Annotated in this window: 46 protein-coding genes and 1 riboswitch (2 of these 47 running past the window's edge); of the genes, 19 read left to right on the top strand and 27 right to left on the bottom strand. The window is 69.8% G+C overall.

The window, feature by feature from the left end; all coding sequences use genetic code 11:
- From CHAN_RS09045 to CHAN_RS09030, 4 genes are all read left to right on the top strand, one after another.
- Positions 1-237: the 3' end of an AAA family ATPase gene (locus tag CHAN_RS09045; RefSeq protein ID WP_290288945.1), read on the top strand. 543 nt of this gene lie to the left of the window's left edge; 237 of the gene's 780 nt are visible here — the last part of the coding sequence; the start codon falls outside the window, past its left edge; the stop codon is at positions 235-237.
- A 77-nt stretch (positions 238-314) separates the two neighbouring features.
- A complete protein-coding gene (locus CHAN_RS09040; protein ID WP_290288943.1) occupies positions 315-1331 on the top strand; it encodes a cation diffusion facilitator family transporter in 1017 nt (338 codons plus the stop codon).
- A 126-nt stretch (positions 1332-1457) separates the two neighbouring features.
- Complete coding sequence (locus CHAN_RS09035; protein WP_290288941.1) at positions 1458-2042, top strand: O-acetyl-ADP-ribose deacetylase; 585 nt, start codon at positions 1458-1460, stop codon at positions 2040-2042.
- 25 nt (positions 2043-2067) lie between these two features.
- Positions 2068-2715, top strand: a complete 648-nt coding sequence (locus CHAN_RS09030; RefSeq protein WP_153251508.1) for an LppP/LprE family lipoprotein — start codon at positions 2068-2070, stop codon at positions 2713-2715.
- A gap of 49 nt (positions 2716-2764) precedes the next feature.
- Here CHAN_RS09030 and CHAN_RS09025 read toward each other — a convergent pair whose 3' ends face one another.
- From CHAN_RS09025 to CHAN_RS09010, 4 genes are all read right to left on the bottom strand, one after another.
- The gene (locus CHAN_RS09025) at positions 2765-4588 is read right to left on the bottom strand and encodes a thiamine pyrophosphate-binding protein (RefSeq protein WP_290288937.1); all 1824 of its coding nucleotides are present in this window, start codon (positions 4586-4588) and stop codon (positions 2765-2767) included.
- Positions 4589-4931: 343 nt separating this feature from the next.
- On the bottom strand, positions 4932-6368 hold the full coding sequence (gene thrC / locus CHAN_RS09020) for a threonine synthase (protein WP_048741831.1): 1437 nt from the start codon (positions 6366-6368) through the stop codon (positions 4932-4934).
- 146 nt (positions 6369-6514) lie between these two features.
- The gene (locus tag CHAN_RS09015; protein ID WP_290288934.1) at positions 6515-7399 is read right to left on the bottom strand and encodes a PRC and DUF2382 domain-containing protein; all 885 of its coding nucleotides are present in this window, start codon (positions 7397-7399) and stop codon (positions 6515-6517) included.
- Positions 7400-7744: 345 nt separating this feature from the next.
- Complete coding sequence (locus CHAN_RS09010) at positions 7745-9205, bottom strand: hypothetical protein (protein WP_290288932.1); 1461 nt, start codon at positions 9203-9205, stop codon at positions 7745-7747.
- 33 nt (positions 9206-9238) lie between these two features.
- Here CHAN_RS09010 and CHAN_RS09005 point away from each other — a divergent pair, with 33 nt between their 5' ends.
- The 4 genes from CHAN_RS09005 (at position 9239) to CHAN_RS08990 (ending at position 13640) form a co-directional block, all read left to right on the top strand.
- Complete coding sequence (locus CHAN_RS09005) at positions 9239-10552, top strand: hypothetical protein (RefSeq protein ID WP_290288931.1); 1314 nt, start codon at positions 9239-9241, stop codon at positions 10550-10552.
- Positions 10549-11706: a hypothetical protein gene (locus CHAN_RS09000; protein WP_290288929.1), complete on the top strand. Its 1158-nt coding sequence runs from the start codon at positions 10549-10551 to the stop codon at positions 11704-11706. The genes CHAN_RS09005 and CHAN_RS09000 overlap by 4 nt, the downstream gene beginning before the upstream one ends.
- Before the next feature lie 159 nt (positions 11707-11865).
- Positions 11866-12354 carry a lipoprotein LpqH gene (locus CHAN_RS08995; protein ID WP_290288926.1) on the top strand — a complete coding sequence of 163 codons (489 nt, stop codon included), beginning with the start codon at positions 11866-11868 and terminating at the stop codon, positions 12352-12354.
- 104 nt (positions 12355-12458) lie between these two features.
- Positions 12459-13640 carry a CHAT domain-containing protein gene (locus CHAN_RS08990; RefSeq protein ID WP_290288925.1) on the top strand — a complete coding sequence of 394 codons (1182 nt, stop codon included), beginning with the start codon at positions 12459-12461 and terminating at the stop codon, positions 13638-13640.
- Between the two features lie 70 nt (positions 13641-13710).
- On the opposite strand, the gene CHAN_RS08985 is transcribed toward CHAN_RS08990, so the two are convergent.
- From CHAN_RS08985 to glnA (CHAN_RS08970), 4 genes are all read right to left on the bottom strand, one after another.
- The gene (locus CHAN_RS08985) at positions 13711-14964 is read right to left on the bottom strand and encodes a multidrug effflux MFS transporter (RefSeq protein ID WP_290288923.1); all 1254 of its coding nucleotides are present in this window, start codon (positions 14962-14964) and stop codon (positions 13711-13713) included.
- A gap of 184 nt (positions 14965-15148) precedes the next feature.
- Entirely contained in the window at positions 15149-15706 is a 558-nt protein-coding gene (locus CHAN_RS08980) for an LGFP repeat-containing protein (RefSeq protein ID WP_048741853.1), read from the bottom strand.
- A gap of 162 nt (positions 15707-15868) precedes the next feature.
- Positions 15869-17101 (bottom strand): glycosyltransferase, encoded by a 1233-nt coding sequence (locus tag CHAN_RS08975; protein WP_053088096.1) that lies wholly within the window; start codon positions 17099-17101, stop codon positions 15869-15871.
- A gap of 222 nt (positions 17102-17323) precedes the next feature.
- Positions 17324-18760 carry a type I glutamate--ammonia ligase gene (gene glnA / locus CHAN_RS08970; RefSeq protein ID WP_290288913.1) on the bottom strand — a complete coding sequence of 479 codons (1437 nt, stop codon included), beginning with the start codon at positions 18758-18760 and terminating at the stop codon, positions 17324-17326.
- A gap of 203 nt (positions 18761-18963) precedes the next feature.
- Between glnA (CHAN_RS08970) and CHAN_RS08965 the strand changes: the two genes are divergently transcribed.
- On the top strand, positions 18964-19713 hold the full coding sequence (locus CHAN_RS08965) for an alpha-ketoglutarate-dependent dioxygenase AlkB family protein (RefSeq protein ID WP_290288910.1): 750 nt from the start codon (positions 18964-18966) through the stop codon (positions 19711-19713).
- Positions 19714-19795: 82 nt separating this feature from the next.
- A complete protein-coding gene (locus tag CHAN_RS08960) occupies positions 19796-21967 on the top strand; it encodes a fructose-specific PTS transporter subunit EIIC (protein ID WP_290288907.1) in 2172 nt (723 codons plus the stop codon).
- A 29-nt stretch (positions 21968-21996) separates the two neighbouring features.
- On the opposite strand, the gene CHAN_RS08955 is transcribed toward CHAN_RS08960, so the two are convergent.
- Together CHAN_RS08955 and glnA (CHAN_RS08950) are read right to left on the bottom strand one after the other, a co-directional pair.
- Positions 21997-22866, bottom strand: a complete 870-nt coding sequence (locus CHAN_RS08955; RefSeq protein ID WP_290288904.1) for a DUF1206 domain-containing protein — start codon at positions 22864-22866, stop codon at positions 21997-21999.
- Positions 22867-22922: 56 nt separating this feature from the next.
- On the bottom strand, positions 22923-24359 hold the full coding sequence (gene glnA, locus CHAN_RS08950; protein WP_290288902.1) for a type I glutamate--ammonia ligase: 1437 nt from the start codon (positions 24357-24359) through the stop codon (positions 22923-22925).
- A gap of 208 nt (positions 24360-24567) precedes the next feature.
- Between glnA (CHAN_RS08950) and CHAN_RS08945 the strand changes: the two genes are divergently transcribed.
- Together CHAN_RS08945 and CHAN_RS08940 are read left to right on the top strand one after the other, a co-directional pair.
- A complete protein-coding gene (locus CHAN_RS08945) occupies positions 24568-25086 on the top strand; it encodes an RDD family protein (RefSeq protein WP_048742245.1) in 519 nt (172 codons plus the stop codon).
- 302 nt (positions 25087-25388) lie between these two features.
- Positions 25389-25697: a hypothetical protein gene (locus CHAN_RS08940; RefSeq protein ID WP_290288898.1), complete on the top strand. Its 309-nt coding sequence runs from the start codon at positions 25389-25391 to the stop codon at positions 25695-25697.
- On the opposite strand, the gene CHAN_RS08935 is transcribed toward CHAN_RS08940, so the two are convergent.
- From CHAN_RS08935 to CHAN_RS08910, 6 genes are all read right to left on the bottom strand, one after another.
- A complete protein-coding gene (locus CHAN_RS08935) occupies positions 25694-27313 on the bottom strand; it encodes an aspartate:alanine exchanger family transporter (protein WP_290293450.1) in 1620 nt (539 codons plus the stop codon). The genes CHAN_RS08940 and CHAN_RS08935 overlap by 4 nt on opposite strands.
- 150 nt (positions 27314-27463) lie before the next feature.
- The gene (locus CHAN_RS08930) at positions 27464-28246 is read right to left on the bottom strand and encodes a DUF4191 domain-containing protein (RefSeq protein WP_048742241.1); all 783 of its coding nucleotides are present in this window, start codon (positions 28244-28246) and stop codon (positions 27464-27466) included.
- A 191-nt stretch (positions 28247-28437) separates the two neighbouring features.
- Positions 28438-29478 (bottom strand): lipoyl synthase, encoded by a 1041-nt coding sequence (lipA, locus tag CHAN_RS08925; RefSeq protein WP_290288895.1) that lies wholly within the window; start codon positions 29476-29478, stop codon positions 28438-28440.
- 10 nt (positions 29479-29488) lie between these two features.
- Complete coding sequence (gene lipB / locus CHAN_RS08920; RefSeq protein ID WP_290288893.1) at positions 29489-30253, bottom strand: lipoyl(octanoyl) transferase LipB; 765 nt, start codon at positions 30251-30253, stop codon at positions 29489-29491.
- A 402-nt stretch (positions 30254-30655) separates the two neighbouring features.
- On the bottom strand, positions 30656-32812 hold the full coding sequence (gene sucB, locus CHAN_RS08915) for a 2-oxoglutarate dehydrogenase, E2 component, dihydrolipoamide succinyltransferase (protein WP_290288890.1): 2157 nt from the start codon (positions 32810-32812) through the stop codon (positions 30656-30658).
- A 321-nt stretch (positions 32813-33133) separates the two neighbouring features.
- Entirely contained in the window at positions 33134-34747 is a 1614-nt protein-coding gene (locus CHAN_RS08910; protein WP_290288887.1) for a leucyl aminopeptidase, read from the bottom strand.
- A 159-nt stretch (positions 34748-34906) separates the two neighbouring features.
- On the opposite strand from CHAN_RS08910, the gene CHAN_RS08905 reads away from it, so the two are divergent.
- Positions 34907-36031: a branched-chain amino acid aminotransferase gene (locus CHAN_RS08905; RefSeq protein ID WP_048742233.1), complete on the top strand. Its 1125-nt coding sequence runs from the start codon at positions 34907-34909 to the stop codon at positions 36029-36031.
- Between the two features lie 930 nt (positions 36032-36961).
- On the opposite strand, the gene CHAN_RS08900 is transcribed toward CHAN_RS08905, so the two are convergent.
- The 4 genes from CHAN_RS08900 to CHAN_RS08885 are packed head-to-tail and all read right to left on the bottom strand — an operon-like array spanning position 36962 to position 40749.
- Positions 36962-38029 (bottom strand): adenosylcobinamide-GDP ribazoletransferase, encoded by a 1068-nt coding sequence (locus tag CHAN_RS08900; RefSeq protein ID WP_290288882.1) that lies wholly within the window; start codon positions 38027-38029, stop codon positions 36962-36964.
- A gap of 8 nt (positions 38030-38037) precedes the next feature.
- Positions 38038-39222 (bottom strand): nicotinate-nucleotide--dimethylbenzimidazole phosphoribosyltransferase, encoded by a 1185-nt coding sequence (cobT, locus tag CHAN_RS08895; RefSeq protein WP_290288879.1) that lies wholly within the window; start codon positions 39220-39222, stop codon positions 38038-38040.
- 50 nt (positions 39223-39272) lie between these two features.
- On the bottom strand, positions 39273-39983 hold the full coding sequence (locus CHAN_RS08890; protein ID WP_290288876.1) for a bifunctional adenosylcobinamide kinase/adenosylcobinamide-phosphate guanylyltransferase: 711 nt from the start codon (positions 39981-39983) through the stop codon (positions 39273-39275).
- Positions 39984-39990: 7 nt separating this feature from the next.
- Entirely contained in the window at positions 39991-40749 is a 759-nt protein-coding gene (locus CHAN_RS08885) for a DUF3043 domain-containing protein (RefSeq protein ID WP_241485409.1), read from the bottom strand.
- Positions 40750-41103: 354 nt separating this feature from the next.
- Between CHAN_RS08885 and CHAN_RS08880 the strand changes: the two genes are divergently transcribed.
- A complete protein-coding gene (locus CHAN_RS08880) occupies positions 41104-41445 on the top strand; it encodes a HesB/IscA family protein (protein ID WP_048742226.1) in 342 nt (113 codons plus the stop codon).
- 207 nt (positions 41446-41652) lie between these two features.
- On the opposite strand, the gene asnB is transcribed toward CHAN_RS08880, so the two are convergent.
- Positions 41653-43578, bottom strand: a complete 1926-nt coding sequence (gene asnB / locus CHAN_RS08875; protein ID WP_290288869.1) for an asparagine synthase (glutamine-hydrolyzing) — start codon at positions 43576-43578, stop codon at positions 41653-41655.
- 343 nt (positions 43579-43921) lie between these two features.
- Between asnB and ctaC the strand changes: the two genes are divergently transcribed.
- Together ctaC and ctaF are read left to right on the top strand one after the other, a co-directional pair.
- Complete coding sequence (ctaC, locus tag CHAN_RS08870; RefSeq protein ID WP_290288867.1) at positions 43922-45082, top strand: aa3-type cytochrome oxidase subunit II; 1161 nt, start codon at positions 43922-43924, stop codon at positions 45080-45082.
- Positions 45083-45112: 30 nt separating this feature from the next.
- On the top strand, positions 45113-45559 hold the full coding sequence (gene ctaF / locus CHAN_RS08865) for an aa3-type cytochrome oxidase subunit IV (RefSeq protein ID WP_048742219.1): 447 nt from the start codon (positions 45113-45115) through the stop codon (positions 45557-45559).
- A 198-nt stretch (positions 45560-45757) separates the two neighbouring features.
- Here ctaF and CHAN_RS08860 read toward each other — a convergent pair whose 3' ends face one another.
- From CHAN_RS08860 to ctaE, 5 genes are all read right to left on the bottom strand, one after another.
- Positions 45758-47476, bottom strand: a complete 1719-nt coding sequence (locus CHAN_RS08860; RefSeq protein ID WP_290288860.1) for an ABC-F family ATP-binding cassette domain-containing protein — start codon at positions 47474-47476, stop codon at positions 45758-45760.
- A gap of 344 nt (positions 47477-47820) precedes the next feature.
- On the bottom strand, positions 47821-49452 hold the full coding sequence (gene qcrB / locus CHAN_RS08855) for a cytochrome bc1 complex cytochrome b subunit (RefSeq protein WP_048742214.1): 1632 nt from the start codon (positions 49450-49452) through the stop codon (positions 47821-47823).
- A complete protein-coding gene (qcrA, locus tag CHAN_RS08850; RefSeq protein WP_048742211.1) occupies positions 49449-50660 on the bottom strand; it encodes a cytochrome bc1 complex Rieske iron-sulfur subunit in 1212 nt (403 codons plus the stop codon). Before qcrA ends, qcrB begins: the two co-directional genes overlap by 4 nt.
- Entirely contained in the window at positions 50657-51550 is an 894-nt protein-coding gene (gene qcrC / locus CHAN_RS08845; RefSeq protein WP_048742209.1) for a cytochrome bc1 complex diheme cytochrome c subunit, read from the bottom strand. Before qcrC ends, qcrA begins: the two co-directional genes overlap by 4 nt.
- A gap of 72 nt (positions 51551-51622) precedes the next feature.
- Positions 51623-52237: an aa3-type cytochrome oxidase subunit III gene (ctaE, locus tag CHAN_RS08840; protein WP_153251522.1), complete on the bottom strand. Its 615-nt coding sequence runs from the start codon at positions 52235-52237 to the stop codon at positions 51623-51625.
- 540 nt (positions 52238-52777) lie between these two features.
- On the opposite strand from ctaE, the gene trpD reads away from it, so the two are divergent.
- Positions 52778-53830 carry an anthranilate phosphoribosyltransferase gene (trpD, locus tag CHAN_RS08835; protein ID WP_353959809.1) on the top strand — a complete coding sequence of 351 codons (1053 nt, stop codon included), beginning with the start codon at positions 52778-52780 and terminating at the stop codon, positions 53828-53830.
- A gap of 13 nt (positions 53831-53843) precedes the next feature.
- Here trpD and CHAN_RS08830 read toward each other — a convergent pair whose 3' ends face one another.
- Entirely contained in the window at positions 53844-55451 is a 1608-nt protein-coding gene (locus tag CHAN_RS08830) for a DEDD exonuclease domain-containing protein (protein WP_290288849.1), read from the bottom strand.
- Between the two features lie 465 nt (positions 55452-55916).
- Positions 55917-56072: riboswitch (cyclic di-AMP (ydaO/yuaA leader) on the top strand.
- Positions 56073-56088: 16 nt separating this feature from the next.
- Here CHAN_RS08830 and CHAN_RS08825 point away from each other — a divergent pair.
- The gene (locus CHAN_RS08825; RefSeq protein ID WP_048742202.1) at positions 56089-56667 is read left to right on the top strand and encodes an NlpC/P60 family protein; all 579 of its coding nucleotides are present in this window, start codon (positions 56089-56091) and stop codon (positions 56665-56667) included.
- A 323-nt stretch (positions 56668-56990) separates the two neighbouring features.
- Positions 56991-57671, top strand: the 5' portion of a protein-coding gene (locus CHAN_RS08820) for an NlpC/P60 family protein (protein WP_290288839.1). 351 nt of this gene lie beyond the right edge of the window; 681 of the gene's 1032 nt are visible here — the first part of the coding sequence; it begins with the start codon at positions 56991-56993; the stop codon falls past the right edge of the window.

Here is a 57671-nt window from a genome sequence, read left to right as displayed (position 1 = left end):
GCGCTGTTGGCGCAGATCGACGAGCTGGCGAAAGGCGGGGCGCAGTTCATCATCGCGACGCATTCGCCGATCCTCCTGGCGATCCCCGGCGCGACCATCTTCGAGCTGACGGAGGATGGCATCCGCGTCACGGAATGGGGTGACTGCGCTGCCGTGGCGGACATGCGCGAGTTCCTGGAGGCGCCCGATCAGACCGTTGCGTACCTGACCGCCGGTGAGGAGCCGGATGCCCCATGATCGGAGGCGCCGCCTGATGGGGACGATTCCCGTTTTCAAGTGTGCATTTCTGTCATAGGGTGGCCTAACCTGTGGGCATGGGGAACGACGCAGCAGGGCACGCGCATGGGCAGGGCCACGCACACGGCCACGATCACTCGCACGGTCATGACCACGACCACTCCCACGGCCACGATCACTCCCACGGGCTCTTCGGCGCCCACGAGCACGATCATTCGGGCACCGGGGTCGGCAGGCTGGCGCTGGCGTTCGGGCTGACGGCGACGATCCTGCTCGCGGAGGTCGTCGGCGGCATCATCGCCAATTCGCTGGCGCTGCTCGCCGACGCCGCGCACATGGCATCCGACGCGCTTGGCCTGCTGGTGGCGCTGGGGGCCGCCTGGATCGGATCGCGCCCGGCGACCCGCAGCGCGTCCTATGGTTTCCGCCGCGCGGAAGTCCTCGCCGCGCTGTTCAACGCCGTGCTGGTCGGCGCGGCGGGCGTGTGGATCCTCATCGAGGCGTTCCGCCGCTGGACCGAGCCGGTGGAAGTCGCCTCGGGGACGGTGCTGATCATCGCGGTGATCGGCCTGGCCGCCAACGTGATCGCGGCGGTGGTGCTCGCCGGCGGCGACAAGAGCAACATGAACGTGCGGGCGGCGCTGCTCCACGTGATGGTCGACGCCCTCGGGTCGGTGGGCGTGCTCGTCTCGGCGCTGGTGGTGCGGTGGACCGGATTCGCGCGCGCCGACATCGTCGCCGCGGTGCTCATCGCGGTGCTCGTGGTTCCGCAGGCGGTCGCGCTGATCCGCCGCGCGGGCACGGTGCTGCTGGAGCTGGCGCCTTCGGGGGTCGACGCCGGCGCGGTGGAGGAGTGGATGATCGCCCGGCCCGGCGTCCGCGACGTCCATGACCTGCACGTGTGGTCGATCCACGGCACCGATGCCTTGCTCACCGCGCACGTGACGGTCGAGGACGGCGTCGGCTTCGACGACGCCTGCTCGATCTTGTGCGACATGGAATCGGGCCTCGCCGGCGAATTCGGGATCGGCCACGCGACGCTGCAGCTGGAGACCGCCGCCCACCACGCGCACGAGCGCCCGCGCACCATCTGACACGCCGCCCGCATCGCCGCCCGAAACACCGCCCGAATCGCCGCCGCCGAGTGATTCGAAACACACGATCGGTGAAATACGTGTACACCCGAAGGTAACGCCCGAGGCTACCGAGGGGAGCGCACCATGAAGATCACCATCATCCGGGGCGACATCACGGAGGTGGAGGCCGATGCGGTGGTCAACGCCGCGAACTCCACGCTGCTCGGCGGAGGTGGCGTCGACGGCGCCATTCACCGGGCGGCCGGGCCGGGGCTGCTGGAGGACTGCCGCAAGCTGCGGGCGGATTCGCTTGGCGACGGCCTGCCGGCGGGAGGTGCCGCCATCACCCCGGCCCACGGCCTGCCCGCCAAATGGGTCATCCATGCCGTGGGGCCCAACAAGCATGCGGGTCAGAACGACGTCGCCGTGCTGGAGTCGGCGTTCCGCAGCGCCCTCGACGCGGCGGACCGGGTCGGAGCCCATGTGGTGGCCATGCCCGCGATCGGCGCGGGCGCCTACGGGTGGAGCGGGGAAGAGGTCGCCGGTGCGGCGCGCCGGGCGATCGAGTCGCGGAGCGAAGACACCCGCGATGACGTCGCCGAGGTGATCTTCGTGCTGTTCGGCGAGGACCTCGAGTCCGTCTTCCGCGCGGAGTTCGATGACTGGAATGCCCCGGGCGCGGGCGATGCGCCGACCGGGGGAAGCGATGGCGGACCCGGCGACGGGTGAGCCGACGAATCAGGAGGGATCCACGATGCGTTACGCGAAGGGTTTGACAAGCAAGGCGCCGAAGGCGGGATTCGCCGCGGCGTGCGCGCTGGCACTGGCGCTGGCGGGGTGCGGCGACGGCGGCGGGAGCGGGAACGGCGGCGAAGAGGTCGTGACCGAGACGACGACCGTCACCGGAACCGACGGCGCCGAGGGGAAGCCGAATCCGACGACGGAGACCGAGACGACCACGACCGGTGGCGGAGGGGGCTCGGGCGGCGATTGCGGCGTCGACCGGAATGCGCGGGTCATCTCCGACTCCATCAAGAAGGTGGACCCTCCGGCCTCGGGCGACCGCTGGGAACTCGAGTCGACCAACTTCGACCCGTGCGGCGAGTTGACGTACGCGCTGTTCCATCAGATGCCGCAGGGCAACGCGCAGTTCGCCACGAAGATCCTGATGTTCCACGACGGCGAGTACCTCGGCGTCGACGCCCTCAATCCGCAGCAGGGGTGGATCATCGGCGAGGGCGACGGATGGTTCGAGGTCGAGTACAAGGACTGGAAGGCCCTGGAGGAATCCGGCGAGCCCAACGCCGCGGCCCCGAAGTACACGACCAAGGTGAAGTTCACCTGGAGCGAGTCGGAAGGCAAGGTCGTCCTCGACGGCGAGCTGCCCAACCAGGACAGCTGACGGACCGCTGACGGCGGCGCCGGCGCGCGGCCGCCCGCCCCGCGCCCCGCTACTGCTTCTTCAGCACCTCGGCGATGAAGTCCGCGATGACCTCGCGGGAGATCTTCACGTCGATGACCAGGACGCCGGAGTCGTCCTCGGCGAGCATCTCGCGGACCCGCTCGAAGTCGGACATCTCCGCGACGGTGACGCCACGGGCACCGAGAGAGCGGCCGACGGCGGCGAAATCGATGTCGTCGATGACCATCGAGGCGGTGTCCAGGCCCTCGGCGCGGTACTGGTGCAGCTCCGCGCCGTAGGCGGCGTCGTTCATCACGATGACCGCGCCGCGGCGCACGGTCCGGAAAACCGTCTCCGCGTCGGACAGCGCCATCAGGCCGCCGCCGTCGCCGGTGACGAGCACGTTGAAATCGCCGGGGCGGGCGGCGGCGACGCCGATGGCCGTCGGAAAGCCGAGCCCGATGGTCTGGATCGCCGTGCCCACCAGCACCTGCGCCCGCGGATCCGGGCTGTTCAGGTACATGGGCACCCAGCCGAGGAAGTGGCCGCCGTCGGTGCACACGGTGCGCTGCGCGGGCAGGATGCGGTCCAGCTCGCGCAGGGCGGCGCGGGGGTCGAGGCGGCCGTCGGCGCCGCGCTCGTGGAACAGCTCCGGCTGCGTGGCGGGATCCTCGGCCGGGGGCAGCGCGCCGAGTTCGTCGCGCCACGTGCGCCGCGCGCCGGCGGACTCGCCGCCGTCGCGGGCGGCGAGCCGCTCCGCGACCATTTCGTCGAGCACCGGCAGAACGGGGCCAAGGTCGCACAGGATGCGCTCGTCGACGTCCCGGTTCGACGGGTGCTCCTCCAGCGTGAGGTGGATGACCGTCGCATCCGGGGCGAACAGCGAACCGCCGCGGGCCTGGAAGGCGTTGAAGCTGGCGCCGAGGACGAGCACGACGTCGGCGTCGCGGGCGATGGGCACGTGGGCGCGGTGCGTGAAGCCGCCGGCGGTGCCCATGCACCACTCGCCGCCGATGACGTTGCGCGCCATCGCCGAGTGCATGTGCAGCGCGCCGATGCGATCGCCGAGCGCGGCCACGCGGTCGGCCACCTTCGCGCGGACGACGCCGCGGCCCGACAGGATCAGCGGCCGGCGCGCGGAGGCCAGGGCGTCGGCGACGCCGGAAAGCTCGGCGCGCAGGGCATCGGACATCGGCCGCGTCGGGGTGGCGTGGGCCGGGCGCAGCAGCTCCGGGCGCGAGAGGACGTCGCCGCCGTCGACGAGCGGCGCGGTCTGCAGGTCGAAGGGCAGCAGCAGCACGACCGGCTCCTGGTGCGTCTGCGCCAGCGCGAACGCCGCGTGCGCGTCGGCTGCGGCGGTCTCCGGGGTGGGGGTGAAGTGGTCGATGCCCAGCGCGTCGAGCAGCGCGGCCTGGTCGAGGTCGAAGTGGCGGGCGCCGGCGGCGGGCGCGGCGCCGGTCACGTAGACCATGGGCACGCGGGCGGCCTTGGCCTCGGCGAGCGCCGTGATGGTGTTGGTGAAGCCCGCGCCGCAGGTCGTGGTGGCCACGGCGATGCCGCCGCCGGCGCGGAAGAACGCGTCCGCCGCGGCGACCGCGCCGGCTTCGTGGCGGGTGGCGGTGTACGGGAAGCCCGAGGCCGTCAAGTGGCTGACGACGTGCGAGTTGGCGTTGCCCACCAGGCCGAAGACGTGGTCGGCGCGGGCGAGGATGACGTCGGCGATGGCGGTCGACACCGTGGCGCCGGCGGCGGTGTCCACGGCGCGGGCGGAGGTGCGCTTCGCGGGGGACGTGGTCGCGTCGACGGCGACCGTGGCCCCGTGTCCGATTGTGTTGGATTCGGGGGTCGCGGTTTCGGCGGAATATCGCTGCACGGATGGTCTCCTTCGACGGCGGACGGGCGCTGCTGGCAAGTGCAGGGGCCGATTCTTGCCGATGTCGCTGGTACGCGAAAGGGGAAATTCCGAGATAACGGATTGATCACGCGTTTTGCCGAAACGTTGGGGGTGAAAAGCGGGGGTATATGGCGCTTTGGGACGGATTGGGCTGCGCGTTTCACGGGGGTGGTGCGAGGGGGTGAATATGGGATGGGGTGGGGGTAACGGGGGTGAAAAAGTGGCGCCCCGGCCGAGTGGCCGGGGCGCGGGAAGGCGGGCGTCGCAAAGCGATCCGGTGGTGCGGCGCAGTGCCGCACCGCCGGCCGGGGCGTGCCGGACCCTACTTCGTGGCGATGTTGTCCAGGATGAAATCCTTGACCGCGTCGACGTCGTTGGGCAGGTCCACCACGCGGCGCGGGGCGTCCATGATCCCCGCGAAACGCTCCGGCATCTCCGGCTCCGTGCCCGTCGCCTCCTTGATGGTGTCGGCGAACTTCACCGGCAGGGCCGTCTCCAGGCACACGATCGGCGTGGCCACCTGATCGCGCAGGCCCCGGGCGACGTGGATGCCGTCGGCGGTGTGCGGGTCGACCATGACGCCGAGGCGCTCCCAGCAGTCGCGGATCGTCTCGATGCGGTCGGCGTGGGTGGAGCGGCCCGACAGGAAGCCGTGCACGGACGACGCCTCGGGGAACGCCGGATCGCCGGTGAGCGTGAACCCGCCCTGCTTGACCTTGACGCCGAACTTCTCGGCAATCCGCTCCGCGTCGCGGCCGAGCAGGTCGAAGATGAACCGCTCGAAGTTCGAGGCGCGGGAGATGTCCATCGACGGGCTCGACGTCTCGTGGGTCTCCGCGGAGGTGCGCACGCGGTAGGCGCCGGTGCGGAAGAACTCGTCGAGGACGTCGTTTTCGTTGGTCGCGACGATCAGGCGGTCGATGGGCACGCCCATCGACTTGGCGATGTGCCCCGCGCAGACGTCGCCGAAGTTTCCGGTGGGCACCGAGAAACTGACTTCCTGGTCGTTCGTCTCGGTCATGCGGATCCAGGAGGACACGTAGTACACGATCTGCGCCATCAGGCGCGCCCAGTTGATCGAGTTGACCGCGCCGATGCGGTTGGCGGCCTTGTACTCCAGATCGCCGGACACGGCCTTGACCACGTCCTGGCAGTCGTCGAAGACGCCGTCGAGGGCGATGTTGTGGATGTTCGGGTCCTCGAGGCCGAACATCTGCGCCTGCTGGAACGGCGTCATGCGGCCCGCCGGGGTCAGCATGAACACCGAGATGCCGGTGCGGCCGCGCATGGCGTACTCGGCGGACGAACCGGTGTCGCCGGAGGTGGCGCCGAGGATGTTCAGCGTTTCGCCGCGGCGGCCGAGCTCGTACTCGAACAGCTCGCCGAGCAGCTGCATGGCCATGTCCTTGAACGCCGCGGTGGGGCCCATGGACAGGTGGCCGATGTGGAGGCCGTCCTCCAGCTCGGTGACGGGGACGATGTCCGGGTCGGAGAACTTCGGCGTGGTGTACGCGCGGGCGCAGATGGCCTTGAGGTCATCCGCCGGGATGTCGTCGACGAACAGCTGGAGCACCTCGGCGGCCAGGGCGGCGTAGCCCTCGTCGGCGAGGATGCCGCGCCAGCGCGTCAGCGTCGCGTCGTCGATCCGCGGGTACTCGACCGGCAGGTACAGGCCGCCGTCGGGCGCCAGCCCGCCGAGCAGGATGTCCGAGAACTTGGCCGGGGTTCGCTTCGGGTCGCGCGTCGAAATGTATTCCACGGGCCCAACCTTACTGAAGGGCCCGCTTGACGACGGCCACCGCCCGCACGTCACGCCCGGCTGTCCGGAAACGGCGCGACCCGCACCCACCGGGAGCGGTGATGGTGCGGGTCGAGGCGTCGCGGGCGGAGCGCCCGGTGCGTGCGTCAGCGCGCGTGGCGGCCGTCGCGGCCCTCGAGGCCGTCGGCGTCGATCTGCTCCTTGCGCACTTCCTCGGTGTGGGTCTCGGTGTCGCGCACGGTTTCCTTGTCCAGGCGAACCTTCTCCACGGGCACGGACTCCTTGGACACGTTGACGCGCTCCTCGTGGAGGGTCACCGAAGCCTCGTCTTCGCCGATGGCGGCGTCGCGGCCGGAGAGATCGCGGGCGTCGGCGTCGGTGATGGGCTCGCGCTCGACGCGGACCTCTTCGCGGGTGACGGGGACCTCGACGGTCTCGGTGTCGGTGACCACGTGCTTGCGCAGGCGGACCTCGCCGGTCTCCACGTTCTGCTTGTCGACGTTCAGGCGCTCCTCCGAGCGGATCATCGCGTCGTCGCCGGCGTGGTCGCGGTGGCCGTGATCCGGATGGTCGTGGACCTGGCCCGGGCGGCTCTCGGCGCGCTCGCCGGCGGCGCCGAGCCCGGCACCCGCACCCGCACCGGCACCGGCGGCGGCCTCGCGGCGGCCATGGTCGCGGTCGCGGCGGTCGTCGGAGGCGTAGCGCTCCTCGTCGCGGGCGTCGGTGAGGCGGTAGTGCTCGTAGATGCGGCGCTGATCCTCGGGGGTCAGGTGCTCGTCGGCGTCGAGGTTCGGCGCGTCCTTGATGCGGTCCTTGTCGAAGGCGAGCTTCAGCTCGTCGCCCGACAGACGGTGGCCGCGCATCGGGACCAGGCTGCTGGCCATTCCGAACAGCCCGTGGCCGACCTCGATGAAGGTGGGCTGGCCGGTGTTGTCGTCGACGAAAACTTCCTTGATCGAGCCCAGCTTGTCGCCGTTGCGGTCGTACGCGGTGGCGTTGAAGAGATCCTTGATGTTCTTCTCGGTGGTCATGTCGAGCTTCCTTCCGTTGACTGCTTTCACATCGCGGTCGCCGGGGTTTCGGCGGCCGCCGTATTCGTGCGGTCTGGCTCGGGCTCGTGCCCGTCCGGCCACCGCGGCGGCGGGGCCGGGGTGCGTCCCGCCGATCTCGGGTGACCGACATGAACCACGGTAAGGAAAATGACGTTCACGCACAGTGTGGGCGACCGTCCGAATGCGTGACGGATGGGATGTGCGTGGCATGTGAGGTCGCCCGTGTCTGAAACGTGATCCCCGCCACCATCGGCGAATGTCCAGGCAGGTCGAATGCTGCGGCCCGAAACGAGGTGAATGTCGTTGCCGGATGTATCAATCGGGTCACGATTCACCCGGGCGCCGGACCCGGAGACCGAATCGTCGTGAAGCGATGCCGTGGGCGTCGTCCAAGCCGTCCGTCATCGGCGGGGGACCGACCATCAGCGACGGCCCGATGACGCGCAGCGCCGGGGTCGCCGCGGCGAAACCGGCCATCGCCGCGACCTGGTCGGGGCGGCCCGTGATGAAGGCGATGTGGCAGGCGAGTTCGATGGCCGACGTCACGTGGGCGTCGGCATGCGCGCGCCTGGCCGCCGGTGTGTCGCCGGCCAGCGCGGCGTGGCGCAGGGCAATCGCCGCCGCCTGCACATTGGGCAGCAGCTCCCGGTAGTCGTCGTGGGTGGTGTACGGCCATTGGGTCGCCAGCGCGGCGCGCAGCACGGTCAGGCCGGTGGCGAATTGGGGATCGTCCGCGGCGAGGGCGTCGGCGTCGTCGAGCAGCGACAGCGCGCGGGACCGGGCTGCGGCATCGACCGCCGCAACCGCCCCCGCATGCGCGGCCTCGGCGGCCCGCGCGGTCAGGAGCGCCCGGTGCGCCCGCGTCGCCGCCCGTTCGGCGAGATCGAGGAACTGGCGTGCCGCCGTTCCGTGATCGCCCGACAGCCGCGCCGCCAACGCCGTGCCGGAGGCGGCTTCGGTCAGATACGTGCGGTGGATGGCCCCGGCGTGCTCGGCGGCCAATTCCAGGTAGTCGTAGGAGACGGCGGCCAGTGCGTCCTCGTCGACGCGCAGAGCGGCGATGGCGCGTTTCGCCTCCCGCAGCCGGGCCACTTGGTCCGGCAGGCCCGCGACGAGGGCCTCGGCCCGGGCCGCCGTGCGCGCGGCCGCCCGCGCATCGCCCGCCGCGGCCTCCGCCCCGGCGAGGCTCACCAGAGCGGGGCCCAGCAGCTCCGGGCGCTTGCGGCCGGCCCGCACCGCCTCCCGGTACGCGGCGATGGCGGAATGGGGGTCATGGCGGTCCCGGGCCAGATCGCCGGCGATGAGCAGCAGACGGATGCCGCGATCGTCGTTGCCGCCGTCCGTGCCCCCGCTCGAGCCGGCGGCCGCCTCTCCGGCGATGGCGATCAACCGCGCATGCTCCGCGTCGACGGCCTCCTTCTCGCCGATGTGGTGCAGCACCGCCAAGCGCGCCGACCGGAGGTCGAATTCGACGTCGGCGAACATGGCGCGCGGCAGCCCGGACCGCAGGCGGTGCCGTTCGAAGTGCGAGATCGCCGCATCGACGTGGGCCAGCGCGCCGGCACCGTCGCCGTCGAGCATGGCCACGTGCGAGTCGAACAGGCCCAGGCGCATCGAGGCGTCGTCGCTCACCGACTGGTCGATCCCGGGATCCGAATCGAACCCGGCGGCCATGCGCCGGGCGTCGCGCAGAAGCTCCCGCCACCCGGGTTCACCCCGTTCAAGCAGGCTTTCCGCGCGGGTGAGCAGAGCACGGAACCGGTGATGCGCGTCTAGGGTGGTCACGAAGGAAACGATTCCACGGAAAGGACGCGCGCGGTGGTCGATGTCGCCGTCGGGGGGAGGCCCCGGACGCTCGTGCTGGCGGAATGCTGGGCCCGTGCGGGGATCGACGCCCCGGCGCTGTGCAATAAGCAGGGTGTCCCGGTGGCGCGGGCGGTGAAGTGCCTCATCGACCCGCTGATCATCCGGCCGCGGTTGCGCCCGCACCTGGCGGCGCCGCTTCTCGATGCCTCCGCCGCCGCGGACCTCGCCGCCCTGCTCGAGGAGCACCGCGACCGGCTTTCCGACGCCTCGGCGTGGTTCGTGGAGCTGCGCCGCGCGCGGAGGCGCCGGGGCATCACCGACGGCAACGCCCAGGAGCTGTATTTTCCCCGCGCCCATGAGCTGGCGGTCATGCGGGGCGCGCCGGGCGGCCTCGCCGCGGAGGAGATCGCCGAGGTCTGCGACGGGGTGCTCACCGAGATCCACGACGCCGACATCACCGCCGCCGACGTCGCGGCGCATCTCGCCTCCCCGGGCGTCGGCCAGTCGATCGCGGCCGACTTCGACGAAGGGTGGGCGACCGGCGACGAGGCGACGACCGAACCGGACTTCGACGTCCTCGCCGACGAATTGTGGATGCTCCTCGACGAACCCGAATCGGCCGGCCCGTCGTGGGACGCCCTGCTGGAGACGGGGGAGTGCACGGCGGCCGGGCTCGCGATGCGGGTGCGCGGCGGTGTGGTCGCGGAGCTGCTGGCGGCGTTCGAGTCGCCGACGCCCGACATGGCCCTGGCCTCAGTCGATCCGGTCGCTCCGCCGCCGTTGACGGGCGACGGCGAGCACGTGCTCGAACGGTCGCTGGATTCGCGGTGCCGGTCCGCGCTGCGCCGCATCCGCGAGCATGGTGATGCGGCGCTCGTGGGCGATGTCGCGGCGCTGGTCGCCGACGAGGTCGCGCGCGTGTTGGCGCCGTTCGGCGTCGCCGGCATCGGCGCCCGCACCACGTTCGTCGCGGGCATCGCGGTGGCAGGCGGCCTGCAGCCCCTCAATCGGGGACTGCCGGAGGGCCCGCGCCTGATCAGGGAGCTGCAGGCGCGCCTGCGCAAGGAGGCGTACATCATGCACGTGCGCAGGCTGCTGGTGCAGGGCGGCGCCATCCACGCGCGGCAGGAAAAGGTCGTCGAGCAGCTGCGCGGCTTCCACGCGCCGTATCTCAACCGCCTCTGGCCGCGGTTGCACGGGCTCGACGTCCTCGGCCAGGAACCGATCGACGCCGACGGGGCGCGCGAGTTGCTGTCCGGCGTGACCCGCTCGGTCGTCTACGACCACCGGCAGCTCATCCGCACGGCATTGGAGGCCTCGGCATGACCGGATCACGCGATCTCCCCGCCGCGGCGTCCCTGTCGCACGCGGATGCGCTGCACGTGCTCGGCGATCCCGTGGCCGGGCCGCCGCCGCTGGTCCAGGTGGTCCAGGCCCGCGGGGCGGTCCTGGAATGGCTCGTCGGCGGGTCCCGCGTTCCGACGCTGACCGTCACCGACCCCGCCGCCTGCGATTGGCTGTGGCGGCTGATCGGGGAACGCGGGCACGCCGCCGTCGTGTCCGCCATGTCGGGGGAGCCGGGGCCCGCCCTGCCCGAGGGAGCGCCGGCGATGGCCGTCGACGTGGAATGGGAGCCCGAGCTGCTCGGCGACCTGCGCCGGCTGGCCCATGGCCATTGGCTGCGCGCGTGGTGGCCGGCCAGCCCGATCGACGGGGTGGCGGCTTTGGACGGCGTCCTGCTCCATGCGGAGCTCGCGGTCGCGGCCGCCGATCTGGACGACCTCCTGTCCGATGGCGCCGACGCCGTCGACGGGCCGGAGCTCGCCGGTCTGCGCGACCACGCGGAGGGCCTGCGCCGCAGGGCGGGGTCCGTCGATCCGGAAGTCCGCGACGTGGCGCTCGCCGCGCTCGAGTTGATCGAGGAACCGGCGCCCGAGCGCTCCGGCGGATGGCGGGACGACTATGCCCTCGTGGCCGGCGGGCGCGCGGACGCGGATGAGGACGCCGTCGCCTCCGGGACCGTCGCCCATGACTGGCACGGAGTGCCCGCGGGGACGCTGGATGCGTCGGAAAGCGCCGTGACCTGGGCCCTCGACGCAGCCGGGGCGGTGGAACTGACCGTGCGCGCCGCGGTCCTCGGCGGCGCCGACGCGTCGGGGATCCCCGTGTGGGCGACCGTCGGCGGGGTCGTGGCCACCGGCGAACTCGGCGCGGACGGCACGGCGGTGCTGCCCATCGCGATCGGCGCGGCCGAGGCGTGGGCGCTCGACGCCGACGACGTCGAGGTCCACGTGGGCCGGAGCGCGGGAGCGGCGAACGGAGACGATGACGACGCCGTCGAGCCCGAAACGGCCGCCGTGCGCGACCGGGTGCGGGCCTTCGCGGCGCGCCGCCTGGAACTCGCCCGCGGCGACGGGGGCACGGTGGACGAAGGGGCGCCGTTCGTCGTCGAAAAGCTCGCCGCCCGCCTGTCGCGGTGACGCGGGAATTCTCTGACCAGGGGATATGTGACTGCCGATCGCCGTTTTCGTGATCGGTAGGCCCCATGCGGGTCATACCTTCAGGTCACCGGCAACGCCAAGGGGGCCGGGAAAGACACCGGAAGACCACCTGGGCTCCGGCAGACCTGAGGAGAGAAAATGTCCCGCACCATCATCAAGTACGCCGCTTCCGCCGCCGCCGTCCTGGCCCTGGGCACCGGGCTCGTCGCCTGCTCCGGAGCCGGCGGTGACGCCGCCGAGAAGGCCCCGGGGGTCGACGCCTCCGGCAAGGCCGAGTGGTCGGTGTCCGTCGACGGCAAGCCCGTCGAGATCGCCGACGCCGCCGTGGTCTGCGCCGAGCAGGCCGGCAAGATGAACATCGCCATCGGCTCGCAGGACACCGCCGCCGCCACGGGCGTCAGCGCGGTCCTCGACGCCGGCAGCCTGGCGGTGGAGGCGGTCGGCCTGGGTTCGACCGAATCCGGCGAGGCGCTGGCCTACGCCCCGGGCGTGCCGGGCAACGAGGCGACCGCCACCAAGGACGGCAACACCTACCAGATCACCGGCAAGCTCACCGCCGCGGACATGAACAACCCGATGGCGGGCCCGAGCGAGAAGTCCTTCGAAATGAAGGTGGCCTGCCCGTAACCGGCGAGCCGCGGCCGACGCCGCGGCCACCACGGCACAGGATTGCCGCGACGTACCGCCCGCGAGCCCGCGCTCGGCGGGCTTCGCGCGTTTATGGTTTGACCATGCACAGGCTGACGTATGCCGAGGCGGTCAACGCCTACGTGGCGTGGCGGGTCGACGATGAGGCGCCCGGCCCGCACCCGACCCCCGCGGAGGCCGGCGCGCGGGGCATCCCCGTTCCCGGGCACCCGGCGGCGATCCGCGTGACCGCGCCGACACTCGGGCTCATCCGCGATTCGTTGGACCGCTCGCTGCCCGATCCGGTCGGCGGCGAATCCGAGGAGCAGGCGGTGCGGCGCTGCCTGCGCGACGGCGCCTTCCGGTCGCCGGAGGACACCGCCACCTATTTCTCGCAGCTCGCCGACGTGCTCCTGCCGCCCGGGCTGCCGGCCCTGCTGCCCGGCCATGGGCGGCTGGTCATCGAGCCGAGCCCGTCGCTGGCCCGCATCCCGTGGTCGGCGCTGCGGGTGGGGCCGCGGCGGCGGATGCTCGGCGAGCTCGTCGACGTCGTCATCGGCGTGCCGGCGTCCATCGCGGACCGGACCCGCGAGCCGCACGACGGCGACGGGGAGCTCGTGGCCATGGACCCGTCCGTTCCGGGGATGCGCCCGGTGCTGGGGAGGCCTTCCGGCCCGGGCGGGGAAGGGCCGCGCCTGGACAGGCAGTGGCTTTACGACGGCAGTGCGGCGGCGTCGTCGTTCCTGTTCGTCGGGCACGTCTCCGCCGCGGGCGAGGAGAAGGCGTCGGGTGAATCCACGGCCATGCACCTGACCGAGCCCGTCACCGCCGGGGATCTGCTGCGCGACGGGTGGCGGGCGCCTCGGCGCGTCGGGGTGATCGGTTGCGGGGCCGGCACCGACTTGCGCCACCCCGAACCGTTCGGCCTGGCCATGGCGGCGGTGGCGTGCGGTGCGGAACTGGTCGCCGCGAGCACGTGGACCCTGCCGACGCACGCGGCCCTGGGGGAGTTCGCCGGTGGGGCAGAGGGGTCCGCCAGCGCGGGCGGGTTCGGCGGTGCCGGCGGGTTCGGTGGTGCAGATGGTGGCGCGGAGCGCGATCTCGGGGGCCGCAATCCGCTGCGGGAATTCGCCGACGCGATGGCGGAGGCTTTCCGCAGCGCGGACCCGGCCAGGCACCTGCTGGATTGGCAGGTGGAGCGGGCCCGGGCCTGGGACGCGAAGGGGCATCCGGCGGACAATCCCGCGGTGTGGGCGTCGCTGGCGGTGTTCGCGCGCGATCGTTGACGTGGCGCCTGCGCGGCGCCGGTGCGGCACCGGGCCGGTTGGGTGAAGCGGTGGGCCGGTGCCGTCGTCGTCACGCGTCCGAGACGGGGTTGCGCCGGGCCGCACGCGCCGCGAGGTGCAGCGAGGCGGTCGCGGTGACGGCGCAGACGAGCATGACAGCGGCCATGGCGACGGGCTGCGACATGCCGGCGGCGGCCGCCGCGCCCACGAGCGGGCTGAGCAGACCGGCGACGATGAACTGGCCCGAGCCCATGAACGCCGACGCGGAACCGGCGATGCCGGTGGCCCGCGACAGCGCCAGCGCCGAGTTGTTCGGCATGTTCACGCCCATCGAGGCGACGGTGACGAAGAGGAGGGGAAGGATGACGGGGGCGGGGGCGTCGTAAAGCGTCGCCGCCACCAGCCCCGCCACCGCCGCGAGCAGCACCGCATTGCCGGCCACGGCGATGCGCAGCGGGCCCACCCGGCGCACGATGCGCGCGTTGATCAGCCCGACGACGAACAGGCCCGAGGTGTTCGCCGCGAAAATGGCGGAGTACTGGACCGGGGTGAACCCGAAGTGCTCCTGGAGCACGTACGCCGACGCCGCGACATAGGCGAACATCGTGCCGAAGGACGCGATGAACGCCACCGTGAACCCGACGTAGGCGCCGTCGGAGAACAGGGCGCGCGCTCCGGCGAGCATCGGGGCGAAGCCGGAGGCCTTGCGGCGCTCCGCGGGCAGGGTCTCCGGGACCGCGAAGTACACGCCGGCGAGGATCACCGCGTTGACGGCGACGAGCACCCAGAAAATGCCGCGCCAGCCGACCGGCTCGACCAGCAGGCCGCCGATGATGGGCCCGAGCACCGGCGCGATGCCGCCGAGCAGCATGAGGATGGAGAAGATCCGGGCGACGTCGGGGCCGCGCACCAGGTCCACGACGGCGGCGCGGGCCAGTACGACGGCGGTGCCGCCGGCGAGGCCCTGCACCAGGCGGGCCAGGTAGAAGGTCCAGATGCCGGGGGCCAGGGCCGCGGCGGCCGTGGCGGCCAGCAGACCCGCGGCGCCGATGAGGAACAGACCGCGGCGGCCGCGGGAATCGGAGACGGGTCCGGCGACGAGCTGTCCCGCCGCCATGCCGGCCAGGAAGAAGGTTATGGTCAGCTGTGCCGCGGCCTGGTCGATGCCGAACTCCCGGCCCAGCTGCGGCAGGCCGGCCAGGTACATGTTGATGGACATCGGCTCCGCGGCCGTGGTGAGCGCGAGAACGCCCAGCAGCAGTGGCGGGATGAGGCCGCGGATCGGCGAGCGCGTGGCCGTGGCCGTGGCGGGGGCGGCGGACATGAGGGGACCTCCGGGAACGGGTATGGCCGCGCCCGATGGCGCGGCCCAATAGTTGACGTGGCAACTATAGCCCATATCCCCCTGGGGGTATCAAAGGGGTGCGGCGCCGGATCCATCTGGATGGCCGGCGCCGCGGGGTTCGCTCAGAGGTGCGTGAGCTCGCTTCGGGCGTGCTCGACTCCGCTTACATGTACTTCGCGGAGAAGCCGCCGTCCTCGTCCTGCGTCCACTGGATCTTGCCCTTGGTGAACGTCTGCTCCCAGCCGCCCTCGATCTCGGTCTCGGCGTTGGTGGGCAGGCCCACCTTGTTGCCCAGCGCGCCGTCTTCCTTCCAGGTCTCGGCGATCTTGCCGATGATCGGGTGGGCGCCGCCGTCCGGCGAGGACGCGACCCAGCCGTTCTCGAACTCGGCGAGCATGTTGTCGCCGGCCTTCTGGGCCGACTTGAAGCCGCCCAGGTTCGCGGCCTCGGCGGCCTGCGTGATCTCGGCCGGGACGTCGCCCTCGGCGACGTCCTCGGTCTCGACGTCGGCCTCGCCCTCCTTGCCGTCGGCGTTCTCGCTCGCGGGGGCGCTGCTCGCGCCGTCGTTGCCGGCGGTGGCGTCGTCGACGGCCGACGACACGGCGTCGGTGGCCTTCGAGGCGTTGTCCTTGGCTTCATCGGTGGAGCAGGCGGCCGCCCCAAGCATCAGCGTCGCGCCGAAGATGGCGGCGGTGGCGCGGGTCATGGTGGTCTTGCGCATTTCGGACTCCTGAATTGTCGTGGGTGACGTCGGGGCTCCAGTGCGTGGCGACGGCAACCGTCCAACCGGCATCGCCGTCGGGGCTGCAAAGTTGCTCCCACCTCATGGTGTACGACGTGCACGCCATGTGCAAGAGATCGTGTGCACAACGAATCCTTTTCGTTACCGCTTCGTGTCCCCGCCGACATGCGGCGCATCGGCCGGGGCATCCGCGATCGCGCGGTCGTAGGCGCCGACGACCTCCCGGATGAACCGGTCGCGACCCCGGTCGCGGGCGCTGTCGCGGGCCTTCGCGGACATCCGATCCCGCAGGTCGGGGTCCGTGAGCAGAGCGGACATGACTTCCCGGAAGTCCTCCGGGCCCCGGTACCGGTGGCCGTTGACGCCGTCGGCGATGACGCCCCGGAACGCCTCGTCGTCGGGGCACACGGCCGGCACCCCGGAGGAGAGGGCCTCCAGGCAAGTCAGGCCCTGCGTTTCGCTTCTCGACGACGTGACGAACACGTCGCCCAGCCCGTAGCAGCGGTGGACTTCGTCGGCCGGGACGGCGCCGATGATGTGCACGCGGTCGGACACCCCGAGCCGGGCCGCGTATTCGCGCAGCCGACCGGCGTCGGGGCCGTCGCCGACGACGAGCCACTGCCAGGGAGTGTTCTCCAGCCCCACCAGCAGATCGAGGGTTTCGGGAAGGTTCTTCTCGGCGGCGAGGCGGCCGACGGTGAGGACGGTCGGCGTCGCGGGATCCAGTCCCAGCTCGGACATGCGGGCGGCCCGCGCCGCGGGATCGCGGCGGTCGTCGTCGGGGCGGAACCGGTCGAGGTCGACGCCGGTGCCCACGACTTCCAGCGGGTTGGTGACCCCGTAGCCGCGCAGGAGATCGGCGACCTTCTCGGTCGGTGCGATGACGCGGTCGGTGCGCCGCAGCCGATCCCGGGTGAATGCCCTGGTCATGGCGCGGCCCACGCGGCGGCTGGGACAGAAGTAATGCGTGTAGTCCTCGTATGCCGTGTGGTACGTGTGCACGTGCGGCACCGAGGCCCGGCGGGAAACGGACCGGGCCCACAGGAACGCCGGGAATTCGGTGTGGCTGTGGACGACGTCGGGCGCCCATTTTTCGATGTGCCTCCGCACGCGGCGCCCGGAGGGGCGGCCGATGCGGGCATGCGGGTAGACGGCGCCCGCCGGGAGCGAACCCATCCGGTAGACGCCGTCGCGGAAGCTCGTGGCCAGGGAATCTCCGACGGTGAGCACGCGCACGTCATGGCCGGCTGCGGCCAACCCGTCGCGGAGATCGGAGACGGACCGGACGACGCCGTTGATCGTCGGGGACCAGCAATCGCTCAAGAGGAGCACCCGAAGGGATCGGGTGCCCTCGGCGGCGCGGACGGACTGCATGGGTCGATTGTGGGGCACCGGGCGGCCGTTGTCACGGCGAGTACGACATTCCTTCCGGGTGAACGGAATTGTCCCCCGATCAGGTGTCGGCCGACGGCTCATTTCACCGCCGAAACCCCGCCATGGCGGAAAACCGCCCATCCGAATGCCTCCCGCGCCCGGCCGTTCCCGCCAATCCCGACGGCCGCCGGTTCAGCTAGCCACCGAACCGGCGGCGCCGGATCAGCAGTCGTAGTACATCTCGAATTCCTGCGGCGTCGGGCGCAGGCGGACCGGCTCGATCTCGTTGGCGTACTTGTAGTCGATGTACGTCTGGATCAGATCCTCGGTGAACACGTCGCCGGCGAGCAGGAAGTCGTGGTCGTTGCGCAGCGACTCCAGCGCGGCCTCCAGGGACGTCGGCGCCTGCGGGATGTCGGCGGCCTCCTCCGGCGGGAGCTCGTAGAGGTCCTTGTCCACGGGGGCGTGGGGCTCGATGCGGTTCTTGATGCCGTCGAGGCCGGCCATCATCATCGCGGCGAAGCCGAAGTAGGGGTTGCCCGACGGGTCCGGGGCGCGGAACTCGATGCGCTTTGCCTTCGGGTTGGAGCCGGTGATCGGGATGCGGACCGCGGCGGAGCGGTTGCGCTGCGAGTAGACGAGGTTGATCGGCGCCTCGAAGCCCTTCACCAGGCGGTGGTAGGAGTTCAGCGTCGGGTTGGTGAAGGCGAGCACGGAACCGGCGTGGGCCAGGATGCCGCCGATGTAGTACCGGGCGATGTCGGACAGCCCGCCGTAGCCGGACTCGTCGTGGAACAGCGGCTTGCCGTCCTTCCACAGCGACTGGTGGGCGTGCATGCCGGAGCCGTTGTCGCCGGACAGGGGCTTGGGCATGAAGGTGACGGACTTGCCGGCCCGCCAGGCGGTGGACTTGATGATGTACTTGAAGCTCTGCAGGTCGTCGGCGGCGTGCAGCAGGGTGTTGAACTTGTAGTTGATCTCCTGCTGGCCGCCGGTGCCGACCTCGTGGTGGGCGCGCTCGAGGTCGAAGCCCGCGCGCTCCAGGTTCAGGCACATTTCGTCGCGCAGATCCTGGTAGTGGTCGTAGGGCGCGACGGGGAAGTAGCCGCCCTTGATGCGCGTCTTGTAGCCGAGGTTCGGCGAGCCGTCCGGGTTCTCCTCCTTGCCGCGGTTCCACCAGCCCTCGACGGAGTCGACCTCGTAGAAGCCGGCGTTCATCTCGGTGGAGTAGCGGACCTTGTCGAAGATGTAGAACTCCGCCTCGGCGCCGAAGTAGCAGGTGTCGGCGATGCCGGTGGACCGGAGGTACTCCTCGGCCTTGCGGGCGACGTTGCGGGGATCGCGGGAGAACGGCTCGAGGGTGAAGGGGTCGTTGACGAAGAACTTGATGTTCAGCGTCTTCGCCTTGCGGAAGGGATCGAGGGTCGCGGTGGCCAGGTCGGGAAGCAGCGCCATGTCGGACTCGTCGATGGTGGTGAAGCCGCGGACGGAGGAACCGTCGAACGCCAGGCCCTCGGACGCCGCATCTTCGTCGAAGGCCGAAGCCGGGATGGTGAAGTGCTGCTCGATGCCGGGCACATCGGTGAACCGGACGTCGATGAACTCGACGCCTTCGTCCTCGATGTACTTGATGACCTGTTCGGGGGAGGTGAAGCCCACGGTGACTCCTCGGGTGGAATGTCGGGGAACGTGCGCGCGAGGCACCGGAGAATCCCGGGCCCCGCGATATGACGAAAACGAAATTATGGGATCGAGGTTTCGCGTCCCGTTCCTGCGTGTTTCGCCCGTGTAACACCTCGTGTGAGCTGGGCCACTGTCATAACCGCCGCGTTAACGGCGCTGCGGCGGCCTAGGATCGGCCCATGCCCACGCTGTTCGACGACCAGCCCGATCCCCGCCCCGACGCCGTCATCGCGCCGGGCGCGGTGTGGCTGCCGGGTTTACTGGATCTGCGGGAGCAGGCGTGGCTGGCGGACCGTTTCCGCGAGTGGGCCGCCGGTCCGGTCCCGGCGCGGGCGGCGGAGATCCGCGGCAAACCGATGAGCGTGCGCACCGTCTGCCTGGGCTGGCATTGGCGCCCGTACGCGTACACGCGCGCGGCGGTCGACGTCAACGGCCGCCCCGTCCTGCCGTTCCCCGATTGGCTGGTCCGCCTGGGCCGGTCGGCGGTGGAGGCGGCGGCGACGGTGGAGGAGACCGCGTCCGGATCCACGCTGCTGCGCGGGGTGGTGGGCGAAGGTGGTGGCGAGGAGCCGTCGTCAAGCGGTGGAGCCGGGCCCGCGCCCGGCTACGCCCCCGACGCGGCGCTGGCGAACTACTACGGCGGCGACGCGCGGATGGGCATGCACCAGGACCGCGACGAGGTCAGCCGGGCGCCCGTGGTCAGCCTGTCCATCGGCGATGCGTGCACGTTCCGCTTCGGCAACCCCGACTCCCGCAACCGCCCGTACCGCGATCTGGTCCTGGAATCCGGCGACGCGTTCGTCTTCGGCGGCGCGTCGCGCCTGGCGTACCACGGCGTCACCGCCATCCACCCCGGCACGGCGCCGGCGGGGTGCGGGCTGGCGGAGGGGCGCGTCAACATCACGCTGCGCGAGACGGGCCTGGGGTAGCGCGCTGTGCGACGCCCGCGTGTGACGTTCACCGCCGCATCGAGGGGTGCAGGCGCCGCCTCACGCGGAATACCCTTGACCCATGACGACGACAGGCAACGATGGCCGGCCACTGGTGCTCGCCATCACCGCGTGCCCCACGGGCATCGCGCACACGTACATGGCCGCCGAAAACCTCGCCGCGGCCGCAGAAGAAGCCGGCGTCCGCGTCCGCATCGAGACCCACGGGTCCATCGGCGTCGAGGACGCCTTCACCGACGATGAGCTCGCCGCCGCCGACGCGGTGGTGATCGCCGCCGACACGCAGATCGACCGCTCGCGCTTCGCCGGCCTGCCGCTGGTGGCGACGGGCGTCGACGAGGCGATCCGGCGGCCGGGGCAGCTCCTGCGGTCCGCGCTCGATGCCCCGGCCTCGCGCGGCCGGGGATCGGGGGCCCGCGGTGCCGCCGAGGGTGCCGAGGGCGCCGGGCACGGCGGACGGGCGACCGCAAGGACGGCGACGGCAACGGCGACGGCCGGGGCGGGCGGCGCAGGTTCCGATCGCGGGGCACCGGTGGGCGCGGCCGCGGAGTTCGGCCGGACGCTCTACCGCGCGCTGATGAACGGCGTGTCCCACATGATCCCGTTCGTGGTCACCGGCGGTCTGCTCATCGCCGTGGCGCTGTCCTTCGGCGGCGTCCCCGGCCCGGAGGGGCTGACGATCCCGGACGATTCCCTCTGGAACACGGTCAGCAAGATCGGCGCGCTGGCGTTTTCGCTGATGGTTCCGGTGCTGTCCGGCTACATCGCCATGGCCATCGCCGACCGCCCGGGGCTCGCGCCGGGCATGGTCACCGGCCTCATCGCCGTCACCGGCGAACTGTACGGGGCGGAGACCGGCGCGGGGTTCCTCGGCGGCATCGTCACCGGCCTGCTGTCGGGCTATGTCGCGCTGGGCATCCGCAAGATCCCGGTGCAAAAGTACGTCGCGCCGATTTGGCCGATCATCGTCATCCCGATCATCACCACCGTCGTGGTCGGTCTGCTGTTCGTGTTCCTGCTGGGGCAGCCGATCGCGGCGCTGTTCACCGCGATGACCGAGTACCTCGGCGGGATGGAGGGCGATTCCGTCCTGCTGCTCGGCGCGATCATCGGTGCGATGATCGCCTTCGACATGGGCGGGCCGTTCAACAAGACGGCGTTCCTGTTCGCCGGCGGGCTCATCGCCGCGGGCAATGCGGCCCCGATGGGCATGGCGGCGGTGGCCATCGCGGTGCCGCCGCTGGGCGTTGGCTTGGCGACGCTCATCCGCCGCGCCTGGTTCACCAAGCCCGAGCGTGACGCGGGCATCGCGGCGCTGTTCATGGGCTTCTTCGGCATCACCGAAGGCGCCATCCCGCTCGCCGCGGCGCGTCCCCTGCAGGTCATCCCCGCCAACGTCATCGGCGGCGCGGTCGCGGCGGCGCTGGCCGGCCTGTTCGCCGTGAAGGACAACGTCATGCACGGCGGCCCGATCGTCGCGGTGCTCGGCGCCGTGGAAAACGTCGGGTGGTTTTTCGCGGCGCTGCTCGTCGGCGTGGCCGTGACCTGCGTGCTGACGCTGCTGCTCATGGGCCTGTCCCGCCGCCGCTCCGGCGAGGATGCGGGTGCTGGTGCTGTGGGAGCTGCCGGCGCTGCCGGCGCGGGCGCTGGCGCCGCAGTGGCCGGTGCCGGTGCAGGCGCCGCAGCAGAATCGGGCGCCGCCACCGGGGGCACCGGTTCCGGCTCGCGTGAGTCCCAGTCGGGGGAGTCTCCGTCGCGGGATTCCCTGGTGACCGAGGAGCTGGTTCTGCTCGATCTCGATGGCGCGGGCTCCCGCCCGGAGGAGATCATCCGCGCCCTGGCCGAGGCCGGCGCGAATGCCGGGCGGATCGGCGACGTCGACGCCGTCGTCGCCGCTGCCCTGGCCCGCGAGGAATCGTCGACCACCGCCGTCGGCCACGGCGTCGCCATCCCGCATGCGCGCTGCGCCGGAGGCACCGCGCCGATGGTCGCGTTCGCCAGGCTTTCCGACGGCGCGGCGTGGCCCGCACCCGACGACGAGCCGGTGCGGATGGTGTTCCTCATTTCCGTGCCGGAGGACGCCGGCAAGAGCCACCTGAAGATCCTGGCGAAGCTGGCCCGCGCGCTGATGCGCGAGGAGTTCCGCCGCGATCTCGATCATGCGGACGGCAGGGAGCGCGTGGTCGAAATCGTGCGGGGAGCGGTGGCGCCGGAGGCGGCCGCCACGTCGTAAAGCCGCAACGTCGTAAAGCTAGGCGGCGTTCAGCGGCGCACGTACCGTGCCCGCGCGATGGAGTAGAGGCCGTACAGGGCGACGCCGACGCCGACCACGATGAGCATGGCCGCCCCGGCGGGCTGCCCGCCCAGGGTGCGCAGCGCGGAATCCAGGCCGGCGGCCTTCTCCGGGTCGTTGGTTATCGCCGCCATGACGATGAGGACGCCCAGGATTCCGAAGGCCAGGCCGCGCGCCACGTAGCCGACGACGCCGGCGGTGACGATCGCCGATCCGACGTGGCCGGATTCCGCCCCGGCTTCGAGGTCGTCCTTGAATCCCTTGGTGGCGCCGTTCCAGATGGAGTACAGCCCCACGCCGAGCACCACCGCGCCGCCGGCGACGACGAGCGCCACGCCCATCGGCTGCTCCAGGACCTTCGCGGTGATGTCGGAGGCGGTGTCGCCGTCGGAAGTCGACGCCCCGCGGGCGAAGGTCGACGTCGTGACCGCCAGCGAGGCGTACACCACGGCGAGGACCAGGCTCTTGGCCTTGTCCTTGGCCTCTTCTTCGACGAAGATGCCGATCAGCCGCCAGATGGCCAGGCCCGCCAGCCCGGCGACGGCGAGCCACAGGAGCAGCCGCCCGCCGGGGGCTTCGGCGATCTGCGCGAGGGCGCCGGAGTTCGACGCTTCCTCGCCGCCGGAATCGCCGATGGCGATGCGCACCGCCAACCAGCCGATGATCAGGTGCAGGACGCCGACGACGACGTAGCCGACGCGGGCGAGCATGCCCAGCGCCCGGCTGTCGTCCGCCTTGTCGGCGCCACGGTCGGCGCTCCGCTTGGCCTTGCGTCCGGCTCGACTGCCGTGGCGCTTGGCCTTCGAAGCGATGCCGGCGACGGACTTTTCAGCGCTCATGAACGCCATTATCCCACCGGCGGAAACGAAGTGCCAGGACGACGGCGTTCGCCGAACTAGCAGTCGTAGTACATCTCGAATTCCTGCGGCGTCGGGCGCAGGCGGACGGGCTCGATCTCGTGCTCGTACTTGTAGGCGATGTAGGTGTCGATCAGGTCCTCGGTGAACACGTCGCCCTCCAGGAGGAACTCGTGGTCCTCGCGCAGGGCCTTCAGCGACGCCTCCAGTGAAGTCGGGGCCTGCGGAATGTCGGCGGCCTCCTCCGGGGGGAGCTCGTAGAGGTCCTTGTCCACGGGGGCGTGCGGTTCGATGCGGTTCTTGATGCCGTCCAGGCCGGCCATCAGCATCGCCGAGAAGCCCAGGTACGGGTTGCCCGACGGGTCCGGGGCGCGGAATTCGACGCGCTTGGCCTTCGGGTTGGAGCCGGTGATCGGGATGCGCACGGCCGCGGAGCGGTTGCGCTGCGAGTACACCAGGTTGATCGGCGCCTCGAAGCCCTTGACCAGGCGGTGGTACGAGTTCAGCGTCGGGTTGGTGAACGCCAGCACCGCGCCGGCGTGCTCGAGGATGCCGCCGATGAAGTAGCGCGCCGTGTCGGACAGCCCGCCGTAGCCGGACTCGTCGTAGAACAGCGGCTCGCCGTCCTTCCACAGGGACAGGTGGGCGTGCATGCCCGAACCGTTGTCGTCGGCAAGCGGCTTGGGCATGAACGTCGCCGACTTGCCGGCGCGCCACGCGGCGTTTTTGATGATGTACTTGAAGCTCTGCAGGTCATCGGCCGCATGCAGCATGGAGTTGAACTTGTAGTTGATCTCCTGCTGGCCGCCGGTGCCGACCTCGTGGTGCTGGCGCTCCAGCTCGAAGCCGGCGCCCGCCAGGTAGCCGCACATTTCGTCGCGCAGGTCCTGGTAGTGGTCGTAGGGCGCGACGGGGAAGTAGCCGCCCTTCATGCGGGTCTTGTAGCCCAGGTTCGGCGAACCGTCGGGGTTGGTGTCCTTTCCGCGGTTCCACCAGCCTTCGACGGAGTCGACCTCGTAGTACGCGGCGTGGGCGTCGACCCGGAACTTCACGGAGTCGAAGAGGTAGAACTCGGCTTCGGCGCCGACGAAGCAGGTGTCGGCGATGCCGGTGGACTCCATGTATTCCTCGGCCTTGCGCGCGATGTTGCGGGGGTCGCGGGAGAACGGCTCGAGCGTGAAGGGGTCGTTGACGAAGAACTTGATGTTCAGGGTCTTCGCCTTGCGAAAGGGGTCGATCCGTGCGGTGGCCAGGTCGGGCAGGAGGGTCATGTCGGATTCGTCGATGGTGGTGAATCCGCGAATCGATGAACCGTCGAACGCCAGCCCCTCGGCAGCGGCATCCTCGTCGAAGGCCGAGGCCGGGATGGTGAAGTGCTGCTCGGTACCGGGTACGTCGGTGAAGCGGACGTCGACGAACTCGATGCCCTCCTCCTCGATGTACTTGACGACCTCGGCGGGGGAGGTGAAGTTCATGTGCGACTCCTAACGTGGCGAATGTCGTAATCCACCTTAACGAATATCGCCCCGCCGGTTTCCGCCCGCGGCGCGTAACCCGCGCCACACGTGGTCGCGGGGAGGGGGAGGCGTGCGCGGACGGCTTTTTCGGGTGCCGGCTTTTCCCGCTTGACGACGGCCCGGCCGAGGTTAGGGCCGGCGTCTCGGGCGGCTACACTGTGGCCCCATGGCCGACAAGAGCAATTGGCTCGAAGGACCCAAGGTCCCCGGGCAGTTCGACGACCCCGACAACCTTTCCTCGTACCCCGGGGAGAACCTCGGATTGGCGCAAACGGGGGAGGGGTCGCAGGCGTCGCTGCTGCGGCGCGTCGGCGGCATCTTGATCGACTGGGTGGTCAGCATGTTCCTCACCGCCGCCGTGTACCCCTTCGCCGGGCCGAGCGAGCAGCAGATGGAGCAGTTCGGCGACCCGTTCATCGCGTGGCAGTCGTTCACGGCGACGTGGACGTTCCTGATCTTCCTGGTCCTGGGCACGGTGACGGTGTGGCTGTTCGGCCGCACGCCGGGCCAGGCGATGCTGCGCATGGGCGTCGCCCGCGTCGATGTGCCGGGTGAGCGCGTCGGGTTCTGGCGCGCGTTCGTGCGGTCCTTCCTGACGCTGCTGCTGCTTCCGCCGGCGATCCAGGACTCCGACCTGCGCGGCATGCACGACCGCGCCACCGGCACCGCCGTCATCCGCGGTTAGATTTCGCGTCCCGCGACGTTGCGATTGGCTTTTGCGGCGGTTGAGCCGCCCCACCATCGCAACCCGCTGGGGCGCGCGGGCTAACCCACCCTGAATGCGCAGACCCACCCCGAATCGGCCCGGCCGGCGCGACCTTGGCGGCTAACCCACCCCGAATGCGCAGGCCCACCCGTTACAGCGGGTGGGCCTGCGCATTCGGGGTGGGTTTACGTCAGGGGGCGATGCGCCGACCGGCACCGGACCATCCCAGGTCCCCGCTACGTCCCAGTGGCCGGCGTCCGCAACCTCATGGGATATGGCAGTTGGATCCGGTAGATCCGACTTTCAACGAAACACCGCCGCTGGATCCAACCTTCAACGAGACACCGGCGCTGGATCCGGCCTTCAACGAGGCACCGGCGCTGGATCCGGTCTTCAACGAGGCACCGCCGCCGCCCCTCATCGGGGGCGGCGGCGGTTTCACTTTCCGCGCGGGCGCGAAATCCCGCGTGGTTTCGGTCACTTCGGGCCCTTGCCAGCCCTTTCGGGGGACTGCGCCCGCTGCCTGGTGTCCCCTCGACGGCTTCTACACCAGTGCGATGGCGAGAATCTGCGCCAGGATGATCTTCTAGACCAGTGCGACGACGAGTATCTGCGCCAGGATGATCTTCACGATCATCGCCATCGGATACACAGTCGTGTAGCCCATGGCCGGCAGCTCGTTCTTCGCCTGGTCGTTGACGTAGGTCAGCACGGCCGGGTGGGTCTGCAGGCCGGCGAGGATGCCGGCCGTCTGGCCGAAGGGGATCTTCAGCACCTTGTGGCCGATGATGAGCGTCAGCATCGCGGAGCTCAGCGCGATGATGGCCGCCAGGCCCAGCACGGTCAGCGACGACGGGTCGCCGAGCGCGCGCTTGAAGCCGGCGCCGGCCGTCGTGCCGATGCCCGCCAGGAACAGCGCCAGACCGACCTGCCGGAACGCGAGGTTCGCGGAGTAGGGGATCGGCCACACCAGCGGGCCCGTGCGCCCCAGCGCGCCGAGGATGAGCGCGACCACCAGCGGACCACCGGCGGAACCCAGCGTCAGCGTCACGCCGCCCGGGATCGGGATCGGGATCATGCCGACGGCGACGCCCAGGAGCAGGCCCAGGATCATCGGCAGCAGATTGACGTCGGAGAGCTTCTTGTACGAGTCGCCGAAGAACTTCGTGGCCTGGTCGATGCGGTCGGGGGTCGCCACGACGCGCACGCGGTCGCCCAACTCCAGCTTCATCTCCGGCGACGCGACCATGTCCAGGTCGCCGCGGCGAACGCGGGTGATGACCATGCCGTTCATCTTCGTGTGCAGCTGCTCCAGCGGAACGCCGCAGACGTCGCCGGAGGACACGAAGATTCGGCGGAACTCCAGGCGGCCGTCATGCGTCGGATCGCCCTTGAGCAGCGTGCCGATCCGCTCCGCCGCCTTGTCGATGACCTCCTCGGTGCCCACCACCGAGACGATGTCGCCGACCTCGATGGTGTCGCCCTCGGCAGGCACGTACAGGTGCCCCTTGTGCTCGATGCGGGAGATGATCAGGTCCAGGCCGAAGGCCGCGGGCATGTCCGTCACCGACGGCAGGCCCGCCTCGGTGACCTCCACGCGCCGCGTGTGCAGCGGCAGGGCGGCCACGCCGGCGTCCAGCGCCTCCTTGTCGTGGTCGACGCGGAAGACCCTGGCCATGATGCCGATCGACGCGATGACGCCCAGCACGCCGATCGGGTACGCCAGCGAGTAACCGATGACGGGCATCTCGAGCTTGCTCTTCAGGTCACCGGAGTCGGTGATGACGTTCGGCAGCGCATCGACCACCGCCGCTAGCGCCGGCGTATTGGTCAGCGCGCCGGTGAACGTGCCCGCGCCCTCGACGTTGTCGATGGGGAAGAACTTGATCAGCAGGAAGGACTCCGCCGCGACGACCGCCAGCACCACGAGGCCGAACAGGTTGTGCCGGATGCCCGTCGACCTCAGCGACGCGAAGAACTCCGGGCCGGATTCCAGGCCGATCGTGTAGACGAACAGCGCCAGTCCCACGATGTAGATCAGGGGCGGGATTTGGATGCCGGGCTCGAACGTGGCCAAACCCAGGCCGACGAAGAGCACGGCGGCGATGCCGAGCTTGAAGCCGAAGATGCGGATCTGACCCAGCGCCAAACCCACGCCCATGATCACGAGCAGGGCCAGCAGCTGGTTTTCAACGAGTATGTGCACGAGATCCATCGTGGCACATCCGCCGGATTATCACCCGTTCAGTGACCCGCGTCGCGGCGTCCCTCACCTGGGAAAACGGGGGCAACCAAAAAAGCGGAAACCGCCGTCACCCCGTATGGGGGCGCGGCGGCCTCGGAACCGGAAAAGGGGTCAGCCCCGCTTCTCCTGGCGCTGCTGCATGCGGCGGGCACGGCGGTTCATCGACTGCTGGCGGGCGCCCTTGGGCAGCGGGCCCTTCGGCAGCGCGGCGCGGGCGTCGCGGATCTTCTCCATCGAATCCACGCGGGACGCGATCTTGTTGGCCTCGTCCTTGTTGTAGTTGCGGGGGAATCGCAGCATCTCGCGCTGCAGCTTCTTCACCGGCACCTGGCCCTCGCCGGGGCCGGCCATCATCTCGTAGATCGGGGTGTCGCCGAGGAAACGCGACAGCGTCTTCTTCTCGCGCGCCATCATCGCCTTCACGCGGTTCTCGTCGCCCTCGCCGACCAGGACCACGCCCGGGTTGCCGATGACGCGGTGCACCGCATCCAGGTGCTGGTTGGCCTGCGCGGCCGTCTTGACGTGCCACACCGTGCCGACGCCGGAACGCATGTTCTCCAGCGCCCAGCCGGCGGCACCCATCTGGCCCTCCGCCTCGGAGTAGAACGACGACTCGAGGCGCTTGGTGAAGATCCACATCGCCAGCGCGAAACCGATGGACAAACCGACCACCGGCAGGAACCACGTCCACGTGCCGCCGATGAGCAGGCCGATGATCAGCAGCACCAGCACCGGGGCCAGCAGCCCCAGCAGCATGTACGGGATCAGCTTCTTGTCGCGGGCCTTCTGCATCTTGAAGGCCTGCCACAGCTGGCCGCGGGTCTCCTTGCGCTTCGCGCGCTTGGCAGACCGCTGGGCCTTCTTCGACGCCTTCAGCTCGTCCTTGTTCGCCATGGCCCCAACTCTAGGGCATGCGCGTTTCCGGGGACGAAACCGGCCCGGCACGCACGTGGCGAGCCGGGCCGGGGACGTCGCAAAGCGAAAACGGCCGGGTGTGCATGGCCTCGGCGGCACGACCGCGACCGCATGGCCTCGCCGCGCCACCGCACTGGCGTGCCACGCCGACGCCGCCGCACTGGCGGCAACTACCGGGCCGGGGAGACCTCCGCGTCCTTCGATGCGCCGTAGCGCTGCAGCAGGGACGACGCCTCCTGGTTGGTGGACACGTCCTCGCCGAGGGCCGACAGGTGCTCCGGCAGCTCCTCGCCGCGCGCCGCCAGCGCCCGGGCGAACAGGCGGCCCGCGCGGTACGACGACCGCACCAGCGGACCGGCCATGACGCCGGCGAAACCGATGTCGTACGCGGCCTCCGACAGCTCGACGAACTCCTCCGGCTTCACCCAGCGATCGATCGGGTGGTGCATCGCCGAGGGCCGCAGGTACTGCGTGATGGTCAGGATGTCGCAGCCCGCGTCATGCAGATCGCGCATGGCGCCCAGGATCTCCTCGCGGTTCTCGCCCATGCCGAGGATCAGATTCGACTTGGTCACCAGACCCGCCTGGCGCGCGCGGGAGATCATTTCCAGGCTGCGGTCGTAGCGGAACGCCGGGCGGATCTTCTTGAAGATGCGCGGCACCGTCTCGATGTTGTGCGCGAACACCTCCGGCCGCGCCTCGAACACCGCCTCCGCCGCCTCCGCGTCGCCGCGGAAATCATCGACCAGCAGCTCCACGCCCGTGCCCGGGTTGAGCTCGCGGATCTGGCGGCACGTCTCGGCGTACAGCCACGACGCGCCATCCGGCAGATCATCGCGCGCCACGCCCGTCACCGTCGCGTAGCGCAGCCCCATCTCGCGGACCGACTCGGCCACGCGACGCGGCTCATCCCGGTCCAGGGCCTCCGGCTTGCCCGTCGCGATGTTGCAGAAATCGCAGCGCCGCGTGCACTGGTCGCCGCCGATGAGGAACGTCGCCTCCCGATCCTCCCAACACTCGTACAGGTTCGGGCAGTTCGCCTCCTGGCACACCGTGTGCAGCGACGCGCCCGACACCCGCTTCTTCATCGCCTTGTACTCCGGACCCGTCTTCGCGGTGGTGCGGATCCAGGACGGCTTGTGCTCGATGGGCGTCTCGGCGTTTTTCGCCTCGATGCGCAGCAAACGACGACCTTCAGGTGCGGTAGACATGTCGACCACCCTACAGATCGTGATCTTCGACGCGAAGGTCGCCGTCCAGAGCGGCGGCGATAGCCGAAGTCAAAGGTTCCCGCAGGTCCGCGACGGTGACGTCCCTGCCGAGCTCCTCGCTGAGGGTGGTCACTCCGGCGTCGGCGATGCCGCACGGCACGATGTGCCCGTAGTAGTCCAGGGTGTTGTCGCAATTGAGCGCCACGCCGTGCATGGTCACCCCATGCGTCACGCGGATGCCGATCGCCGCGACCTTCCGCGACGGCTTCAGCTCCCCGCGGACGACCCCCGCCGGCAGCCACACACCCGAGCGGCCCTCGACGCGGCCGGCGTCGTCAAGCCCCAGCCCGCGGACGACGTGGATGACGGCCTCCTCGATGCGGCGCACGTAATCGACGACGTCCATCGGCTCGGCCAGCTTCACGATCGGATAGCACACCAGCTGCCCCAGCCCATGCCACGTGATGCGGCCGCCGCGGTCGACGTCGACGACCGGCAGCCCGTTGTCCGGGCGGTCCTCCGGCTGCGTGCGCTTGCCGGCGGTGTACGTGCTCGGGTGCTCCAGCGACCACAGCTGGTCGCGGGTTTCGCCGGCGGCGCGGGCGGCGGCGGCGTCGGCCTGCCTGCGCCACGTGTCCACGTAGTCGACGGTGCCCAGATCAACGATCTCGATCGGCTCGGCGCTCGCCCGGATCGAATCGGCCGGGTGCGTCGTGGGTTCCGGCGGGGTCGCGGCGGTGTGCTGGTGGTCCTGGGTGCTGACCGTGTTCGTCATGCGAAGCAGTCTAGCCCCGCTCCGCTTTACGACGTCCCGGCGCCCACCCCGCCCGCCGTTCCCGAGGCAGCTGCCGCTCCGCTTCTCGGCGCCCAGCCCCGGCCCCGCCCCAACCCACGGCAGATGCGCCAGCTCCAGGCAGATGCGCCCGTTGCATCGGGTGTATCTGCCTGCAACTGGCGCATCTGTGTGTGGGGGAGGGAGGGAGAGTGGTGCTCGATGCCGCTCCGTGCCAACTTTCTGCCGCAAACGCCGAAACCCGGCCACCCGCCCTTTCGGGCAGATGACCGGGTCACGGTCCCTGGCTCGGTTCAGCCGGTGTGGAGGACTCGAGTCGGCTCAGAGTTCCCGAGCCTGTGTCGACGTCGAGCTCCCGAGCGAACTCAGAGCTCCCGTACCGGTTTAGAGCTCCAGGTCGCTCTCGAAGTTGGCGACCTGCAGGCGGTCGACGACGGTCGTCATGAAGCGGCCGGCGTCGGCGCCGTCGATGAGGCGGTGGTCGTAGGTCATCGGCAGGTACGCCATGGCGCGGATGCCGATCGCGTCGCTGCCGTTCTCCGTCACCACGACCGGGCGCTTCTTGATCACGCCGGTGCCGACCATCGCGCCCTGCGGCGGGACGAGGATCGGGGTGTCGGAAAGCGCGCCCTCCGAACCGATGTTGGTGATGGTGAACGTGCCGCCGGACAGGTCGGACGGCTTGAGCTTGTTGTTGCGCGCGCGGTCGGCGATGTCGACGATCGCGGCGGCCAGCTCGGGCAGCGACATGTCCTGGGCGTCGTGGATGACCGGGGAGAGCAGCCCGCGCTCGGTGTCGACGGCGATGCCGAGGTTCACCTTCTCGTGGTAGGTGATCTCCTTCTTGGAGTCGTCCCACGAGGCGTTGACGTTCGGGTGCGAGACCAGGGCCTCGACCATCGCCTTGGCGAAGAACGGCAGGAAGGTGAGCTTCACGCCGTGCTTCTCCTCGAACGCGGCCTTCTTCTCGGCGCGCAGCTCCCACACCTCGGTCATGTCGACCTCGTGCAGCTGGGTGAGCTGCGCGGACTCCCGCAGGGACTCGAGGGTCTTGGCCGCGGTGATTTCGCGGATGCGGTTGACGCGCTTGGTGGTGCCGCGCAGGTCGGCCAGCTCGGGGCGGACGCCCTTCGTGGACCAGTTGGAGGAGGCGGCCTCGTCGCCCTTCGACGCCTCGGTGCCGCCCTCGGCGGCCTTGAGCACGTCCTGCTTGCGGATGCGTCCGCCGATGCCGGAGCCCTCGACCTTGGTCAGGTCGACGCCGTGCTTGTCGGCGAGCTTGCGCACGAGGGGAGTGACGTAGGGGACGTCGGCGTTGCCGGAGGTGTCCTGCTTGGACTCCTTCTTCGGCTCGGCCTTCTTCTCCTGCTTCGGAGCGGCCTTCTCGGCCTTCTCCTCCTTCTTCGGCTCGGCCTTCTTCTCTTCCTTCTTGGGCTCGGGCTTCTTGGGCTCCTCGTCCTTCTCCGGCTCGGCCTTCTTCTCGGCTTCGGCCTTGGCGGCCTCGACCTCGGTGTCGCCGCCGGCGGCGTCGGCATCGCCGACTCGCGCGATGACGGCACCCACGTCGACGGTGTCGTCGACGTCGAAGAGGACCTCGATCAGGGTGCCGGCGACGGGCGACGGGATTTCGGTGTCGACCTTGTCGGTGGAGACCTCCAGCAGCGGCTCGTCGACGTCGACGGTGTCGCCGACCTCCTTCAGCCACGCGGTGATGGTGCCCTCGGTGACGGACTCGCCGAGCTCCGGCATCTCGACGTCGGACGCCTTGCCGCCGCCGGAACCGCCGGACTTCTTCGGCTTCTCGTCCTTCTCTCCGGCCTCATCGGCCTCGTCGACGGTCTCGTTCTCGTCCTTCGACTCGGCTTCCTCGATGGCCTCCTCCGACGGGACGTCCTCGTCCTCGTCGTCCGCGGCGTCGTCGGAGCCGGCGGCGTCGGCGTCGCCGATGCGCGCGATGACGGCGCCGACGTCGACGGTTTCGTCGACCTCGGCGAGGACCTCGACGAGGGTGCCGGCGACGGGCGACGGGATTTCGGTGTCGACCTTGTCGGTGGATACCTCGAGCAGCGGCTCGTCGACCTCGACGGTGTCGCCGACCTCCTTCAGCCAGGTGGTGATGGTGCCTTCGGTGACGGACTCGCCGAGCTCGGGCATCTCGACGTCGGTGGCCTTGCCGCCGCCGGATCCGCCGGACTTCTTCTTCGGCTTCTCGTCCTTCTCCTCGGCGTCGTCGGACGTGGCCTCGTCGGCGGGCTCGTCGGCGTCGTCCGCGGAGTCGTCCGAACCGGCGTCGTCCGCCTCGCCCTCGTCGCCGATCTTGGCGATGACGGCGCCCACGTCGACGGTGTCGTCCTCGTCGGCGAGGATCTCGAGCAGCACGCCGGCGACGGGCGACGGAATCTCCGTGTCCACCTTGTCGGTGGAGACCTCCAGCAAGGGCTCGTCGACCTCGACGGTGTCGCCGACCTTCTTCAGCCAGGTGGTAATCGTGCCCTCGGTGACGGATTCGCCCAGTTCGGGCATCTCAACAGAGGTCGCCATGTGTGCTCTCCTCGACAATCGCTCAATAGTTGGTGATCACGAACAAGGGTACCGTTTCGCAAAGGCTCCCGCTTACGCGGTACGCCCGACGCGCCGGGGTGCGGTGCGTCGGGCGTGTTCGGGGGCGAACGGAGTGAGCCGGACGGGGTGTCGGCGGTGCGGGGAGGCGTTGCTTTGCGACGCCCACGTGTCCCGCATCCGGCCGAGTCGTGGGATTCGGCCGGGGCTTCCGGAACCGTCGCAGCCGTCGCCGGACCGTCCGATGACCCGGGGCGCCGAGACCGCCAATCTCCGGTCGGCCGTCCCGGGTCGCTGCATCCTCTACTCGCCGGCGAGGTCCTCCAGCGCGGCGAGCATGGTGCGCACGGGAACGCCGGTCGCGCGCTTGGGCGTGTAGCCCCACGGCGAATTGGTGTTGAACGCCGGGCCGGCGACGTCGATGTGGACCCACTCGACGTCGTCGGCGACGAACTCGCGCAGGTACGCGGCGGCGACGCTCATGCCGCCCTCGCGGGAGTTGGACACGTTGCGCAGGTCGGCGACGGGGGACTTCAGGCCCTTGGCGAGTTCCTCGGGGATGGGCATGGCCCAGCCGCCCTCGCCGGCCTCGCGGGACAGTTCGGCGACGCGGTCGCGGAAGTCGTCGGTGCCCAGCACGCCCGGCGTGCGGCCGCCGAGGGCGACGAGCTGCGCGCCGGTGAGCGTCGCGGTGTCGATGAGGTGGGTCGGACCGTCCTCGCAGGCGCGGACGATGGCGTCGGCGAGGATCAGGCGGCCCTCGGCGTCGGTGTTGAGGATCTCGATGGTCTTGCCGCCGTACTGAGTGATCACGTCGCCGGGGCGGTAGGCGCGGCCGCCGGGCATGTTCTCGGCCATCGGGATGGTCGCGGTGACGGGGACGTTCAGGCCCAGACGCGCCGCGAGGACCACGGTGGCGATGACCGCCGCCGCGCCGCCCATGTCGGAGATCATGTTCTCCATGTTGGCGCCCGGCTTCAGCGAGATGCCGCCGGTGTCGAACGTGACGCCCTTGCCCACCAGCGCGACCTTCGCGGCACCGTCGGCGGCGCCGTCGCCGCCGTTCCACGTCATGCGCACCAGGCGCGGGCCGCGCACGGAACCGCCGCCGACCGCGGTGAGGCCGCCGAAGCCGCCGGCCGCCAGCGCGTCGTCGTCGAGCACCTCGACCTCGAGGCCCGCGGCCTCGCCCAGCTTCGCCGCGGCGTCCGCGAACACCTCCGGGTACAGGTGCGACGACGCGGTGTTGACGAAGTCCCGCGCCGTGGCCACCGCGTCGACGACGGCCGCCGCGCGCTCCACCTCGGCCTCGGAGGCGCCGAGCACGGTGACCCTGCGATCCTTGCTTTCCGACGCCCCGGCGCCCGCATCATCGGCGTCGGAACCGGAAGCGGCCGCACCGGAGGCGGAGTCGGAGTCGGAGTCGGAGCCCTTCTTCTTCAACCCGCCGTAGGAGTACGCGCCCATGCCGAAGCCCTCGGCGGCAGCGGCGGCGTCGAGCTCGCCGAGCGCCGACACCACGTGATCGGCCGAACCCAGCGCACGCGCCGCGGCACCCGAGGCACGGCGGATGGTCTCCGAATCCGGGTCGCCGTCGCCCAGGCCGACCGCCGCGATCGACGCGACGCCCAGGCCCTCCGGCGCCGGAATGCGGGTGACCTTCTCCAACTTCGCCGACGCGCCCACGGCCTCCAGCTGCGCCAGCACGCCCGCGGCGGCGTCGCCCAGGACGGACGACGCGACCAGCTCCAGATCATCGCCGTCGAGCAGCGCCACGAGCAGACAATCCGCGCCAAGATCCGCGAGGTCACGGCCATCGCCGGCCTCGATCGAAATGCGCGTGCCCGTCGCCGGGAGCAGCTGCCCCAGCACTTCGGAATTGGGGGTGGCGAAACCATTGGTGCGGGAATCGGTCATGCGAACGCTCCTCTAATCGGGTCGATTGGATCGGGGGACCGGCGGCGTCGCAAAGCAACCCGCCGATCCCGGTGAATCGCCCCCAACCGTACCGCCGCAACCGGATCACGCGCCGGGGCCCGGCAACCCTCCCGCCGCCGCGCGTCTACGATGTACGCCATGGCAGCCACGACTTTCGACATCGTTCGCAACGAGGATCCCCGCTCCGACGAGGAGCGCGCCCGCATCCTGGCCAACCCCGGGTTCGGCCAGCACTTCACCGACCACATGGTCCGCATCGACTACGACGTCGACCGTGGCTGGCACTCCGCCCGCGTCGAGCCCTACGGCCCGCTGACCATGGACCCCGCCTCGTCGGTGCTGCACTACGGCCAGGCGATCTTCGAGGGGCTCAAGGCATACCGGCACGCCGACGGGTCGATCGTCACGTTCCGCCCCGAGCAGAACGCCCGCCGACTCCAGCGCTCCGCCGTCCGCATGGCCATGCCCGAACTGCCCGAGGAAATGTTCCTCGAAGCCGTCCGCCTGCTCCTCGACGTCGACCGCGACTGGGTCCCCGAAGCCGGCGGCGAAGAAGCGCTGTACCTGCGGCCGATGCTCATCGCCAACGAAACCACCCTCGGCGTGCACCCGTCGACGTCCTACATCTTCCTGCTCATCGCCTCGCCCGCCGGCGCGTACTTCTCCCGCGGCATCAACCCCGTGAAGGTCTGGCTGTCGCACGAATACGTCCGCGCCTGCCCCGGCGGCACCGGCGACGCCAAATTCGCCGGCAACTACGCCGCCTCGCTGGCCGCCCAGGCCCAGGCCGAGGAGAAGGGATGCGACCAGGTCGTGTGGCTCGACGCCATCGAGCACACCTGGATCGAGGAAATGGGCGGCATGAACCTCGCCTTCATCTACGAGGACAACGAGGCCGAAGCCGGCGTCAAGCTGGTCACCCCGGCGCTGTCCGGCTCCCTGCTGCCCGGCATCACCCGCGACTCGCTGCTCACCGTCGCCCGCGACATGGGCATGACCGTCGAGGAACGCCGCATCTCCACCGCCGACTGGGAAAACGACTCCGCCAGCGGCAAAATGACCGAGACCTTCGCCTGCGGCACCGCTGCCGTGATCACCCCTGTCGGCGAGGTCGCCTCGCGCGACGGGTCGTTCAAGATCAACGACGGCGAGATCGGCGAGTGGACCATGAAGCTTCGCGAGCGCCTCACCGGCATCCAGCGCGGTGCCGTCGCCGACGAGCACGGCTGGGTGCGCACCATGGTCGAGGCGACGGGGGAGTAGCGCGGGAGTTTCGCCGGCCACCTTGCAGGTGCGCCAGTTCCAGCCGCCCACCCCATAGTTGCGCCAGTTCCAGCCGGCCACCTCGTAGATGCGGTCGGTGGGTCTCCGTTCGCGCCACAGTTGCGCCAGTTCCGGCCGTCCACCCCATAGTTGCGTCAGTTCCAGCGTCCCATCTCGTAGATGCGCCAGCTGCGTGCAGATGCGCCCGTTGCAACGGGCGTACTTGCACGCAGCTGGCGCATCTGGCGGTCTTGGCGGGGTGCAGCCGAGGCAGTCGAGATGTGGTCCCGCAGCCGAGGCGGTCCACGCGGTTGGGACGTGGGGCTCGAGTGGGGGATGGCGACCGTGCGGTGGCCGTGACGGGAGGGCGCGGGAGATGTGCCGGCGGGGCGCATGTTCCTGAGTTGGAGATTAGCCCGCGCTTAGTTTCTTCGACAATTCCACTGAATGAAAAGTGGAAATGTGGAATTGAATTCGACCCTCGTATGAGTGGCGCAATAAAGGCAAACGAAAATGCGCCCCGCGGCAGTCATTCCGCAAGGCGCATTCCGTAAAACCCGGAGGTCGAAGGTGTGCTCGTGTGTGGCGCCCCGGCAAACGGACGGCGCGAATTTAAATTGGGCGAGCCCCGAAACGAGCCTCCTACTCCGCCTCTCCGGCGGTGTGCCCTCAGTCTAAGCGCACCATTCCGATTACGTCAATGGTCAATTTTTCTTTTCGCCGTTTTGCGGTGGAAACGGGGGAGAAGGCACCCCCGACTCCGCGCGAAGCTGCTGGTCGCGGCGGGATCGGCGCAGGGTCGGAAGGTGGGATGAAGCAGGATCCTCCGGCGGCATCTGGTGGGCCCGGAGTCGGTCGACGGCCAAGGGACAGGCGAGGCGCCGGAGGAAGGGGGCGGGGTTCGACGCGGTGCCGGAGGTTGGGGGCGCATCAGCCCAACGCGAGGAATACCGCGGCGATCAGCGTGGACACCTGCACCGTCGCGCCCAGCACATCGCCGTTGACGCCGCCGAGGCGCCGCACCGCCACCCGGCCGAATCCGATCGTGAAGACCAGGGCAGCCGCGCACGCGATCACGCCCGCCACTCCCGCGAACACCCCTGAAACGACGGTCAACGGCACCCACCACGCCGCGACCGCCCACGTTGGCTGGGTCCCGGCGACGAGACTCCCGAACCCGGTCTGCGACATCGGCGGCAGTGATCGGTGGCACGCGGCCGTCGCCGCCGCGCGGCCGACGATGAACGGCAGCACGATGATCACGGCCGCCGCAACGACGCCAACCGGATCGACGTCCGCTCCGAGTACCCACGGAGCGGGGAACACCGCCGCGGCGAATCCATGGGCCAACACCGCGAACGCCGCCGCCTGCGCCACCAACGTCAATGTCACCGCCGCCGCTCCCATCGGCCCGGTGTCGGAGGAACGCAGAATCTCCCGCGCACCCTCCGGATCGCGGTAGGACCCCAGCGCATCGGCGACGTCGGCGAGCCCGTCGACGTGCATGGCGCGGGTCAGCAATTCCGCGGCGCACACCATCAGCACGCCGGCCAACACCGCCACCAGCGGGGACGTCGCCGCCGCAGCCGCCGCGGCAGCAGCGCCCGACATCGCTCCGCCGTCCGCGCCGAAGCCCACCGCCCCTGCGGGATCCCCGGCGGGCCCGAAGATCGAGGACGAACCGGCGGCACCGTGGGCGTCGTCAAGCCCCCCGGCCCAGGTCGGCAACCACCCGGCCGCGGCGCCCCCGAACAGCCACGCCAGGCCGGTGACCGCGAACGCCACGGCGACGGCGCCGAGCCCCGGCACGAGCCCGGCCACCGGCGCGGCGGCCAGCGCGCGGCGCCCCGTGATGCGGTCGAACACCGCCGCGCCGCGCATGGGCACGATGGTCAACCACGAAATCGCCGTGGCGACGCCCTCGGCAACCGCATTGCCATGGGCCGCGCGGTCGCCGTCGAGGGGAGCCCCGTCCGAGGGCCCGGCCTTGCCCGACACCGGTGCGGTCAGTCCCGCTGGGACGGCTGCTCGCCGCCCTCGCGTTGCCCGGGCCGGTCCTCCGCCGACGCCGCGGATACTTCCTCCGCCGGCGCTGCGGGAACGTCCTCCGCCGGCGGTGCGGGGAGTTCCGAAACGCTGGCGGCGGGCGCGGCACCGTCCTTCTCGGACACCCCGGCGTCGCCGAAGGTCGCCATCTCGGACAGCACGGCCACCGCATGCTTGAGAATCGGCAGCGCCGCCACCGCGCCGGAGCCCTCGCCCAGGCGCATGCCGTACTCCAGCAGCGGCTCCAGCCCCAGGTGCCGCAGCGCGATGGACTGGGCGGGCTCGGCGCTGCGGTGCCCGGCGACCCACCAGGCGCGGGCGCCCGGCGCCATCTGATCGGCCAGCAGCGCGGCGGAGGCGGCGACCACACCATCGAGGATCACCGGCGTGCGACGCACCGCGGCCTGCGCCAAAAACGCGGCCATCGCGGCGATGTCGGGGGAGGAGGCGCGCCGCAGCACCTCCACCGGGTCGTTGCGCAGGCGGCGGACGCGGAACATCGCGTCGCGCACGGCGGCGGTCTTGCGCTTCCACCCCTCGTCGTCGATGCCGGTGCCGCGGCCGACGACGACCACGGGCTCCGACCCGGTCACCGCGCCGATGAGCACCGCCGCCGGGGTGGTGTTGCCGATGCCCAAGTCGCCGGCGATGAGCAGGTCGGCACCTTCGTCGATGGCGTCGTCGGCGAGCTTCTTGCCCACCTCGATCGCGCGGTCGCACTCCGCCTGGGTCATGGCGTCCTCGGAGTCGATGGATCCGCAGGACCGGCGCACGCGGAACGGCCCTTCGGCGTCGTGGTCCAGCGAGATGTCCACGGACTTCACCGACGCGCCGGCCACTCCCGCGATGGCGTTGACCCCCGCGCCGCCGGCGTTGATGTTGGCGTGCATCTGAATGGACACTTCGGTGGGGTAGGCCGACACGCCGCCGGCGGACACGCCGTGATCGCCGGCGAAGACGACGACGCGGCAATCCTCCAACTGCTTCGGCGGGCACTGCCCCTGGCAGGCGGAAACCCAGATGCCCAGTTCCTCGAGCCGCCCGAGCGACCCGGCGGGCTTCGTCAGCTGAAGGTGGCGCTCGCGGGCGAGCTGCTCCACGTGCTCATCGGGGGCGACGACGGTACCGAAGCGATTGTTGGTCATGGTTCAAAAGATTATCCCAGCCCCCGGATGGGAGTCGGCGCGGCGGCGGTTTACTTCAGCGTCAGCGGCACGCCGGCGACGACCAGCACGACGCGCTCGCACACCTCGGCCAGGCGCCCGTTGAGCTCGCCGATCTCGTCGCGGAACAGCCGCCCCGAGCGGTGCTCGGGGATGACGCCCATGCCCACTTCCGGGGTCACGATGACCAAGTGCGGCTTTTGCTTGACGACGCCCGCCGCCTCGTCGGACGCCTGCATGTCCCGGTGCGGCGGGGTTCCGGTTTCGGTGTCGGCGACGCCCGAATCCCGGAAGTCCGCCCCCTGATCGGAACCCGGAATTCGGCTCGGACCGGCGCCCCAGTCGCGCACCGCCGCGACGAACTCATCCGTCCACGGCGCCACCGACCCGCGCGGCGCGTCCCAGAGCCCCTCCCGGTCGAACACGCCGGTCAGCCACGTGCCGACGTCATCGAGGAGAACCAGCGGCGCCGACCCCTCCGGCCCGATCGGGCGGCGCAGGGCCTCCACGGCGTCGACGTCGTCCACGGTGCGCCAATGCCCCGGCCGGCGCCGACGGTGCCCGTCGATGCGTGCGGAAAAATCGGCGTCGAACCCATCCGCCCCCGGCCAGGGCCGGGCCGTGGCCACGTAATCCACCGCGCCCTGCCCGGACGGCGAACCGGGGACCGCGTGGGCGTCGAAAAGCGACTCCGCCCACGCGGACTTGCCCGATCGGGCCCCGCCCAGGACGAGCGTGCGCATGCGCGGCCTAAATCTCGTCGCCGATGTTCTTCCGCGGACGCGGGGTGCGCAGGCGGCGCGGCTGCGAAGCACGCGAGTAGGCGTAGAAGCCCAGGCCCGCGCCCGCAGCGTCGGTGTCCGGGAAACGCTCGCGGACGACCTTGTTCGCCCGCTTGCCGATGGTGATCGCCTCGACGACCAAACCGATGATCATGAGCATCGAAATGATCGACGCAATGTTCGCGACCTGCGGCATCGCCTGGCCCACGAACATGATCAACAGCAGCACCAGCGCGAACGGCAGGAAAATGTTGGCGAAGAAACGGCGCGAATCCACCCAATCGCGCACCAGCGCACGCTCCGGGCCCTGATCGCGCGGCAACATGTACTTCGGATCGCCGGCGGCCATGCGCTCATCGGCGATGCGGCGCTGCTCGCGGCGCTCCGCGCGCTCCCGGGCCCGCAGCTCCTTCAGCTCCTCCTTGGACATGGAGGCCTTCTGCTGCTTGCGCTGCTCGCGGGCCTCCTTGCGCGTCTTCGGCGGCGTCACCGGGCCGCGGCGGATGCCGTGCGCGCGCTCGATTTCATTGCGCTTCGGAGTCGGACGGCCCTTCTTCGGCGTATACGCCTTGCCCTTGCCCGACCGCGCATGGTCGGCATCGTCCGCGGCGGGGACGTGGCCGCGATCGGCGGCATCGGCTGCGCCGGACGCGGTGGCGCCTGCCGCATCGGCTGCGGCGGCGTCCGTGGCGTCGGCGGCGGGGGACTCGTTCTTCTTCCAGGGCATCTTCACGGCCAACACCCTATCGGGCCTGCGCCGACGGCCCAAAGTGGCGCGCCGGTCGTGCCGCCTGCCGAGGTTCGCCGGGCGATGTGCTGCGGGGGTCGGGCGGGAGAACGGCGGGTATCCGGCGGGGGTTGAGCCACGGGAGAACGGTGCTGCGGGTATCCTTCGGCCATACCGGAACGCGGGCCACGCGGATCGGCGACCGGACGGGGCGTTTCGCCATCCCGAGAAAGGGTGGGCGCGGAACGTCCCCGGACCAGCCGCCGGAAATCCGTGCGGGCGATGGGGAATAACCCAACCCGCAGACGCGTTCCCCGGAGTAACCCAGCACCGCAATACAAGGAGCACCACGCTATGACCACCGCACAGACCACCGGCGTGACCCTGACCGACACCGCCGCCGCCAAGGCCAAGGCCCTCCTCGACCAGGAAGGCGCCAACAACCTGTCGCTGCGCATCTCCGTCGCCCCGGGCGGCTGCGCGGGCCTGCGCTACCAGCTGTACTTCGACGACCGGAACCTCGACGGCGACGTGTCCGAGGAGTTCGGCGGCGTGCGCCTCGTCGTCGACCGTCAGTCGGTGCCGTACCTGATGGGCGCCACCATCGACTTCGCCGACACCATCGAGCAGCAGGGCTTCACCATCGACAACCCGAACGCCACCGGCTCCTGCGCCTGCGGCGATTCCTTCAACTGATCGGTTGAACCCGGCGCCCGGTTTCGGGTGCCCCGCGCGCCCCGGTGCGGCGATGCCCGCCGCGGGTGCGCCGAAGTCCGCCGTGCGGACGTCGCATCTTCTCTTCGGATGCGCCAAAACCCGCCCCGACGTCATCGTCGGCGGCGGGTTTTTCGCGTTCTACGTGGCTGCGCTTCTGACGGACGCGCCGCCCCCAACAGCCCGCCCCTACAGGTGCACGGGGTAGTCGCGCTCCTCGATGTCGGGCTTGATGCGCCCCTCGATGAAGATGCCGTGCCACACCATGAACGCCAGGATCGTCCACAGGCGGCGGGAGTGGTCGCGCTCGGTCGGGTGGTGCTCGTCGAGCATCCGCAGCACCTGCGCCTTGTCGATCAACGCGTCGGTCTGCGACTCGCGGATGACGTCCTCGGCCCAGCCGCGCAGTTCGTCGCCGGCGAGCCAGTGTCGGATGGGCACGGGGAAGCCGAGCTTGCGGCGGTTGAGCACGTGCGCGGGCACGATCTGCTCCATCGCCTTGCGCAGGGCGTACTTGGTGGTGCCTTCGGCGATGCGCATGTCCACCGGCAGGGTTTCGGCGACCTTGAACACCTCGCGGTCGAGGAACGGCACGCGCAGCTCCAGCGAGTTGGCCATGGTGATCTTGTCGGCCTTGACCAGGATGTCGCCGCGCAGCCAGGTGAACAGGTCCAGGTGCTGCATGCGGGTGACGGGGTCCATGCCCGCGGAGCGGGCGTAGATGGGGGCGGTGACTTCGCGGTGGTCCCATTCGCGCTGGGCCCACGGCAGGACGCGCTGCAGCTGCTCCCAGTTGAAGGAGCGGGCGTTGCCGTAGTAGCGATCCTCCAGCGGGGTGGTGCCGCGCTGGAGCAGGGACTTGCCGCGCATGCCGTCGGGAAGGGCGTCGCCGAGTTTGGCCAGGCCGGCCTTCAGCGGGCCGGGGACGCGGTCGAAGCCGGCGAGCGACAAGGGCTCCTTGTAGATGGTGTAGCCGCCGAAGAGTTCGTCGGCGCCTTCGCCGGAGAGCACGACCTTGACGTGCTTGCGGGCTTCGGCGGCGACGAAGTACAGCGGCACCAGGGCGGGGTCGGCGACGGGGTCGTCGAGGTACCAGATGATCTTCGGGATGGCGGCGGCGAATTCCTCGGGGGAGACCACCTTGACGATGTGCTCCACGCCGATCGCCGCCGCCGACTCCGCGGCGACGTCGACTTCGGAGAAGCCCTTGCGCTCGAAGCCGGTGGTGAAGGTCAGCAGGTTGGGGTTGTGGCGCTTGGCCAGCGTGGCGATCGCCGTGGAGTCGATGCCGCCGGAGAGGAAGGAGCCCACGGTGACGTCGGCGCGCATGTGCTTGGCGACGGAATCCTCGAGCGCTTCGGCGATCTTGTCGAACACGGCCTGCTCGCCGCCCTTGGGCACGGGGCGGATGGGGAAGTTGGGGTGGAAGTAGCGGGTCTGCTCGACCTCGCCGCCCGGGGCGACGATGGCGGTGCAGCCGGACTCCAGGCGGCGGATGCCGGTGTGCAGCGACTCGGGCTCCGGCACGTACTGCAGGTCCACGTAGTGGACCAGGGCCCGCTTGTCGACGTCCTTGGCGTCCACCCCGAGTTCGGGCGCCATCTCGAGGATGGTCTTCTTCTCGGAGGCGAACGCGGTGCCGCGGTCGGTGGTGGCGTAATAGAGGGGCTTGATGCCGAAGGGGTCGCGGGCGAGGAACAGCTTCTTCTCGACGGTGTCCCAGATGGCGATGCCGAACATGCCGCGCAGGTGCTTGACCACGTCGGCGCCCCAGTGGTGGAAGCCGACGACGATCGGCTCGCCGTCGCCGGAAGTGTTGAAGGAATAGCCCGCCGCGGTCAGTTCCTCGCGCAGTTCCACGTAGTTGTAGATCTCGCCGTTGAACGTCATGGCGTAGCGCTCGGGCTGATCCTCCGGCCCCCACACGAGCGGCTGGTGCGAATGCTCGAGGTCGATGATCGACAGGCGGTTGAATCCGAACACGACGTCGGAGTCGTTCCAGGTGCCCGCTTCGTCGGGGCCGCGGTGTCGCATGCAGGGCAGCGCGCGCTCGATGGCGGGCACGAGGTCCGCCGCATCGGAGCGGGCCGTGAGAATTCCGAGGAGACCGCACATGGCTTGGGCGAACACCTTTCGTGGGGGGGTAATGGGACCGGTAAGACATTAGTCTTCATTCGGGCATGCGCGAATTCCCGCGCCGGACCTCCGCGACGCCGCCGTCGCAAAGCACTCCACCCGCGACACGCCCCCGCCGCCGACCGTGACCGGGATCACAATTTTGGGCGGCACCCCCGTGACCATGCCCCTTCTCAGCGTTTTATCAGGCCGTCTATACTGGATGACACCCCGTGGGGTCAGTCCGGTATGGAGAATTCACAGGAATGGGCTAACCTGCATGGGAAAGACGGAACTCTGATGGGTTCTTAAGGAATTGTGTGGATCAGGAAGGCAGACACACGTGAATCAGCGTAGAGAGTACGGAGCCGCCCGTAAGCTCGGCCTGCTCGGCGTCCTCGCCGGCAGTGCGACCCTGCTCGCCGGTTGCGACGTCACCCCGCCGGACAACGGCTTCTTCAAGCTGCTGCGTTTCGGCTGGCCGATGGGCGTCACCCCGGAGGCGCACGTCATGGGCAATTTCTGGGTCTGGGTGTGGGTCGCCGCCTGGATCATCGGCATTGCCGTGTGGGGCCTGACCAGCTACTCGATGGTCGGCTTCACCGCGAAGAAGGCGGAAAAGGCCGGCAAGGGCGAGTTCCCGCGCCAGACCGCCTACAACGTCCCCCTCGAGCTGGTTCTGACGATCATCCCGATCCTGATCGTCATGTCCCTGTTCTTCTTCACCGTCCAGACGCAGGACAAGGTCACCGCGATGGACAAGAACCCGGAGGTCGTCGTCGACGTCACCGCGTTCCAGTGGAACTGGAAGTTCGGTTACGCCAACGTCTCCGCTGACCTGATGGGCGGCCAGGCCTACGAGGGCCGCGACGTCCGCCAGAGCCCCGAGCAGTACTTCACCGACGAGCACGGCCACGGCGACGGCCCGAACCAGCGCGACTACCCGGTTCACGGCCAGTCCAAGCAGGATCGCTCGTACCTCCACTTCAACGAGGTCGAGACCCTCGGCACCACCGAAGAGGTCCCGGTTCTGGTTCTCCCGGTCGACACCCCGATCGAGTTCGACCTGGCCTCCGCCGACGTCGTCCACTCCTTCTGGGTCCCGGAGTTCCTGTTCAAGCGCGACGCCTTCCCGCACCCGGAGGCCAACAAGTCCAACCGTCGCTTCCAGATCGAGGCGATCTCCTCGGACATGATCAACGCCCGCCCGAAGGACAACCCGCGCGACGGCTACTCCAACGCCTTCGTCGGCCGTTGCGCCGAGATGTGCGGCACCTACCACGCGATGATGAACTTCGAGATCCGCGCGGTCTCCCGCGAGGACTTCACCAAGTACATGAAGTTCCGCCTGGACAACCCCCAGGCCTCCAACGCCGACGCCCTGAAGCACATCGGCCAGGAGCCCTTCGCCGTGTCCACCAGCCCGTTCAACTCCGGCCGCAAGGACACCCGCGATCTGGGTGACCGCGGCGCCAACACGGTCGACCTGAACGCGCAGAACTAACCGCCCGACGACTCCAGAAAGAAGTCAGACATGAAGTCCGCAGCCAAGCTGTTTTACGGCCTCACCGTGTTCCTGGGCGTTATGACCGTCGTGTACATCTTCGGCACGATGTACCTCCAGGACACCGGCAACATCATCAACGAGAACCACGGCCGCCTCGAGTGGGCCGGCGCCACCGGCCTGGTCATGGCCACCCTCCTGACCCTGTTCCTGGGCGTGTACTTCCACTTCACCGAGGTCCGCTCCGACATCACCCCCTCCGACTGGGAGGAGGCCGAGGTCGCGGATGGCGCGGGCACCCTGGGCTTCTTCTCCGCCAGCTCCATCTGGCCGTTCGTCATGACGATGGGCATCCTGCTGATGGGTTACGGCATCGCCTTCATGGCGTACTGGCTGATCGTTCTCGGCGCGGTCATCCTGATCGTGTCCGGCACGAAGCTCAACACGCAGTACATCACCCCGCCGGAGAAGCACTAGCTCACCGGCAGACCGCGACGGTGATCCACGCGATCACCTGACGCGGCCGCGACAAGACCCCGCCACCCGGCCTTCCGGTGGCGGGGTTTTCGCGTGCCCTGGGGCGGTCGCGGGGCTCAGTCCGGCCGGGGCCCGGGCGCGGCCGCGAGCGCGCGGTCAGGGCGGGGCCCGCAGTTCTTGACCCTGCGGGCCGCGCCTCTACGCAAACTCGACGGGCTTCCGGCCCTTCGGCAGCTCCGTGACCTCGCCCTCGTCGACCACCAGATGCCGCGCCTCCAGGCGGTCGACCATCCGCCGGTCATGGGTGACCACGATGACCGTCCCCTCGGCCTCGGCGATCGCGTCCTGGACCTCTTCGATGAGGTCGACGGACAAGTGGTTGGTCGGCTCGTCGAGAAGCAGGATGTCCGGGGGATCGGCGACCACCAGCGCCAGGGCGACGCGCCGCTGCTGGCCCACCGACAGGTCGCCCACGGGGCGCTTTGCGTCGCGCGCCGTGAGCAGCCCCAGATCCTCGAGGGTGACCTTCGGCGACGGGTTCAGGTCGTAGAGCTGGTTGGGGCTCAGCGTCGGGTCCTCCCAATCCTGCTCCTGCGCGAGCATGGACACCCGGGCCTCCTGCCCGATGCGCATCTCGCCGGCGGTGGGGGAGACCTGGCCGAGCATCACCTTCAGCAGCGTCGACTTGCCCGCGCCGTTGGGCCCGGTGACCACGATGGTGTCGCCCGGACGGATGGTCAGCGACCCGACGTGCAGACGGTCGGGGACGACGACGCCGCGGAGCTTGACGTGGAAATCCTCGTCGCTGCCGGCCGGCGCGCGTTTGGTGGACAGCGGCTTGGTCAGCGGGGCATCGAAGCCCAGCAGCGCCGGCGGCTTGGGCACGCCGTCCTCCTCGAGCTCCTCCAGACGCTGGCGGGCCGAGCGGATGCGGCGGGCGACCTGGCGGTCGGCGCGGCCGCCCGCGTGGTCGTAGCCCATCTTTTCGTTGTCGCGCTTTGCCCGCACGGGCCCGGAGTCCTCGTTGGCGATCTCGATGGTCTGCTCCAGCCGCATCTTCTCGTGCTGCTCGGTGCGCCACTGGTGCTCCCACAGCTGGCGCTCATGGCGGCGGTGCTTGTCGTAGTCGGTGTAGTTGCCGCGGAACATGCCGATGCCCTCGCGGCCCGGCACCAGATCGCCGATGATCGTGCACACCGCGTCGAGGAAATCGCGGTCGTGCGTGGCCACCACAACGACGCCGGGGTGGTTGTTGATCGTGTCTATGACCAACTGGCGGCCGCGGTCGTCGAGGTGGTTGGTCGGTTCGTCGAGAAGCAGGATCTCCGGCTTGCGGATCAGCGTCAGCGCCAGCCCCAGCCGGGCCCTCTGGCCTCCGGAGAGCTCGATGGATTTCTGATCGAGCAGGGGGCCGTCGGGGCCGTCGCCGGACAGGCCGAGATAATCGAGGACGACTTCCGCGTGATGCTCGGCGTTCCAGTCGTCGTGGGCCATCACATCCGAAAACAGCGCGGAGTAGGCCTTCTCGGCGGTTTCCGCAGCCTCGGGGGACTGCGCCGCGGACATGGCCTCGGCGGCGTCCTCGAGGGCCTGCAGGCGGCGTTTCGACGGCCCCAGCGCCTCATCGACGAGCATCCGCGCCGTCGACTCGAACGGCGCCTCCAGCTCCTGCGAACCCAGCACGCGCGTGCCCACGTGCGTCACGGACCCGGACGTCGGTTTCCGCCGGCCCGACAGCAGCCACAGCAGCGTCGATTTTCCCGCGCCGTTGTCGCCCACGAGCCCCAGCACGTCGCCGGCCGAGACGGTCATGTTCACGTCCCGGAGCACGGGCGTGCCCTCGTAGTCGTAGTTGACGGAATTGGCCACCAGCTGGGTGGCGGAGCCGTCGATGAAGGGAAGGGGGGATTCTGCCATGGCGGCGCCTCCTGCGGTACTGAAACGGGTGGGGGAGGGGAGTGGTCGCGGGCGGCCGTCGGGTGGTCGGTGCGCGGTGGTCCGGTTGGGCGGATCGCTTGACGACGGCGGCGTGCGCGACGGGAGGCGTCAGATGTTCATGTGTCCAGCTTACGCGTGTGCGGGCTCACCAAAAACGGTGAACCGGGTCCGCCGGAGAAGGCGCATCGCCGGCGGGGACTACGGGAACCCTCCTTGTGGGGGACCAAGAGCGCCACCTGCCGGGAAAAGGGGAACCGCCCCGCCGGCGAGATTTTCATCTCGCCGCCGGGGCGGTTCGTCGAGCGCAGTTGAGGCGCCGATTATTACTTTTCGAGTTGGCGACGCTCTTCGGCCTGCTGGGCCTCGAGGTCGCGGAACATCTGAGCCTGCTCGTGGTGGTTCTCCGCCTCGATGCGGTTCGCCTCGTCGGCGATGTCCTGCGGGTCGGGGAAGAACCAGCCGCCGCGGCCCGGGGAACCGGCGGCACCGAGCTGATTCATCGTCTTCGGCACGTAGGCGCCCTGGTACTCGAGCGGGATCGGGTGACCGTGCTCGTCCACCGGGCCCAGCGGCTGGTGCACCTCGATGAAGGCGCCCGAGGGCAGCTGGTCGATGATGCCGGTCTCGATGCCGTGCTCCAGGACGGCCTGGTCCGAACGCTGCAGGCCGATGCAGATGCGGTACGTGACGAAGTACGCGATCGGCGGGAGCAGGATCAGACCGATGCGGCCGACCCAGGTCATCGCGTTCAGCGAGATCTGGAAGTGGTAGGCGATCAGGTCGTTGCCGCCCGAGAGGGTCAGCAGGGTGTAGAACACCAGGGCCATGGCGCCGATGCCGGAGCGGACCGGCACGTCGCGCGGACGCTGGAGCAGGTTGTGGTGGCCCTCGTCGCCGGTCATCTTGGCCTCGATGAACGGGTAGGCGAACAGCAGCACGACCAGGAGGCCGAGCAGCAGCGCCACCCAGAACACGGCCGGGATGGTGTAGCCGAAGAGGTACAGCTCCCACGCGGGCATGACTCGCGCGGCGCCGTCGGTCCACAGCATGTAGATGTCGGGCTGCGAGCCGGCGGAGACCTGCGACGGGTTGTACGGGCCCAGGTTCCAGATCGCGTTGATCTGGAAGGCGCCGGCCAGCAGGGCGATGAAGCCGATGTTGATCAGGCCGAAGGTCATCGCCTTGACGGCGAAGACCGGCATGATGCGGACGCCGACCACGTTGTTCTCGGTGCGGCCGGGGCCGGGGAACTGGGTGTGCTTCTGGTACCAGACCAGCGCCAGGTGCGCGGCGATGAGGCCGAGCAGCAGGGCCGGGATGATGAGCACGTGGGCGATGTACAGGCGCGGGATGATGATGTCGCCCGGGAAGTCGCCGTTGAACATCATCCAGTGCATCCAGGTGCCGATGACCGGCAGGCCGATGATGATGGCCGACATGATTCGCAGGCCGACGCCCGAGAGCAGGTCGTCCGGCAGCGAGTAGCCCATGAAGCCCTCGGCGATGGACAGCAGCAGCAGGACGCAGCCGATGACCCAGTTGGCCTCGCGCGGCTTGCGGAACGCACCGGTGAAGAAGATGCGGAACATGTGCGCCATGATCGAGATGGCGAACAGCAGCGCGGCCCAGTGGTGGACCTGGCGGATGAACAGGCCGCCGCGGACCTCGAAGGAGATCTGCAGGGCGGTCTCGTAGGCGCGGGACATCTCGACGCCGTTGAGCGGCGCGTAGGCGCCGTCGTAGATGACCTTCGACATCGACGGATCGAAGAAGAGGGTCAGGTAGACGCCGGAGAGCAACAGCACGATGAAGCTGTACAGCGCGATCTCGCCCAGCATGAAGGACCAGTGCGTGGGGAAGACCTTGTTGATCTGGCGGCGGATGCCGGACGACATGGTGTAACGGTCGTCCATGTTGCGCGCCATCATGGCGACGCGGTTATTGGATTTGCTCATGACTGACGCTCCCAGAAGGCCGGGCCGACGGGCTCAATGAAGTTGCCCTTGGCGTAGAGGAATCCGTCCTCGTCGACATCGATGGGCAGCTCGGGCAGCGCACGGGCGGCCGGGCCGAAGACCGGCTTGCCGTACTGCAGGGCGTCGAACTGCGACTGGTGGCAGGGGCACAGGATGCGGTTGGTCTGGGCCTCGTACAGCGAGGTCGGGCAACCGATGTGCGTGCAGATCTTGGAGTAGGCGAAGTAATCGCCGTAGTGGAAGTCCTCCTGGCCGGCGCGCAGGGTGGCGCGGGCGGCATCCTGCGAACGCAGGCGGATCAGCATCACGGCGTTGCGCGAGCCGTGGATCGAGTGCATGTGGGCCTCGTAGACCTCGGCATCCGGGGAGTACTTCTCACCGTCGTTGACGTCCTCCTCCAGCAGGGGGAAGACGGTCTCCATGGCGCCGGCGGACAGGTCCTCCGGGCGCAGGCGAACCAGGCGGGACACGCCGGTGAAGGAGAAGCCGTGCGGGCCCTCCTCGGCGATGGCGCCGGTGTCGCGGCCGAGGTAAACCTTCTTGCCGCGCTCGACCAGGGTCCAGCCGGTGGTCCACAGGGTGCCGTCGCCGGTGATGTCCATGTCGTGGGTCGGCTTCCACGGGTTCTTGATCATGCCGCCGAGCGGCAGGATCATGCCGATGCCGGCCAGGACGGCGCCGGCGCCGAGCAGACCCTTGATGGCGGAGCGGCGACCGAGGGTCGACGTCTCCCAGGAGTCGTTCAGCAGCGCGACGATGGTCTTCTGGTCCGTCTCGGACGAGGGGCCGTCGTGGCGGCGCTGGACCGAGATCTCCTCGGGCACGAAGCGCTTGGTGTACTTAACGGCGCCGACGCCCAGGGCGATGATGGATCCGCCGATGGTGATGCCGAGCATCGGGGTGTAGAGGGTGTAGATCCACAGACCCTCCTGACCGTGGCCGCGGTACTCCCACGGCCAGAACAGGTACACGGCGATGAACGCCAGTCCCAGCACGACCGCGAGGGCCAGCCAGAAGATCACGCCGGCTGCGGCGCGCTTCTCGGCGGGGTCGCCGTCGATGGGGAAGCGCTCCTTGCGGTACGCGATGGTCACGTCGTCGAGCTCGGTGCCCAGGCGGGCCAGCTCGTCGTTGCTCATCTTCGACAGCTCTTCGGAGCTGTAGTTCTTCTTCACGTTGTCGGTCACTGTCGGGATCCAATCCAGAGTGCGGCCGCCACGAGGGCGACGATGCCGGCAATCCACATGAACAGGCCCTCGGTCACGGGGCCGAGGCCGCCGAGCGGGTAACCGGACGGGCCGGGGGTCTCCGCCGAGTTCTTGATGTAGGCGATCAGGTCCTTCTTCTCGTCAGCGGTGAGCTGGCGATCGGAGAACTTGGGCATGTTCTGGGGGCCGGTGAGCATGGCCTGGTACAGCTCCTGCTCGTTGGCAGGGTCCAGGACCGGGGCGTACTTGCCGCCGGACAGCGCGCCGCCACGACCGGTGAAGTTGTGGCAGGAGGCGCAGTTCAGGCGGAAGAGCTCGGAACCGCGGGCGACGTCGAGGGGATCGATCTCGCCGTTCGGGCCGGCGTTCTTGCCGCGGAGCGACTCCATGGCGATGGAGCCGTCCTCGTCGCGGACGATGCCGGCGCCGCCGCCGTGGGACTGAACGTAGGCGGCGAGGGCGAGGGTCTGCTCCTCGGAGTAGCGCGGGGTCTTGCGGGCGGCCTGGGCCTCGTTGCGGAGCATCGGCATGCGGCCGGAGTGCACCTGGAAGTACACCGCGCCCTCGCCGACGCCGATCAGGGACTTGCCGCGGTCCTTGACGCCCTGGAGGTTGGCGCCGTGGCAGGTGATGCACGCGACGTCGTAGATCTCCTTGCCCTGCTGGATCATCGCCGCTTCGTCCTGCTGGGCGGTGGCGACCTGAGCGTCCGGGGTCAGGGCGTTGGCCAGGAAACCCGCGCCGGTGAGGGCGAGGGCCAGCGCCATGACACCGGAGGCGGTGCGGCGCATCTTGCGGCGGACCTTGGCCTTGCGGCCGGCCGCCGCGGAGGACGTGCGGTCCTCTGCTGCGGGGTTATGGTTTTCCATCGTTTTCCCTTTGTTGTGCGTGGAAAGTGGATGGCTGTAGTAGGCCGCACCGGGGGTGGCGACCGTTACGGCCTACTGGATGAAGTAGATGGTGATGAACAGGCCGATCCACACGACGTCGACGAAGTGCCAGTAGTACGAGACCACGATGGCGGCCGTCGCCTGCGCCGGGGTGAACTTCGACTTGAAGGTTCGGATCAGCACCACGACGAACGCCAGCGCGCCCGCGAGGACGTGCGCGGCGTGGAAGCCGGTGGTGATGAAGAAGACCGAACCGTAGATCGAGTTCTGGATGGTCAGCCCGTGACCGACCAGGGTGAAGTACTCGTAGCCCTGGCCGATCAGGAAGATCGCTCCCAGCAGCGTAGAAAGGGCATACCACCTGCGCAGGGCGAACACGTCGCCCCGCTCGGCCGCGAACACGCCCCACTGGGCGGTGAACGAAGACGACACCAGGATCACGGTGATCACCAGTGCGTACGGGACGTTGAGGTGGCCGGTACCCCACTCCCACGATTCTCCCTGGCCATTCGCGCGCGATACGAAGTACATCGCGAACAGGCCGGCGAAGAACATCAATTCCTGAGACAGGAACACGATCGTGCCGACACTGACCATGTTCGGTCGGTTCAGTGTCGCGGCACGACGTGGTGCTGTCATACCTGTGTTTTCAACTGCGCTCGTCACGTTAGACAGTATGACCTGTTCTTAAGGAAGAGTCACGTTGCAACCCCCGTTTTGGGAAAGTTTTTTGCAAAGTCCCAGGTCGCTGATCGCAGTTCCTGAGAGTTCCACTAATTTTTCCCGACGCGGGGAACTTATCCGGTTGCTTTGCGACGCCCGCCGCGCCTCCCCCTCGCGGGACCTTTCCGGCTCCGTGGTCCGCATCCCCCGAGGGGACCGCGTGCCTGTGCGGATGCTCAGGCGTAGCTGAGCAATGCCGCGAATGAGGCCAATAATAGCGGATGACCGCCCCGTGTTCGATGCCGGGGCCCGGAGGGGTGGGGAGAGTTTTCGGCTGGGCGGAGGGCATTCGGTCGGGCGGGGGACAATCGCCGGCGGCCACCGTCCGCGGGTGGTCGGCGGGGCGGAAGTGGAGAATCGTCGGCGGCGGTGAGCACCCGGCGGCGCGTCCGCGCCGGTTCCGCCGTAATATTCACCGGGCAAGGCACATTGACTGCCGGATGGCCGGCGCCGCGACGATCGGCGAACAGTAAGGAGCGACTGATGACCCAGCAGACCGCACACACGAGCCAGGAAGAATGGCGCCGGGTCCTGGGGCTCATCGGGGCGCGCGAGGAAGTGCCCGCGGACGGGATCCGGTTCGCCATGGACCAGATCATGACGGGCCAGGCCGTCGACGCGACCATCGCCGCCTTCGCGTTCGGCATCTTCGCCAAGGGGATCACCGCCGCCGAGCTCGATGCCGCGGCGACCGGGATGCTCGCCCATGCCTCCGATGCCGGGGTTCCGGATGCCTCGGGCGCGGTCGACATCGTCGGCACCGGCGGCGACGGCGCGCACACTGTCAACATCTCGACCATGTCTTCCGTCGTCGTCGCGGCGGCCGGCGTTCCGGTGCTCAAGCACGGCAACCGCGCCGCGTCGTCGAAGTCGGGCGGCGCCGACATGCTCGAGGCGCTCGGCATCGACATCGCGGACGGCCGCGTGGCTTCCCCGGAGCACCCCGATTTCAACCTTCGTTTCCTCTTCGCGGCGACCCATCACCCGGCCATGCGCTACGCCGGGCCGGTCCGGTCGCAGCTGGGCGTGCCGACGCTGTTCAATCTGCTCGGTCCGCTGACGAACCCCGCCCAGCCCGCCAGCAGCCTCATCGGCTGCGCCTTCGAGGATCAGATGGAGACGATGGCCGGCGCTTTCGCGCGGCGCGGCCAGCGGGTGCTCGTTGTCCGCGGATCGGACGGGTTGGACGAGATCACGGTCACCGGCACGACCCGCGTCTTCGTCGTGGAGGACGGCGAGGTGGCGGAAGACGTCATCGACCCGCGCGATTACGGCATGGAGTACGCCCCGGCCGATTCGCTGCGGGGCGGGGAGCCCGCATACAACGCGGATGTCGCGCGGAGGGTGTGGAACGGCGAGTTGCGCGGGCCCATCCGGGATGCCGTGCTGCTCAATTCCGCGGCCGCGCTCGTCGCCGCGCGCGGGTTGGAGGGCGGGGACCTGAAGTCCGCGATGTCCCGTGCCCTCGACGTCGTGCGCGAAACGCTCGACTCGGGCCGGTGCGCCGACATCGTCGAGGCGGCGATCGGCCGCTGATTCGGCTGCGCCCTCAGCTCTTCCGTGCGGCGAGGGCGGCCAGCGCCCATTCGCGCCACCGGCCCGCGCCCTGCGCGGGGGACGTCCAGGGCGCGTCGGTCGGGCCGATCCGCACCTCGTCGCGGAGCAGCCAATTGTGCACGACCCTCAGTTCATGGTGGTTGGCGCCGAGGTAGGGGCCGTCGCCCGGGATGACGGTTTCCGCGGACTCGCAGAGCAGGGAAGCGACGTGCGCGGCATTCGCGCCGCGCGGCGATCGACCGGCGGCGGCGAGACGGCCGTGGCGGACGACGGCGAGGTTCCACCCGCCGCGCCCGTCGGGGAACGCCGCCTGCAATTGGGGGACCGCCGCGAGCGCGCCGAGCTTCTGCCGCGAGTCGAGGGCGATGATCAGATCCGCCGTGATGTCGCGGAGAAAAGCGGCTCTCCGGTAGCGGCCGGCTTCGGCGGCCGCCGTGACGTCGTCGATGAGTCGCTCGATGAGCGCCGCGCCGCCCTCCCGCATCTCCTCGGCGATGGCGGGGAACGACTCGGAGTCCAACGACAGGGCGTCCTTGGTCGCCTGGGCGGCGTTGCGGGTGCGGAAGGGGCCGATGGCGTCATCGCCGACGGCGGTGCGGGAGACGCGCGGCCCCGCCTTCTTCGTCGGGGCGGTGAGGTACCAGCCCCGGCCGGGTTCCTTGCGCTGCCTGTTGTACGGGGGCCGCGCGGCCGCGAGCATGCGGGCCTCGCGGACCTCGGCTTCCATGCCATGCGCGCATTCGGCGACGTCGACGGATTCGGCGAGCATCACCATCTCCTTCATCCTGCGACGGGGATCGGCGCCGGTGAAGTACTGCAGCAGGCGGCGGCGCAGATCCACCGCGGTGCCTATATATAGGGGCTCGCCGGCGGCGCCGCGGAAAACGTAGACGCCCGGCGAATGGGGAGCATCGGCGATCAGCGCCTTCTTCTCGCGGAGCACGGGGTCGACGTCGGGAGTGAAGTGCTCGAGCTCGCCCACGGTTTCCACGGAATGCCCCGCCAGCCTTTCGATCAGGTGGTGGAGGACATCGACGGTCGCGGCCGCATCGTCGAGCGCGCGGTGGTTCGGGGTGACGTCCGCTCCGACGTATGCGGCGAGGTCGCCGAGCCGGAAGCTGCCGGTTCTTCTCCGGTCGAGCAACCGGCGCGCCAGTTGCAGGGTGTCCACGACCGTCGGCGCCGGCCACCGCAGACCCAGCTGCCCGCAGGACGCGCGGAGGAAACCCATGTCGAATGGTGCGTTGTGGGCGACCCAGACCGCGCCCCGGGCGAACTCGAGGAACCGGGGGAGGACCGTGCCCAATTGCGGAGCGCCCTCGAGGTCGGCGTCCGTGATGCCCGTGAGGTCGGAGATGACGGAGGGCAGGGGCATGCCGGGATCGACCAATTCGCTGAAGCGGCCCTCTTCGATGCCCCCGCGCACGCGCACCGCGCCGATCTCGATGATGTGGTCTTCACCGGCGCGCATGCCGGTGGTCTCCAGGTCGACGACCACGAACGTGGTCTCGCCCAGGCCCAGCTCCTCCGTCGCCCGACCGTCGCCCGCGCCGCCGGCTGCGTCGGCGAAGGAAAGCTGGAGGGGGTCGGGGTCGGTCACCCGGTTGATTGTAGGCGGGCGTCCGGATGGTCCGAATGGTCGGCTGGGCGCATCACCCGAACTGCCGGAGACTCGAACTCCCAACCAGTCGGAGGCCCGATCGGCCGAACAGCCGGAGGTCATGTGACGGATGTGAAAGATGTGCCGCCGCCATCGGGTGAATGCCAAAATGTGACGCGATTCACATAGCTGTACCTTCAGAAGTGTTTCGGCGACCAGGGCAATCTGTGGCGCAACATGGGCAAATGTGTAAAAGTCGCAGGTCTCGGGACGTTATCGGTGCGTGACAGTCTTGGCGTCGAAGGTGCCCCCGTTTCATAACAAGGCAGTAACGGAACGGGGTGCGGGGCGATAACGGGCCGATTTCGAATCGGACTTGGCGCGTTCGCTGGACAAGTTCCGTTCCCGTTTCGTAATCTTGCCGAGACATTGAAGCGGGGCCCCTCCGAGAGGTGCCGCTCATGGCAGGAAACCAAGCCTAATCGGCGCCCGCGAGGGCACCGAACCGGGGACCCACTCCTTTCCGGGGTGAATCCCACCGGCGGAAGCCGGAGGGTAGGGAGAACTTCCTTTGCTCCCGAACCCGACAGCTAACCCGGTCGGCACGAAACTGGAAGAGAATACGGAGTTTTTCAACATGGGTAAGCACCAGCGCCGTTCCAACCTCGCCCGCAACGCCGCCGCCTTCGGCGCGACCGTCGCCGGCATCACCGCCCTGACCGCGCCGACCGCCTCGGCCGCGCCGGTCGCCGTTCCGGGCGTCGGTTCCTTCGACGTTCCGGGCGTGGAGAACATTGCCGGCGCCATCCCGGGCGGCAACTTCCTGGGCGACCGTTCCGGCGGCATCTCCCCGGCGGCGGTTCCGTCCGTCTCCACCGGCCAGAAGATCGTCGACGCCGCGCGCTCGCAGATCGGCACCCCGTACGTGTGGGGCGGCACCCAGCCGGGCGGCTTCGACTGCTCGGGCCTGACCTCCTGGTCCTACCAGCAGGTCGGCAAGTCCATCCCGCGCACCTCCCAGGCCCAGGCCCAGGGCGGCCAGTCGGTCGGCATGGGCGGCAAGCAGCTCGGCGACATCATCGTCTTCTACCCGGGCGCCACCCACGTGGGCATCTTCTCCGGCGGCAACAACGTCATCCACGCGCCGCAGGAGGGCCAGACCGTTCACGAGGCCAGCATCGACTACATGCCGGTCCACTCCGTCGTCCGCTACTAAAGCGACGCTCGACTCCTGCCATCGAGGGCGGGGCCGCGGGATTCTTCCCGGGCCCCGCCCGATGGCGTTTCCGGGGGTCCCCGCCATTCACTCCAGTCACGGGCCACCTCGGTTTTTCGCGCGGCGTGCAGAAATGTCGCGCCAATCACGCCCGAGTTATTCGACCGTGATGTAAACGGTTGTTAAAGTTCACCGCAGATCGCCCGCCCGACCAGGGCATGATTACGATGCCGGCGGATCCGTACCCCGCGTTTCCGTGCCCCGCGTACCCGAACCGCGCCGCGGACCGCAGGCATCCCGTTTTCGAAAGGCTTTCCCGCACAGTGCAGCACCGCAGGACCAACTTCCGCAGCCTGGTGGCATCCACCGCAGTGGCCGCGACCTTCGCGGCTTCGGCATCCCTCGTTCCGACCGCCGCCGCGCAGGAATTGACGGCCGACGGCATCATCGCCGATCTGGAGACGCTGGCGCGCGACGCCGAAAAGAACTCCCAGGACGTTCTGCGCCTCGACGGCGACGTCGTCAAGCAGGAGGAAGTGGTCCGGAAGCTGCAGGGCGACGTCGAGACCGCGACCCGGATCGCCGAGGCGTCGCGCGGCGCAATGGACCAGCACCGAGGCGACATCTCCGACTTCGCCCGCCAGCGCATGCGCGGTGACGTCGTTGACCCGATCACGGCGGTCATCGGCTCGGTCGACGCGCAGGACGCCCTCGACCGGTCGTCGTACGTCAACCGTTTCGCGCGGGAGAAGGAGGGGACGCTGGCGGAGGTCGCCAAGCGGCAGCGCGAGGCGGCAGACGGTTTCGCCCGCGCGGCGGCCGCCCGGGCCGCGGCCCGCGTGCAGCTCGGCTCCCTCGAGCATCAGCGCGGTGAGCTGGAGAAGAAGTCCGCCGAACTCGAAAAGCGCACCCGCGAGGTCCGCGACCGCGTCGACTCGCTGTCGCCGGAGGAGCTCGCGGCGTGGCGCGCGAAGGACAACCCGATCACGGAGGGGCTCGCCGCG

Origin of the sequence: Corynebacterium hansenii (genome assembly GCF_030408795.1) — a bacterium.
GTDB classification, from domain to species: domain Bacteria; phylum Actinomycetota; class Actinomycetes; order Mycobacteriales; family Mycobacteriaceae; genus Corynebacterium; species Corynebacterium hansenii.
This window is presented reverse-complemented; position numbering and strand designations above follow the sequence as displayed.

Coding starts and splice junctions, on each gene's coding strand:
- CHAN_RS09040 (WP_290288943.1), top strand. CDS start 315: ATGGGGAACGACGCAGCAGGGCACGCGCATGGGCAGGGCCACGCACAC.
- CHAN_RS09035 (WP_290288941.1), top strand. CDS start 1,458: ATGAAGATCACCATCATCCGGGGCGACATCACGGAGGTGGAGGCCGAT.
- CHAN_RS09030 (WP_153251508.1), top strand. CDS start 2,068: ATGCGTTACGCGAAGGGTTTGACAAGCAAGGCGCCGAAGGCGGGATTC.
- CHAN_RS09015 (WP_290288934.1), bottom strand. CDS start 7,399: ATGACCACCGAGAAGAACATCAAGGATCTCTTCAACGCCACCGCGTAC.
- CHAN_RS09000 (WP_290288929.1), top strand. CDS start 10,549: ATGACCGGATCACGCGATCTCCCCGCCGCGGCGTCCCTGTCGCACGCG.
- CHAN_RS08995 (WP_290288926.1), top strand. CDS start 11,866: ATGTCCCGCACCATCATCAAGTACGCCGCTTCCGCCGCCGCCGTCCTG.
- CHAN_RS08990 (WP_290288925.1), top strand. CDS start 12,459: ATGCACAGGCTGACGTATGCCGAGGCGGTCAACGCCTACGTGGCGTGG.
- CHAN_RS08985 (WP_290288923.1), bottom strand. CDS start 14,964: ATGTCCGCCGCCCCCGCCACGGCCACGGCCACGCGCTCGCCGATCCGC.
- CHAN_RS08980 (WP_048741853.1), bottom strand. CDS start 15,706: ATGCGCAAGACCACCATGACCCGCGCCACCGCCGCCATCTTCGGCGCG.
- CHAN_RS08975 (WP_053088096.1), bottom strand. CDS start 17,101: ATGCAGTCCGTCCGCGCCGCCGAGGGCACCCGATCCCTTCGGGTGCTC.
- CHAN_RS08965 (WP_290288910.1), top strand. CDS start 18,964: ATGCCCACGCTGTTCGACGACCAGCCCGATCCCCGCCCCGACGCCGTC.
- CHAN_RS08960 (WP_290288907.1), top strand. CDS start 19,796: ATGACGACGACAGGCAACGATGGCCGGCCACTGGTGCTCGCCATCACC.
- CHAN_RS08955 (WP_290288904.1), bottom strand. CDS start 22,866: ATGAGCGCTGAAAAGTCCGTCGCCGGCATCGCTTCGAAGGCCAAGCGC.
- glnA (WP_290288902.1), bottom strand. CDS start 24,359: ATGAACTTCACCTCCCCCGCCGAGGTCGTCAAGTACATCGAGGAGGAG.
- CHAN_RS08945 (WP_048742245.1), top strand. CDS start 24,568: ATGGCCGACAAGAGCAATTGGCTCGAAGGACCCAAGGTCCCCGGGCAG.
- CHAN_RS08930 (WP_048742241.1), bottom strand. CDS start 28,246: ATGGCGAACAAGGACGAGCTGAAGGCGTCGAAGAAGGCCCAGCGGTCT.
- lipA (WP_290288895.1), bottom strand. CDS start 29,478: ATGTCTACCGCACCTGAAGGTCGTCGTTTGCTGCGCATCGAGGCGAAA.
- lipB (WP_290288893.1), bottom strand. CDS start 30,253: ATGACGAACACGGTCAGCACCCAGGACCACCAGCACACCGCCGCGACC.
- sucB (WP_290288890.1), bottom strand. CDS start 32,812: ATGGCGACCTCTGTTGAGATGCCCGAACTGGGCGAATCCGTCACCGAG.
- CHAN_RS08910 (WP_290288887.1), bottom strand. CDS start 34,747: ATGACCGATTCCCGCACCAATGGTTTCGCCACCCCCAATTCCGAAGTG.
- CHAN_RS08905 (WP_048742233.1), top strand. CDS start 34,907: ATGGCAGCCACGACTTTCGACATCGTTCGCAACGAGGATCCCCGCTCC.
- cobT (WP_290288879.1), bottom strand. CDS start 39,222: ATGACCAACAATCGCTTCGGTACCGTCGTCGCCCCCGATGAGCACGTG.
- CHAN_RS08890 (WP_290288876.1), bottom strand. CDS start 39,983: ATGCGCACGCTCGTCCTGGGCGGGGCCCGATCGGGCAAGTCCGCGTGG.
- CHAN_RS08885 (WP_241485409.1), bottom strand. CDS start 40,749: ATGCCCTGGAAGAAGAACGAGTCCCCCGCCGCCGACGCCACGGACGCC.
- CHAN_RS08880 (WP_048742226.1), top strand. CDS start 41,104: ATGACCACCGCACAGACCACCGGCGTGACCCTGACCGACACCGCCGCC.
- asnB (WP_290288869.1), bottom strand. CDS start 43,578: ATGTGCGGTCTCCTCGGAATTCTCACGGCCCGCTCCGATGCGGCGGAC.
- ctaF (WP_048742219.1), top strand. CDS start 45,113: ATGAAGTCCGCAGCCAAGCTGTTTTACGGCCTCACCGTGTTCCTGGGC.
- CHAN_RS08860 (WP_290288860.1), bottom strand. CDS start 47,476: ATGGCAGAATCCCCCCTTCCCTTCATCGACGGCTCCGCCACCCAGCTG.
- qcrB (WP_048742214.1), bottom strand. CDS start 49,452: ATGAGCAAATCCAATAACCGCGTCGCCATGATGGCGCGCAACATGGAC.
- qcrC (WP_048742209.1), bottom strand. CDS start 51,550: ATGGAAAACCATAACCCCGCAGCAGAGGACCGCACGTCCTCCGCGGCG.
- trpD (WP_353959809.1), top strand. CDS start 52,778: ATGACCCAGCAGACCGCACACACGAGCCAGGAAGAATGGCGCCGGGTC.
- CHAN_RS08825 (WP_048742202.1), top strand. CDS start 56,089: ATGGGTAAGCACCAGCGCCGTTCCAACCTCGCCCGCAACGCCGCCGCC.